The sequence below is a fragment of the uncultured Selenomonas sp. genome, assembly GCF_963528755.1.
GTDB lineage: Bacteria > Bacillota > Negativicutes > Selenomonadales > Selenomonadaceae > Selenomonas.
The window spans coordinates 285,884-343,554 of sequence record NZ_CAURXA010000003.1 but is presented as its reverse complement, the minus strand read 5'-3'; the positions used below and the strand labels follow the sequence as shown (position 1 = coordinate 343,554).

Genomic DNA, 57,671 nt, shown 5'->3' with positions numbered 1-57,671 from the left:
CCCGTCGTATAGAGGCTGTTCTTGACGGCGACATCGTCGTTGACGATGACGTAGTCGGCGTTGACGCCTTCATCCTTCGCCATGTCAATCGCCATTTCGAAGTTCAGGACATCGCCCGTATAATTCTTGACGATTGCGAGGACTCCCGCCTCCGTGGCGACGGCCTTGATTCCTTCATAAATCTGGTCGGGTGTCGGCGAGGTGAATACGGATCCTGCCACGGCGCAGTCGAGCATACCGCTGCCGACGTAGCCGCCATGCGCCGGCTCATGACCGCTGCCGCCGCCGGAGACGAGCGCGACCTTGCCTTCCTTTCTCGGAGTGCGCACGATGATGTTTCCTTCGTCGAGCTTCCGGAGCTTTTTCGGTGCTGCCTTGGCGAGGCCTTCAATCATCTCGCGCTCGACATCATCCACCTTGTTGATGAGCTTTTTCATCGATGTACCGCCTTTCTCTCTTGTCATCCTATATTGCGAAGCCGATATGGGTTCGTATCGATCATCTTTGAAACGCACTGTAATCGAGTGAATCAAAGCCTTCAAGCAGTTTTCTGACCTTCTCGGCGATGGTGAGAACGCCACCCTTTTTTCGGCTCTCGATGTTCAGCGGCATGTTCGGGTCGTGCAGCGACATGCGCAGGAGCGCCCAGCCGTCGGGGAATACGAGACGCACGCCTTCGTAGGATGGTTCGGCCATCTTGATGCCGTTCTCCTTGGCACGTTGTGTGACGGCCTCAAGCACATCCGCCGCATAGCTGCGGGCATCTTCGACTCCTATGATCTTCAAGCGATATTCGCGCGCTTCCAACGGGTGTGCGAGCTTTTCAATGAGCGAGTGAAGCGTGCGCCCTTCCCTCTTCGCTTTGGCTGCTGCGATGAGGAGTTTCACGGCGAGGTACGCGCCGTCGTCGAGATAGTAGTTCTCGGAAAGTGCGCCATGCCCCGAGGTCTCGATGGCAAGCGGTGATACCGTTCCTTCTTCATTGAGGCGCATGCATTCGTTGATGACGTTCTTGTAGCCGCGCTTGAAGCGATGGTGATGGAGGTGGAGTTCGTTTTCCAAAAAGTCGGTCAGCTCGTCGGAAGTGATCGAGTCCGTGACGATCGTCGACTTTGGATAGTCGGGCGCTAGGATGGCCGCCATCATGGCGATGAGCGCATTGCGGTTGATTTCTTCGCCCGTGGGCAGGACGGCGCTCATGCGGTCGACATCGGTATCAAAGATCAGGCCGAGATCGGCATGGTTTTCGAGGACGGCTTCCTTGATGGCGGCCATCGCTTCGTGGTTTTCGGGGTTCGGAATATGGTTCGGGAACATGCCGTCCGGCTCTAAGTAGCGGCTTCCCGTAGTGTCTGCTCCCAGCGGGGCGAGCACCTTCGTGGCAAAGAAGCCGCCGCTGCCGTTGCCGGCGTCGACTGCGATGCGCATTCCGGCAAGAGGCTTCTCCTCGGGCGCAGCGGAAAGCCCCTCGCGAATCTTCTTCTGCAGATGGTCGGCATAGACGGAGATGAGGTCAAACTTCTCAGCTTCTTTTTCGTCTCCTTGAACCAAGGGATTCTTCGAGGCGTAGGAAAGAACCTGCTTGATGTCACTCGCTTCGAGTCCGCCATTTTTTGTGAAGAACTTCATGCCGTTTCGGTTGTAGGGCAGATGGCTCGCCGTGATCATGATGGAGCCGTCCGCCCTTGTCTCATCGAAGAGGATGGACATGAACATCGCAGGCGTGGAAGAAAGGCCGCAGTCGAGCGCTCGGACGCCACGGGAAAGAAGAGCGGCGAGTATGACACGCTTCAAGCAGGGAGCGGAAATGCGCGAGTCATGTCCGACGGCGATCGTCATGTCCTGCGCTTTCCTGCCAATCTTCTCTTCAAGGAAATCTACGAAGCCGTTCGCGATGCGGCCTGCGGCCTCTTCCGTCAGATTGACGGGCTCGTCGGCGACGCCGGATACGGCAATGCCGCGCACGTCGCTGCCGTTCTGCAATTTCATCCATTGTTTTTCCGCAATCATGGTAATCCCCCCATGGTGCAATCCATTTTCTTCAGGGGATATTATACCATATTTTTAGAATAATTTGCGTTTTTTATTCTGTCATTTATCATTCGTACCAAAAAATTCTTCTTCAGCCGCTATGCACAGAGCATGATAAATCGGCAGGTGAAGTTCCTGTATGCGGTATGTTTCCTTGTCGGGAACGGCGAGGAGAATGTCGGTCAGAGCACGCAGTTTGCCGCCGCCCATGCCCGTCAGAGAGATGACGGAGATGCCGAAAGCGCGTGCGACCTGCGCAGCATAGAGAACATTCTGCGAATTACCCGACGTGCTGATGGCGAGAAGGACGTCGCCCTCCCTGCCAAGACCGAATACCTGCTGGGCGAAGACGAGATCGGGCGCCTGATCGTTGGCAAATGCCGTGCCGAGGGCAATTTGGTTGACGAGGGAAAGAGCGGGCAGGGCTTCCTGCAGGTTCTCGATGAGGTACGCTGCATCTTCGGGGCAGGCGTCCACGAGCTTTTGCCTCTTGTCCTCGCCCAGGCGGCGCGGCAGAAGGAAGCCCTTCATCAGCTCTCCAGTGATGTGCTCGGCATCGGCTGCGCTGCCGCCGTTGCCACAGATGAGCAGTTTGCCGCCTTTTTTGTAGCAATTGATAATCGTTTCTACAGCGGCTTTCAGCGGCTCTTCCATGGGAGCGAGCACAGGATAGCGCTCGATCAGATGGTCGATCTTGGCGAGTGTCGTTTCTTTGGCCATATTTATCCCCCTTCTCTATGCGTTTTTCTTCTTGTGGAAATGCTTCCAGCCGATTCGTGCAAGGAAAACGGCGGCGACGAGCAGGGCGATTCTCCAAGCGGCCTTGAAAATGTTGTCGCTCACGCTTTCTGTCGCGTCCACCGCCTTGTCCCCATTGTCGTCTCGCGCCGCCTCCTGATAGCGCTTCGTCGGCGTAGGGCAAGACGCTGCGTGTGCGACGGAGTCAGTGGAAATATATGCTGTGTTTGCGCCCGCAACAAAGATAGGAGCCATGCCGCCGGCAAAAGCTCCCATCATGAGTGCAGCAATGATTTTTTTTCGGAAAGGAATAAAATTCATGATTCTCTCTTCTTTTCTAGGGGAGCGCTGAAATATCAATGCGCATCCCTTGCATAAGCAAAAACCGCAAAAGTCAGACTTCAAGAGAGCCTCAAGGTTTGCATTTTTCCTGGTCAAGCACCTTTTGCAGGGTACGAACCAGAAAGAGATGCGTCTCATAGTCGAGATCGTTCGCATCGTAGAGCATGCGCTTCTTGAGGGCGTCGATCTGCTTTTGCAGTTTTTGCCGCGTCTCGTCCGTCAGACTCATGCGTTGTGTCCGTTTTCTTCCAACATCATCTGTTGTTGGGCACGACTATCCCAGCCCTCTTCCTGCAGCTTTTCGGGCGCAGGGGAGAGCCTGTCGAGGATTTCCTGAGTCTCCGGATCCATCTCATCAAAATCCGCTTTATTCATTTTGACCAGCCACCTTTATACCTATATTTTACCACGAAACCCCAAGAGGTCAAGCCCAAAGGGCGCAGACCGATTGGTTAGGTTTCTGTAAGGCGTCAGGACATATGTACAGCATGTCTCTTGGATGACGCTATCGCAGGCAATAGGCGAAAAAGCAATTCATGCCGCTATGCGTGGCGGCTGAACATATGTCCTGAAAGTTTACCACGAAACCCCAAGAGGTCAAGCCCAAAGGGCGCAGGCACAATCGGATATGAACAGCGGTTGACGGCTTCTGCCTGTCTATGCTACAATCAAAGAACGCAATAGGCGTTTTCTATGCTGCTCTTTTGAGAAGCCTTTTCCAGTTCGGAGCGCGGCGCCTTGGTCTTGCGCAATGGAGTCTCGTGAACCCCGTCAGGTCCGGAAGGAAGCAGCGGTAAGCGAATCGCTTCATGTGCCGCGAGGGCGCCTGGGAGTCGCGCCCCGAAGTGGAAAAGGAGTATTTGCTGCTGTACGGAGTTTCGGCTTGGTGCGGCAGCTTTTTTCTATGGATTCGTCTGCAATTTTTTATGCGTTCAGGGAGGGAAGATATGGCTTACATCGCGCTCTACCGCCAATGGCGGCCGGGGAGCTTCAAGGATCTCGTGGGTCAGACGGCCGTATCGAGGACGCTTTCCCATGCGATTTCCGCAGGACGCATCGCCCATGCCTACCTCTTTTCCGGCCCGCGCGGCACGGGCAAGACGAGCACGGCGAAGATTCTCGCGAAGTCGCTGAACTGTGAGAAGGGGCCGACGCCCGAGCCTTGTGGCGTCTGCAAAAGTTGCATGAAGATCGCCGACGGCACGGCGCTCGACGTCTTTGAGATCGATGCGGCGTCGAACCGCGGCATCGACGAGATGCGGGACTTGCGCGAGAAGGTGAAGTTCACGCCCGCCGAAGGGCGCTACAAGGTCTACATCATCGACGAGGTGCACATGCTGACGACGGAGGCATTCAACGCGCTCCTCAAAACGCTCGAAGAGCCGCCCGCCCATGTCGTCTTCATCCTCGCGACAACAGAGCCGCACAAGGTGCCGGCAACGATCCAGTCGCGCTGCCAGCGCTTCGACTTTCGGCGCATCACGGTCGAGGAGATCGAAGCGAGGCTCGTCTATGTGGCACAGGAGATGAAGATCCCGTGCGAGAAGGAGGCGCTTCGCCTCATCGCGCGGCAGGCGGACGGCGGCATGAGGGACGCGCTGTCCCTGCTTGACCAGTGCGCGAGCTTGGACGGCGATACATTGACGGCGGCATGCGTCGAGGAGAACCTCGGTCTCATCGGACATGAGCCGATCTATCGCCTGACGAAGGCGATCGGCGAGCGTGCGAAGGGCGAAGTCTTGGAAACGATCGCGGAGCTTCTCGCGCTCGGCAAAGATCCGATGCAGCTCTTGGCGGAATTGACGCTTCATCTGCGAAGCCTCATGATCTACGAGGCGGCGGGCGCTATTGCGGCGCTCAATCTCGCGGATGACACTGGAGCTGCGCTCGAAGAGCAGAAGGCGCTTTTCACGCAGGCGCAGATCATGGCGATGATCGCGCGTCTGCACGAGGCGATGGCGGAGCTTCGCTGGACGCCGCAGCCGCGCATCACGCTTGAGGTCGCGCTGCTTTCGCTCTGCCGTGAGAATGTGGAAGATAGTGCAGAAGGTGCACCAGTGCCAACCCACCCCGCAGCGTCCTCCTCCGCCGAAGCGGCGCGCATCGCCCGCCTTGAGGCGGAGCTTGCCGCCCTCAAGGCGCAGCTTTCGGCACAGCCTGCGAGAGCAGCCGCGCCTGCAGCATCTCCTCTTCCGACTGCGAGAAGACGGGCGGCAAGTCACACGAACGAATTGGCTTCTTCCGGCATGCCGGCACATGATAGCGCACCGCTTGCCTCTTCTGCTCCTGCCGCACAGGCTGTGCCGAATCCTGAGGGAGAGAAGATTTACGCCGAACTTCTCTCCCGCCTGCAGGAGAAGCAGCGCATCTCCGTTCTCGCGTGCCTCAAGGGCGCCTCTTTCGTCGGAAGCGGCGCGGGCACGTTTCGCCTGCATTTTTCAAGTCCCCTGCTCGCACGGCGCACAATGCGCGACGACTACCGAAAGATCGTCGAAGAATTGCTCGCCGAGATCGCAGGTACACCGCTTGCAATCTCGTGCGAAGCGCAGGCTGCACCGCCTGCCGCACCGCCTCCTGCGCCGAAGAAAAAGCCGCCGTTGGCGGCGCTCGATGAGATCGAGCCGCGAGGGCTTTCGCCGAAGCCGCTGGAGATCGACGAGAATGAGCTTTCGCCCGAAGAGCGAAGTCGTCTGCAAAATGCCGTTTCGCTCCTCGGCGGACATCTCGTCGACCTGCCCGAAGAGCAGCGCATCGCCGCCCTCGCCGCGAGCGGCAAGGCAGTCGCCAAGTCCGTGGCCGAGACGGCAGAAGGCAAGGACGCGCCGCCACTCGATGACGCGCCGGTGCCAGATGACATTTCGCTGCCCGATGATGCGCCAGTGCCAGATGATGTGCCGCTACCAGATGATGACGACGCACCACCGCCGGAGGAAAACAGTTGACCTAAGAGCCGCTTTGCGGCTATAATCGAAGGAAAAGCGCAGGCGAAGCGCCTGCTTTTGAAAGGAGAAACGCAATGTTTGGTGGAATGGGAAACATGGGTAATATGCAGGGCATGATGAAGAAGGTGCAGAAGCTTCAAAATGACATGAAGAAGATGCAGGAGGAGCTGAAGAAAAAGACCGTCGAGGTGTCGGCGGGCGGCGGCGCCGTCAAGATCGTCATGAACGGCGAGAAGGAAGTGCAGTCGCTTCATATCGATCCCGCCGCCGTCGATCCCGAGGATGTCGAGATGCTGCAGGATCTCCTCTCGGCCGCCTTCAACGAGTCGGTCAAGAAGGTCGACGACATGATGGCGGGCGAGATGGGCAAGCTCACGGGCGGTCTCGGCCTTCCTCCGGGCATGTTCTGAGATGCAGTACATCGCACCGCTGGCAAAACTCATTGAACACTTTCGCGCACTGCCGGGCATTGGCTCCAAGACGGCAGTGCGTCTTGCTTATCACGTCCTCGACATGGATGCAGCGAAGGCGCGGGCGCTCGCTGAGGCGATCGTCGAAGCGCGGGAGAAGATCGGCTTTTGCAGCGTCTGCTGCAACCTCTCAGACCAAGATCCATGCGCGATCTGCGCGTCGGAAAAGCGCGACCGCTCGAAGATCTGCGTCGTCGAGCAGCCGCAGGATGTCGCCGCCGTCGAGCGCATGAAGGACTACAAGGGTCTTTACCATGTGCTGCACGGCTCGCTTTCGCCGCTCTCGGGCGTAGGCCCTGAGAACCTTCGCGTGAAGGAGCTTCTGCATCGGCTGGAAGGAGAGGCGGGCGCTGAGGTGCAGGAGATCATCATGGCGACGAATCCCACGGTCGAGGGCGAGGCTACGGCGATGTACCTCGCGCGGCTCTTGAAGCCCGCAGGGCTCAAGGTCACGCGCATCGCGCACGGCCTGCCCATCGGCGGCGATCTCGAATACGCTGACGAAGTCACGCTTGCCAAAGCGCTCGAAAACAGAAAGGAAATCTAATATGCTCGAAATCATCGCGTCGCTCGCCGTCAGCATTCTGCTTCTTTGCATCGTAGCGAAGCTCCTCGCCCTGCCCTTGCGCCTTTTGATGAAATTCATCGTCAACAGCGTTATCGGTGCGGTGCTGCTCTCCATCGTCAAGCTTCTGGGCTTTCATGTGACGATCAACATCTTTACGTCGCTCGTTGCAGGAATCTTCGGCGTCCCCGGCGTGCTCATAGTGCTCGCGTGGAGCTATTTGTAAGAAAAAGTACATTGGGCAGACGGCGCTGCTGGGTGTATTCGTGTTTTCTAAACATCTTGAAACAATGAAGAAGGCAAGACATTGAACGAAGAAAAAGCAAGGAATGTGGACAAGCTCTGGACGGCGGAATTCATCGGCATGAGCGCCACGAATTTTTTTCACCTCATGGCACAGTACATCCTCATCGTCGGACTGCCCATCTACATCATGAACGAGATGAAGGGCGGCGAGCTGGAAGCGGGGCTTGCCATGACCTTCTTCCAGATCGGCGCCGTCTCCTCGCGCCCGTTTGCCGGCCGGCTCATCGACAGCCTGCACAAGGGCAGGCTGCTCCTTGGCGCGACGCTCGCCTTCTTCGCCATCATGCTCGCCTTCTGCTTCGCGCATACGGAAGAGGCGCTCTACACGCTGCGCCTTCTGCAGGGCATCGAATTTGCGCTCGGCACGACGGCGGCGGCGACCTTGGCGGCGCTCGTCCTGCCTGCGGCGAAGAAGGGAACGGGCATTGGCTACTTCGCACTCTCGACGAATCTCGCGATGGTCGTCGGGCCTCTTACAGGCCTCCTTATCATACGCTCCTTCGGTATGATGGCGCTCTTCGTCTTCCTTGCGGCGAGCGCCCTTTTCACGCTTTGGCTCGCAAACCGCAGGAAGCTCCCCGATGAGATCGTTGTGCCAAAAGAGAAAAAAGGCTGGGGATTCTCCCTCGTCGAGCGGCAGGCGCTTCCTGCGGCTCTCATTGGCGGACTCATGTTCTTCGCTTACGGCGGCGTCCTGACCTTCATCCCGCTCTATGCGCGCACGCTCGGCATGGAAGAGAACGTCAGCGCCTTCTTTGCCATATTTGCGCTCATCATCGTCGTGACGCGCCCCTTCATCGGCCGCATCTTCGATCAGCGCGGCGCCGACTATACGGTTTATCCGGGGCTTCTCCTCTTCTTCCTCGGCTTCTTGTGCTTTGCCGCAGCCGGATCGCCCGCGGCCTTTCTCGCCTCCGCCGCGATTTTGGGCGCGGGCTTCGGCGCTGCAAGCCCCGCCTTGCAGACGCTCGCTGTTGCGAGCGTCGCGCCCGAGCGTGCGGGACTTGCGACGGCGACCTACTTCTGGGCGCTCGACATCAGCGTCGGCTTTGCTGCCGCGACCTTGGGACTCGTCGCCGCCCGCTTCGGCTATGCGGCGCTCTACGGCCTCCTCTGCCCTGCCGTCCTCGTCCTTGCCGTCATCTTCTATACGATTTGGCGCAGGAGGCGCAAGAAAATCGCATAGGAAAAAGACTGTGCATAAGTCGAAGCCATCGACTTATGCACAGCCTTTTCCTATGTATATGATTTATATTCTTTTTACATCGGCGAAGCAGAGCTTTGGCACATGGTTGATGAGGTTCCATTCATGCGCTTTCCGATAGAACAGTTCCAGACCTTTGAGATGCTCGTCTTTCAAATCCCAGCGGATGACCTGCAGGTATTCTTCAAGCTGCTGGAAGGTGAAGTCCTTTTCTTCACGCACGGATTCGATTGTCGCGTACTTGTTGGAGACTCCTTCCGCCATGCCTCGGACGAGACGCTCGTAGACGAGCTGCAGCTTTTCGGGTGATTCCTTCGCGAAGGTGCGGTTCGCTGTCCAAAGAGAATAGACCATGCCGAGTCCCGTGAGCTTGTGCCACTCAGCGCCGAGATCGTAGTAGTGGAGGTCCTCGCGGCGGTGGTGATAGAGCCAGAGCGCATCGTCGCCGATGAAGAGCGAGCCTGCCGCATCGTCAGGCACAGGATTCTGCGGCACGATGTGGCGCACATAGTAATTGGGGCTTGCGTCGTATCCTTCCTTGAGGATGATCTTCAAGAGGCAGTGGCTCGTCGCCGATTTCGCCGTGAGGATGATGCGGTCGTTCCTGATTTCCTCAAGGGGCTTTTTTGTCACGAGGAGGATGCTCGTGACCTCCTTGTCCGTGCGCACGCAGATGTCGGGCAGGATGACAAGGCTTTCGTCGCCCTGTGCGTAGATGATGGATGATATACCGCTCACATCGAGTCTGCCCGCCAGAAGTTCGCGGTTCAGCTCCGCTGGCACGCCCGGCACGAGGTGCAGGCCTCGATTTCCGCCGTGCGCGAAGCTCCAGGTGAGCGGCAGGATATTGAGAAAATGGATGTGCCCGACCCTTGGCTCTGCCATAAACGTCTCCTTTCGGAAGAATGAAAAGATTCAGCGCTTCTTTACATATACTCCCACATGTGAAGCAAAGGGCCGCGCCCCTTGCCGATATCGAGCCCTGCGCGGATGGCGCCCGTGATATACGCCTTGGCGTCCTCTACGGCGATGGTCAGCGGCTTTCCTGCTGCAAGGCCGCAGGCGATTGCCGTCGAGAGCGCACAGCCCGTGCCATGCGTATTCTTGTTGTCGATGCGTGCCTGCTTGTACCAACGCGCCTTGCCATCCGCGTAGAGCAGATCGTCGGCGCTCTCTACGAGGTGGCCGCCCTTGATGAGCACGGCGATCGGAAACCTCTCGGTCAGGACTTTGGCGGCTTTGAGCATGGAATCTTCGTCGGTGATAGCGACGCCGGTGATGGCTGCAGTCTCGGGCAAATTTGGCGTGACGATGTCGACGAGCGGCAGAAGTTCGTCGACCATCGCGAAGAGCGTGTCGCTCGTGATCAGATCGCAGCCGCTCGTCGAGGCGATGACGGGATCGAGCACGATGTTTTTCGCGTCCTTTTCCCGCAGTTTCTCGGCGATCGTATGTACGATCGTGTCGTTTGCCACCATGCCGATCTTGACGGCGTCGGGACGGATGTCATCGTAGATGGCGTCGATCTGCTCCGCGATGAAGTCCGGAGGAATGACGAAGGTATCGCGAATTCCCATCGTATTTTGCACGGTTAGCGCCGTCGAGATGTTCATCGCGTACATCTTATGCGCCGTGATGGTCTTGATGTCCGCCTGTATGCCTGCGCCGCCGCTCGGATCCGAGCCTGCGATCGTCAGAACCTTTCGGATGTCCTTCATGCTGCATTCCTCCCAAAAAAGACCGGATGGATGGAGTCTTCCAAAGATACTCATATAGTATTTATATATCTATAGTATACCATAAAGATTAAGGTTCTTGCCACAAATCGTATAGGGCGATCATGTTCCTGAGGCGTCGCTTCTCCTCGCTTGTCAGCGTATGACTGATGGATTTTCCTTCTGCCGTCGACCAGTAAACGAAACGCGCTGTGCGGGCATTTGACGCGCGGCGAAGGATAGAAGCTCCCTCTTCACCCAAAGCGATCTGGGAGCGTTCCGTCAGAAACTCGACGTCCTTGTCGAGATGGTCGTGTCGCTTCTTTTCCTCGATCTTCCAAGTGCGTCGCTCGCCGTCCGCCTCGATGGCGAAGTGGTCGCCGAAGATCCAGCCGCGCATGCTGTTTTCGTGCATCGAATAGTAGTAAAGGATGTTGCAGCGAAACGTCGAGTCCCGACTGTGTCCGAGGAGCGGCTGGACGTAGAGACCTCCCGAAAGCTTCTTTTCCTCTGGATACCTGTACCATGTATAGGATCCCGAGTCCACGCGTTCCATGCCCTCCTTGAGCTTTTCGATGCGAGCCTCACGCTCTTTTCTTCGCGTCTCTTCAGCAAGACGTTCTGCCTCACGCTCTTCGCGCTGTGCCGCCTCCTGCGCAGCTTCTTCAGGCGAAAGAGTTTCCTCTTCGAGAAGAGCGAGCACCGACTGCGTTTCATCGCGGTGCGTGCTGCTGTAATAGAGCATCGCACCCGTAAAGAGAGCGACGAGCACGCAGAACAAGATTGCATAGCGGACAATCCTCACACTTTTGACTCCTTTTTGCAAGGTCACTTTTCTTGATTCGTTTCTCTATTATACACGGAATCCACTTCATTTGCACAAAAAATTGTGCAGTTTCTCCCGTGCGTACTTGACAATAGGTCTATGGAATTATATGATACTCGTGTGGCTTTGTATCGCAAATCTGCTTAATCTATACAGCATCTGTGATTTTTGGAATAAAGTGCTCTTTGACTTTTATCGAAATTTTTATCGAAAAGAAAGGAATGATACGCCTTGAAGCAGTTCTCCTTCTTGCTGTATAAGGAAGAGGATCTTGCTCTGTGTTTGCAGGAGGCAAAGGATGCTGTCGCCTCCATGGCGCACATTTCCGATCTTCTCGTGACGCTTTTCGCCTCGGAGCTTTCCGTTCATACGATGGAGAACTTTGAACGAGCAACAAGGAGAATTTTCCCACAGGCGAAAGTCGTGGGGCTTGCGGCGGAATGCGGCTTTGCCAACGGCAAGATGTGGAGCGGAGAGGACGATTTGCCTGATGCGGCGAGCGCTGCCGTTACTTTTACCTTTTTTTCCTCTTCACGTGTCATTCCCTTGGCGTTCGATGAGCAGTCCGACATATCGGCTGCGGCGCAGGGACTTGTTCAGACGATCTCGCAGGAAAGGGCGACGAAGGCTGTCGGTCTGTTCTTCGCGGCGCAGGTGCCGGGCATCATGAATCTTCTGGACGCCCTTTCGGATGTGGATGAGGAGATCGTGCTCTTCGGTGGGCTTCTTTCCGATCAGACCGACGAGAGACGCGTTATCATCGATCTTGCGGGACACAGACTGTCGCGCGGCTTTCTTGCCGTCGTCTTTGTCGGCGAGGAGCTTCACGCCAAGGTGCTGACTTCGTTCGGCTGGAAGCCCTTTGGACCCGAAGTACAGATCACGCGCATGGCAGACGATCGTACGATCGTCGAACTCGATGAAAAGCCCGCGAGTGAATTCTTCTCCCATTATCTCGGCATACGCCATTGCTGGGAATCGCTTGCGAGCGTAGAGACCTTCCCCATGTGCCTGAAGCGAAACGGCGCGACGATCGCGCGTCTTCTCATGGACATTCGTGCTGACGGTTGCGTATATGTCAGCGCCGACCTCCGAGAGGGAGAACGTCTGCGCATCGCTTCGGGCGATCCCATCGCCATCATCAGCGAAGCGCAGAGGATGCATGCGGAGCTTTGCGAATTCTCGCCCGAAGCCGTCTTCATGGTCAACTGCATGGGGCATTACATCATGCTGCAGAAGAATAATGTTTACGAATATGCTGCTATCTCACGTGCCGTGCCCACGCATGGATTCTATTCCTACGCGGAGTTTTTCCGCAGCAGGGGAAAGTTCATGAAGACGAATATCATGATGGTCAGCATCGGCTTCCGTGAGGGCGAGCCGAAAGAAACATTGATCTACAAGCCCGTGTCGCCGCAGTTCGGCGAGCAGACTTCGATCATCGCCCACCTCGTACATTTCGTTGACGCCATGACGAAAGAGTGGGAGTCGGCGCACAGCAAGCTCGTCGTCCTCGCCGAGCGCGATGCGCTCACAGGCCTGATGAACCGCCGGGCTATGGAGCGCTCTTTCAAGGACATCCTGCACGATGCGCTCGCCTCAGATATTCCGTTTGCCGTCATGATGCTCGACATGGACGATTTCAAGGGCATCAATGATACCTTTGGTCATGCCATGGGCGACGAGGCGCTCGTGGCGCTCGCCGACATCCTACGCTCATCGGTGCGCAGCGTGGACATCGTGTCGCGCTGGGGCGGAGACGAGTTCTTCGTCATACTGACGCATGCCGACCGTGCGGCAGCTGAGCGTGTGGTCGAGCGAATCCATCGCGGTGCATCTTCTCTCTCTCTCCTAATGCCCGATAAAAGATCGGTCGGCTTGAGCATTGGCGTGACGCTCCCACGTGTGCACGACACGCCGGAAAGCATCTTTCAGCGCGCCGACGCGGCTCTCTACGAATCGAAGCGAACGGCGGGCAAGAACAAGGTCACCTTTCGCTGAAATCCATCGCAATCGACATCATATCTGATATATGGCTCCCCAGTTTGATTGTCTGGGGAGTTTTTGTTGTCCAGTTTTCGTGACAGCGAACGTTTTTCGCTGTATAATATCTTCCGTACTACTTCTGGGTGCTGCAGATAAATTTTTCAGTGCTCAAATTCTTTGTAAGGGAAGAAAAATATCATGGATCTCTTTCGCAGGAAAAGCATCGACGAGCTGCAGGCTGCAGCTGCGGCCTCGGGTATGCTCAAGAATCTTGCCGCCGTCGACCTCCTGATGCTCGGTATTGGCGCTGTTATCGGCACGGGCATCTTCGTGCTCACGGGCGTCGCTGCCGCCAAGTACGCAGGGCCTGCGGTGCCTCTCTCGTTCATCCTCTCAGGTCTCACGTGTGCGCTTGCGGGGCTTGCCTATGCGGAGTTTGCTTCCATCGTGCCCGCCTCGGGCAGCGCTTACACCTACGCGTATGCGTCCTTAGGTGAGTTTATCGCCTTCATCGTCGGCTGGAATCTCATCCTCGAATACACGGTGACGTCGAGCGCCGTCGCTGTCGGCTGGTCGGGCTACGTCGTTGGACTCTTCGCCTCGGCGGGACTCGTGCTGCCGCATGAGTTGGTCGTCGCACCCGAAGAAGGCGGCATCTTCAATCTGCCCGCCGTCCTCATCACGCTCTTTTTGTCGTTCCTCCTCGTGCGCGGTACGAAGGAGAGTGTCAAGCTCAACCGCATCCTTGTCTTCGTCAAGCTCGCTGCGATCTTCCTCTTCCTCGTACTCGCTGCACCGCATGTCGATGCGACGAATTGGGAGCCGTTTTTGCCGTTTGGCTACAGCGGCGTTGTCTCGGGTGCGGCCATCGTCTTCTTCGCCTACATCGGTTTCGATGCCGTCGCGACGACGGCAGAAGAGTGCCGCAACGCCGCAAGGGATCTACCCATCGGCATCATTGGCTCGCTCTTTATCTGTACGTTGCTCTATGCCGTCGTCGCCGCCGTTCTCACGGGCGTCGTGCCGTATTCGATGCTCGACACGGCGGAGCCTGTCGCCTTCGCGCTGCGCCACATCGGCTACAACGTCGGCTCCGCCATTGTAGCCGTCGGCGCGATCTGCGGCATCACGACGGTGCTGCTCGTGCTCCTTTACGGCCAGTCGCGCATCTTCTTCGCGATGAGCCGCGACGGCATGGTACCTGCGAACGTCTGCAAGATCCACCGCCGTTTTCATACGCCGTACCGCGTGACGATCCTCGGCGCGATCTTCGTCTCCGTCATTGCGGGCGTCTTCCCCATCGGCATGATCGCAGAGATGGCGAACATCGGTACGCTCTCCGCCTTCCTCATTGCCTCCATCGGCGTCATGGTGCTCCGAAAGACCGAGCCTGACCTCAAGCGCAATTTCAAATGCCCCGCCGTCTGGCTCATCGCGCCGCTCGCCGTCCTTTCGTGCGGCTACCTCATGGCGAATCTGCCGCTCGCCACTTGGCATCGTTTTGGCTTCTGGATTCTCTTCGGTCTTTGTGTCTACTTCGGCTACAGCCGCGCCCACAGCGTTATCGGCCGCCGCGCGGCGGAGGAAGCGGCAAGGGCAGGGAAGCAATAAGGAATCTTCGTCAAGCCGTCTGTTCCTTTGAAAAATTCCTTCTCGGAAATTCCTTGTAAATTCTATTGATTTTATAGCGTAAAGGTATTATGATGGCACTGTCACTGGAATATCAGAAATACCTTATAGAAAAGATGCGGATATACGCATTGTTTGGAGGAGGAATCAGCATGGCAAATGCAAAAAATCGGCCGCCGTTCCGTTACGACATCGTAGGCAGCTTCCTGCGTCCCGAAGCGCTGAAAGAAAAGCGCGAGACGTTCGCTGCTGGAAAGATCGCGGCGGAGGAGCTGAAAGAAGCCGAGGATGCGGCGATCCGCGATCTTGTGGCGAAGGAGAAGGAAGTCGGACTCAAGGCGGTGACGGACGGCGAATTCCGCCGTCGCTATTGGCATCTCGACTTTCTCGCCGCCTTGGAGGGCATCGAAGAAGTCGGAGCAGAGCATTGGTCGGTGGCGTTCAAGGGCGCACAGCCGAAGGCGGCGACGGTGAAGATCGTGGACAAGGTGGATTTCGGCAATCATCCGTTTATCGAGCACTTCCGCTATCTGCAGTCTCTTGCGGGAGACACGCTCGCGAAGATGACGATCCCTTCGCCGAGCATGCTGCATCTCATCTGCTGTGTGCGTGCGACGGACTATGCGCCGATCAAGCTCTATGAGGACGAAGCGCGTCTCTTTGAAGACATCGCGCTCGCCTATCAGAAGGCCGTTCGCGCCTTCTACGAGGCAGGATGCCGCTATCTCCAGCTCGACGATACGTCGTGGGGCGAGTTCTGCGATCCCGAGAAGCGCAAGGCATACGAGGCACGCGGTTTCGATCTCGATAAGATCGAGCGCGCCTATGTGACGATGATCAATCGCGTGTTGGAAGCGAAGCCTGCGGATATGACGATCACGATGCACATCTGCCGCGGCAACTTCCGCTCGACATGGTTCTCCTCGGGCGGCTACGAGCCTGTCGCCGAAATCCTCTTCGGCGGTTGCCATGTTGACGGCTTCTTCCTCGAATACGATTCCGACCGTGCCGGCGGCTTCGAACCCTTGAAGCACATCAAGGATCAGCGCGTCGTGCTCGGCCTCGTGACGTCCAAGACGGCGGATCTTGAGAACAAGGACGACATAAAGAAGCGCATCGAAGAGGCGGCAAAGTTCGTGCCGCTCGATCAGCTCTGCCTGAGCCCGCAGTGCGGTTTCTCTTCGACGGAAGAGGGTAATATCCTGACGGAGGACGATCAGTGGAAGAAACTACGCCTGATCCGCGAGATTGCCGAAGAGGTCTGGCACTGAGAGGCCTCGGCTCGATGCATTTCGCTTGATGTTGCTTGGTAGGTGCTGCGCTGGGAAAATTCCCCTTGAAAAAAATCTTCATATCGTTGATAATGAGGAAGACACTTTTTAGGAAGCGCTGAATCTGTCCGCGTTTCCTTTTACGCGAACGAAGGGAGAATCATAATGCCTGGACAAGAACCGATCAAGCATACCTGCAGCTTCTGCAAGCGCAAGGTCACGGTGCACGATCAGTATGATATGCCGATCTTTGACCCGAACACGGGATTTGCCATCTGCAAGGACTGCGTCAAGGACATATACAATTTCATCGAGGAGCACGAGGCGGCGAGCGTCGAGAAGGAGAAGCTCGATTTTGCTGGCCAGCTCGACGAGATTTTGAAGAAGAACAAGCCGCATATCATCAAGGCTTACCTCGACGAGTACATCATCAATCAGGACCGCGCGAAGAAGATCCTCTCCGTAGCCGTCTACAACCACTATAAACGTATGAAGTACGGCTACATGAACGAGGACGGCACGGACATCGAGAAGTCGAACGTCATCATGCTCGGCCCCTCGGGCTGCGGCAAGACGGCACTTTTGTCGCACCTGTCACGCCTCCTCGACATTCCGTTTGCCGTGACGGACGCGTCGAGCCTTACGGAAGCGGGCTTCGTCGGCGCGGATGTCGAGGTCGCCGTTCGCAACCTCTACTATGCGGCGGAAAAGGACATCGAGAAGGCGGAGCACGGCATCATCTATCTCGACGAGTTTGACAAGATCGCGCGAAAGTCGGGAGCGAACAACTCGATCACCGCCGATCCCGGGCACGAGGGCGTACAGCAGGCGCTCCTCAAGATGCTCGAAGGCTCCGTCGTCGAGTTCACGGCGCGCGGCCAGAGGAAGCACCCCGAAGCGCCGACGATCAAGGTTGATACGAAGAATATCCTCTTCATCGTCGGCGGCGCCTTCGTTGGCATCGAGGACGTCATAGCCAAGCGTCTTAAGAAGGACGCAGCGGGCATCGGCTTCGGCGCGGAAGTCGAGGGCAAGGAGAAGGACGCGGCGAAGCGCTTCGACGAGCTCATTCACAAGGTGCGCCCCGAAGACCTCATGCAGTACGGCATTATTCCTGAGATCATCGGACGTCTGCCCGTCATCTGCACGCTTGAAACGCTCTCCGAGGACGACCTCCTGCGCATTCTGACCGAGCCGAAGGATGCGCCCGTCAAGCAGTATGAAAAGCTGCTCGCGATGGACAATGTCGAGCTGATCTTCGAAGAAGACGCCCTCCGCGCCGTCGCCAAGAAGGCGATCGAGCGAAAGACGGGCGCGAGAAGCCTCAAGGGCATCATCGAGGACACGATGCTCGACGTGATGTTCGAGATTCCCAAGTCCGAAGAAAAGCGCCGCGTGACGATCACGAAGGAATGTTTGGAAGAAGGAAAAGAGCCGAAAATCGAAGTGATTGGATAGACGATGAGTTTTTTCCTCGTTGAACTTATCGAGGTTGAGAAATTTAGCCATCTTGAATCGCTTGCACACATATAATGAGTATGCTATACTGAACATGGCAGGAATGAAAGAGCAACTTCCATAACATGTACGCGAAAATCCCCCCAAGTCACCTCTTGGGGGGATTCTTCTTATGCTTATGCGCTTTCCGTGCGCTTTTTTGCGCCGCGATACGATTCGGCGAGAATCTGGATCGGGTGGTAGACGACCTGCGGCATGTTGTTATGCACGATACCGTCCGTGATGTGCATGCGGCAGCTCGGGCAGCTCGTCGCCACGAGGTCTGCGCCCGTCGCGTTGATGTTGTTGCACTTCCTGTCGTTGATCTCACGGCTCAGTTCGTAGTGCGCCATGCAGAAGGATCCGCCGCAGCCGCAGCAGCGGTCGTGCTCTTTCATCTCGACGAATTCTACGCCCGGAATGGCCTTCAAGACCTCGCGCGGCTGCTCGGTGATGCCGAGACCGCGGATCATGTGGCACGGATCGTGCATCGTGACCTTCTTGTGGACAGGATTCAAGGTGTCCGTACGGAAGCCCTTCTCGATGAGAAGTTCGCTGATCTCTCTGACCTTCGCCGCCATCTTCTCAGCGCGAGGACGCCATTCGGGATCGTCCTTGAGCCACTCAGGATAGTGTTTCAAGGCCTCTACGCACGAGCCGCAGGCGCCGATGATGTAGTCGACATCGAGATCTTCAAAGACGCGGATCGTGTTGCGTGCGAGCTGGTTCGCGAGGTCGAAGGCGCCCGACACATGGATCGGCGTGCCGCAGCAATGTTGCTTCGACGGCAGAACGACCTCGATATCGTTCGCCTTGAGGACGTCGATGACGGCGTCTCCCATGTCCGTGTACATGTAGTTGATCGTGCAGCCTGTGAAGAAGGCGACGCGGAACTTCGGGTTCGCTACCTTGATGACCTCGGGATATTGGCTGCGCAAAGGACGCGCAGCAATCGGCGGCGTTGCACGCGTCGCGTCCATGCCCGGCATGGGAAGGCGCGACTGCACGGCGTTCTTGCCCGGCACTTCCTTGAAGGTCATCCAGCCGAACATGCCGCCGAGCTTCAGCGCGGTGTCGAAGAGCGGGCGGTTCTGCAGGAGACGGAAGACGTTCTTCTTGATCGGGTGCAGGCCGCGCGCCTTGACGGCGGCGTTCCTGCCGCGCAGGATCAGCTCGTCGGCTGCGACGCCGCACGGGCAGTTCGCCGCGCAGCTCTTACAGTTCAGGCACATCGCCATGATGTGGTCAAATTCCGCTGAGATGGGAATTTTGCCCGAGAGATATCCTTGCATCAGAGAGATCTTGCCGCGTGCGACCATCTGCTCCTTGCCGGTCTCGCGGTAAATCGGACAGACGGCTTGGCAGTTCCCGCACTTCATGCAGTTTGCCATCGCGTCCTCGATGTCAGCGAGGAGCGAGGTATCTTGCTTGTTCAGGTCTGCCGCCGTAAATTTTTTTGTATCTTCAGCCATAGGTCAGCACTCTCCAATCAATTTGCCCGGGTTCAGAATGAGGTTCGGGTCGAGTGCGCGCTTGATCTGGCGCATGGCCTCCATGCCTTCCTTGCCGTGCTGCAGCTCCATCCAAGGCAGCTTGCCGAGGCCGATGCCGTGCTCGCCCGAGAGCGTGCCGCCGAGCTCGACCGCACCGCGGAAGATGTCGTCCATCGCCTCGTGGACGCGCTTCGTTTCTTCTTCGTCGCGCAGGTCGCAGACGATCGTCGGATGCATGTTGCCGTCGCCTGCGTGGCCGAACGTGCCGATCGTGACGTTGTGATCCTTCGCTGCCTTCTTGACGATGGCGAGGAATGCCGGGATCTTGCTTCTCGGAACGGTCGCATCTTCGACGAACGTCGTCGGACGCAGCTTTGCAAGGCACGGAAGCGCCATGCGGCGAGCCGTCCAGAGCTGTTCCTTGTGCTTCGCGTCGCGGGCAAGCGTGACCTCGCGTGCGTTGTTTTCCTTCAGAACCTTCATGACCTTGTCCGCCTCGTCCTCGACGACGACGGGATGACCGTCGACCTCGATGAGGAGGATCGCGTCAGCGTCCGTCGGCAGGCCGACGTGCATGAAGTCCTCGACCGTGCGGATCGTCGCGTTGTCAAGGATTTCGAGCGTCGCAGGGATGATCTTCGCGGCGATGATGCCCGAGACGGCGCGTCCCGCATCCTCGATCGTATCGAAGATCGCGACCATGCTCTTCGTCTTCTCCGGCGCAGGAACGAGCTTCAAGAGAGCTTTCGTGACGACGCCGAGCGTGCCTTCCGAACCTGTGAAGAGCTTCGTCATGTCGTAGCCCGAGACGTCCTTGACGTTCTTGCCGCCCGTATGAAGCACATCGCCGTTCGCGAGGACGACTTCGAGGCCCTGCACATAGTTCTTCGTGATGCCGTATTTGAGTCCACGCAGGCCGCCCGAGTTCTCCGCGATCGTGCCGCCGAGGCTCGCCGTCTTGACCGTGCCCGGATCAGGCGGGTAGATGAGGCCGAACTGCGCGATATGGTCGTTGATGTCTTGTACGATGACGCCCGCCTCGACCTCGGCGATGAGGTTTTCGAGATCGACGTCGATGATCTTCTTGAAGCGGAGCATCGAGAGGACGATGCCGCCCTTCAACGGCGCCGTACCTGCCGAGAGGTTCGTGCCCGAGCCGCGCGTGTAGACGGGGATCTTGTGCTCGTTCGCAAACTTCAGAACCTTCGAGACTTCCTCCGTCGTGCCGGGGCTGACGACGACATCCGGCATGTAGATGTGACCGGGCGTAGCATCATAGGAGTAGGAGTAAAGTTCCTCTTCCTTCGACTGAACATTCTCCGCGCCGACGATCTTCGTCATTTCTTCTACCAGCTGCTGCTTTTCCATTTAGTGTGCACCTCTTTCATGATGGTGTTAATCATAGATAAAAACTATAAGGAGATAAACCTCCTATAATCCTAAGTATCGCAATATTTTTCGTATTTGTCAATGGAAAATTGCGACTTTTTTCGATTATCCCTATGGTTTTCCTGTGAAAATCCAAGAGGTCAAGCTCAAAGGGAAGAGAGCGCTTGGCTTTTTCATATAAGGGCGGCGTATAATATCCACGATAGACAAATTCATTTTAGTAAATCTATGCAAAATAGACGATTTTCTATTGATCTGGCTGTATGCGAAGACGAATTCGGAAGGCATCCTGTCGAAATCCTCGCTGTGTACCCCTCATATTTCTGCATTTACAAATGGAGGTGCATGGTATATATTTATTGTTGACTTGACCAAGGAAGTAGTATGAAGAATTCGGAGTTGAAGCGTTCTCCACGCGTCATGATGGACAGGAAGTCAAGACGGGTACGCTTGAAGCCATCATGAAACAAGCTAGATTGAAATGAAGAGGAGGTGGTGTCATGCGTCATCATAGCGACAAGATTGCGTACTTTCTCATCGCCTTGGCCGTCTGCCTCATCCTCATGGCGCTGTCGACGTACAAGACGACGCGCATGGCGAACACGATCCTCTATACTTCCGTCGCCATCTCGCTTCTTGCGGAGAACGTCCCGAAGGTCGTAGAGATTCCGCTCCATTACGCATATCCCGTGAAGTGCATCGAGTACTTCATGTTCTTCCTCGCCGTCCTCTGCTTCATCACGGTTCTTCTGCGTCATCTTCATTTGTTTTAGCTGGCTTCAACCAAAAAGAGCTGCCGCACAGGCTTTATGTGCAGCAGCTCTTTTTGGTTTCAGCTTTGCCGTCCCTTGCCCGGACCGTCCGCGGCTACGGCCACGGCGGTTTCGGCGAAGGTCTTCATATCGTTTTCCATGTGGAGCGCGGCGTCGACGAGACGCATGCCGAGCGAGGCCGCGATGCCGCAGCTTGCAGGAAGGCCTAGCGCGAGATAGTCGGACTGGACGTGCAGGAGATAGGGCTTGAGCGTGGGCGCGAGGGTTTCGGCGAGGTGTGCGACGCTTTCCGTCGCGGGATCATCGAGGAGGACGAGGCAGCGGCTTTGGGCGGCGCTTTGGGCGCCGAGGAGGGCGGCGGCTTCTCTTTGGAGTGCGGGCGAAAGATTCTGCAGCAGGTTGAGGATCGCTGTGCCTTCCTTGGCTGGGCGGAATGCTTTGTCATAGCATGCAGCCTTCTCGCGTGCCATCTCGTCCGTCTCCGCGGCAAGCGACAGCCCTAGAAGTGAGCCGTCTGCGGCAAGCTCCCGCGCGATCTTCTGGCCGAAAGCGAAGGCTTCGGCAGACTTGCTGTTCCGGTCGAGCAGCGCGAGCGTCACGGGCGCTTCGGCGTGAGCGGCAAAGGCGGAGATGAGCCGCTTCTGCCGCGCGGAAGGTTCTTTTGCTGCGAAGATGAGCAGCGCTCGCCGCGCACCGAGCGGCGGCCGCGCCTCGCCCGTGACGCCTGCGAGGCGCACGGCCAGTTCTTCGAGCCGTCCGAGGCTGTAGATGGGCTTGGCGAGGCTGTCGATGCGCTTTTGGCAGGCGGCCATGGCGATAGTGTCGAGCGCGGGGAACGAAGGCAGAGCGAGGTCGTCGGGCGCATCATCCGCGTTATCGGATATACTTTTCGACAGGAAGCGATACGACATCGCCTCCATCTCGTCTTGCGCATCTTCTGCTTGCGCCGCATTCGCCGCAGCTTTTCGCTTCCAGACGTGTGCTTCCTTGTCGTCGCTTGCCGCCGCATCCTCTGCGAAGAGGCTTTTTGCAGCTTGGATCGCAGCGTCGAGGAAGTCAGCGACGATGGACGATCCCGTCGCTTCGCCGAGGCGAAAGCGCATGTCCATATAAGGTGTGAAGCCGAGCTTCTTGAGAATAGCGGCGTGCGCAGGTTCTGCCGCGAGGTGCGAAGGCAGAAGATAGCCCGTGACTGCGGGCGCGAGCGCCTCGGCGATCAAGGCTGCCGCGCCCGTGTTGAAGCCGTCGAGGATGATGACGGCTCTTCTTCTCGCCGCACCGAGGATCAGTCCTGCAATGCAGCCAAGCTCGAAGCCGCCGACCTTCTGCAGCACGTCGATGCCGTCGCTCGCGTCGGGGCGGTTGACGGCGAGGATTTGGCGCACGACCTCGATCTTCTTTTTCAGGCGTTCGTCGGAGATGTTCGTGCCGCGCCCCGTCGCCTGTTCGGGCGTAAGACGGCACAGGCAGGCGGCGATCGCCGCGCTCGCCGTCGTGTTCGATATGCCCATTTCGCCCGGCAGGAAGCAGCGGCAGCCTTCGGTGGTGAAGTCTTCGGCGAGGCGGATGCCGACGGCGAGCGAGCGAAGCGCTTCCTCGCGCGTCATGGCGGCTCCTTTGGCGGAGTTCTTCGTGCCATGCGCGATCTTGCGGTCGATGAGCGAAGGGAGCGGCGGCAGCGGCGCCTTGATGCCGAGGTCGGCGACATGAAGATCGCTTCGGGCGAAGTTTGCGAGCGCATTGGCGACCGCGCCCTTGGCGAGCAGGTAGTTCGCCGTCATCTGCGCCGTCGTCTCGGGCGGATAGGCGCTGACCTGCATTTCGGCGACGCCGTGATCGGCACAGCAGATCAGCGTGCATTTCTTCGGCTTTTCGAGATGCTCCCATGTACTCTTCGTCGCGCACATATAGCGGTCGAGGAGGGCGGCGAGTGCGCCGAGGCCGACGCCTTGCGGCAGCTTTTCCTGCAGGGCGCACTGCATATTCTCACCCGCTCTATCGTCGGGCGGCTCGATGGCGCGAATGGTATCGTGCACGAGAGCGGCGTCGTCCGTCCGTCGCAGATCGTCTCCTAGGGGGGCGGCAGTTTGCTTCATATCGCTGCCTCCTTCGGCACCTGTTTCAAGGAGAGGCCGATGCGCCCGCGCTCCTCGTCGACCTTGATGACCATGACGTTTATGATATCGCCGACGGATACGACGTCGAGCGGATGTTTGACGCGCTTCTTGCTGAGTTCTGAAATGTGGATGAGCCCCGCCGTCTTGATACCGATGTCGACGAATACGCCGAAGTCCGTGATGTTGCGCACCGTGCCGCGCATGACGGCGCCTGCCTTGATGTCGGAGAGCTTGACGATGGCCTGGCGCGTCAGGGGCGCGGGCAAGTCCTCGCGCGGGTCGCGCCCAGGCTTCTTGAGCGCGTCGATGATGTCGCGCATGGTCGGAACGCCTGCCGCAAGTTCCTTGGCAAGCGTTTCGGCATCGGCGAGGCGGAGCTTTGCGCCGAGCGTGTCGAGCGCTTTCTTGTCACCGAGGTCGTCAAGCGAGAAGCCCAGGCGGTCAAGCAGCTTTTCGGCGAGCGCGTAGGATTCGGGATGGACGGGGGTATTGTCGAGGGGGCTTTTGCCGCCTGCGATGCGCAAAAAGCCCGCGCACTGCGTGAAGGCGGCAGGGCCAAGGCGCGGCACCTTGAGGAGCTGGCGGCGGCTGGCGAAGACGCCGTTTTCGTCGCGCCAGTCGACGATATTCTTCGCGATCGCCTTCGTGACGCCTGCGATGTGCGAGAGAAGAGCCGCCGAAGCCGTGTTGAGGTTCACGCCGACATGGTTGACGGCGGATTCCACGACGGCGTCGAGCGCGGCGGCAAGCTCCTTTTGATTCACATCGTGCTGGTACTGGCCGACGCCGATGGCCTGCGGGTCGATCTTCACGAGCTCGGCGAGGGGATCCTGCACGCGCCGAGCGATGGAGACGGCGCCGCGAATCGTCACGTCGTATTCGGGAAGCTCCTCTTTCGCGAGCTTTGATGCCGAGTAGACGGACGCGCCCGCTTCGTTCGTGATCAGGTAGTGAACGGGCAATTTGTTCTCGCGAATGAGGTTCGCCGTGAATTCTTCCGTTTCGTAGGAAGCCGTGCCGTTGCCGATGGATATGAGCGTCACACCGTGCTTCTTGATGAGCGCGAGCACCTTTTTTGCTGCTTCGGCGCGGCGCTCTTCGCTCATCGTGAGGTAGAGAACGCCGTGGTCGACAACTTGCCCCGTGGGGCTGACAACGGCCATCTTGCAGCCCGTGCGGTAGCCGGGATCGAGTCCCATGACCGTGTGGCCGGCGAGCGGCGCTTCCAGGAGGAGCTGCTTGAGGTTTGCGCCGAAGACGTGGATCGCCTGCTTTTCAGCGTTTTCTGTAAGAAGAGCGCGAAGCTCGCGCTCCATGGCAGGGAAGAGTAGACGCTTGTAGCCGTCCTCGATCGCTGCCTTCAGCGATTCGCGGAAGATGGAATCGCCCTTTGCCAGCCCGTCGAAGATTTCCGCCGCAAGCTTCTCGTGATCGCATTGGAGCGTGACCTTGAGGCAGCCCTTCTTCTCGCCGCGGTTGATGGCGAGGATGCGATGCGAAGGCAGCGTGCGAAGCGGCTCCTTGTAGTCCTGATACATGAGGAAGGTCTGCGCGTCCTCGGCCTCTTCGTCGAGCGCGGTCACAAGCTCTGCCCGCTGCCAAAGCTCCTTGCGCATTTTCTGGCGCAGCGCAGCGCCCTCGGAAACGGTCTCGGCGACGATGTCCATCGCGCCGGAGAGTGCGTCCTCTGCTGTCTCTACGCCCTTTTCCGCATCGATGAACTGCGCGGCGTATTCTTCCGCCGTGCCGCTTTTCTCTTCCTGTGTGAGAATCGCGAGCGCCAGCGGCTCGAGCCCCTTTTCCCGCGCGACGCCCGCGCGCGTGCGCCGCTTCTGTTTGAAGGGCAGGTAGATGTCTTCCAGCTCCTGCATCTTCAGCGCCCGGTCGAGCGCTTCCTTGATCTCGGGCGTGAGCTTTCCCTGCTCCTCGATGCTCTTTTCGATCTCCTGCTGACGCTTCACGAGATTTCTGAGGCGCGAAAGCTCGCTCTCGACGGAGCGCACCTGCTCTTCGTCGAGTTCGCCCGTCGCCTCCTTGCGGTAGCGTGAGATGAAAGGCACGGTGTTGCCCTCGTCGAGGAGCGCGATCGTCGCCTCCGCCTGCTTCGCCCGGATGCCCAAGGCGCGCGCAATAGCCGCGCCGATGTTTTCTTCTTTCATGGCAGTACCTCTTGTCTTTTGAAAATTGCTTCTTTGGGGAGTGCTGATGAATGCAGCGATTTCCTCGATTATAGCACAAGTTTGCCTTGAATGCTTTTGCTTGACACTGAATGGATACCAATTGGATTTTGTTTCCTAAATTTTTCAACGGCGACAAAAAAGGCACTGTGCGTCCAGTGCCCTTGTATCACTTGTATATCTTGCTTCTATGACCGATTTCGACTGCGATGACGATCAGCTCGTTGTCACGGATTTCTGCAATTAATCGGAAGTCTGCGACGCGATACCTCCAATACTTTCCGAGGTTTCCAGTGAGAGCCTTCCCATAGATGCGAGGATTTTCGCAATCGACCAGATTACTTTTCATCCACTGGATTATGCGATTGGCTAGGTTTCTGTAAGGGCGGCGCACAGTGTCAAAGAAGTGGACGTTTGTGCGTGTAGTTTATACACTTTTCAGCCCCTCTAAGGCGTCGTCTCAAGCGTGCCGTTTTTGAGATCCTTTTCATACTCGCGTATGAGTTCCATGTCGTACTCATCTTCCAGCCTGTCATATATGAGATTTTTCAACGTTGCTGATGACAGCTCTGCCGCATAGAGCGGGGAGATGGCTTCGAGGGCTTTTAGTTCTCCATCGGTAAAATGCAGGTTCAGAACTTTACCCATGATACCTCATCCCTTTCGTCCGTGGCCCCTCTACTTTTATGCTGAATTCATCTTCCAGTCTCTGAAAGATGAAGCGGCGAACAAGTTCGGCATGAGAACAATCATATTTTTTTGCCAGTCGGTCAATCATCTGATACTCAGCATCTGAAAGGTTCATGCGTATCGGATTGTGCGCTCTTCTTTTTTCATGATCGCTCCCTCCCGCTAAAACACAAATAGTTCTATCTCTTCGTTCATTTTTTCCATAACCTCATATAAGGCTGTTAAAAATACTTCTCCATCGGTTCCAACTGGAAGGGCACACTTTTTCTTGACATTAATCCCAGTAAGACTAACTTCTGACTGATGTCCTGGACAAGCTTTTCCTTTCAACTTGCCTCGATTAACAGACCAATTATCACAACATTTTATAAGCCAATCTTGGATTTTAGCAGAGCAGATTCCGTTCTTATCCTTTTTCATCAGAGTTAGAACAATGCGTCCAATATTTGCGTCAGATACTTCATTTGCAAGTGTTGAAAAAGCATCTTGTCGGGGCTGGTTAGGTATAAGCATTTCCAAGCCAATCTCTACAGAGTTAACCCGTTCAAACCCGTTAATTTTATCTATAAATCCTTGATCTATTTTATGATGAAACCGAATTTCCGCAATATCCGTTACAAGCATTCCGTTTTCCTTGAAATATATTAAAAAATAATTAAAATATTCAGCAATCCTTCTTGCGCTTGCAATATTACCCTGATACTCACCAAGGATAAACATACCGTCTTTAAAGCGGAGAGAAAAAGCTGTCTGCATAGTTTCATTTTGTGTTAACTCTTTGGGATTTGACAATCTCTCAAGAGATTCACGATCAAGCAAATATGTATGAATTCCATTTTCTGTACTGATAAAGTAACCTTCTAAAAAGTTTGAAATTATATTATCATTTTGCATATTTTCTAAAGCCATCGTCCAAGGATTATTTTCGTCGCCACGTTTGGTACGTTTTTTTATATCCAACTCTACTATAAGCGAAATAAGCATTTGCACATCTTTACATCGTTTGTCTGACCAATTGGTGGATCTCCTCTCCTTATCAGCATTCTCTAAAACCAGCTCAGTATAGTATACATAAAAATTCCGATTTTTTGTCTTCGCCTTATAATCAACCATACTATCGGTTTTCCTCCTCGTAGAATATGTTGTATAAGCAAGACAACTTTCCTTGCCTACATAAAAACCTTTTAAAACAGAGCCTCCTTCTGTGTTACGGTGTCTTGCTCTGTAACGATTGACGCGACATCGTTTGTGCTTGGACAAGTCCTTGATCGAGGAAAAGGCTGTACATTCTCTCGAACCTTTCGGAAATCGGCTGGATAGATGCGTTTAAATTGCAAGCGTCTTTAGCGAAGGTTTAGTTGTAAAATGAAATCGGGCACCTAAAAAGGGCAAGCGGGAACAGCTGTGATAGAATGTTTTGACAGAAACCTACACCGAAAGGAGGATCCTGCATGTCCAGGAAACATTCTACCACAACTACGCGAAACTTCAAACATCTAACCGCTTATCAAAGAGGTGAAATACAGGCGCTCTTGAAGGAGGGGCTGCCGAAGATGCGAATCGCCCAAAAGGTCGGCATCGTCCGTTCTACCCTCTATGAGGAGCTTAAACGAGGTACAGTAGAGCAGATGAACTCCGATCTCACCAAACGCCGTGAATATTTCGCTGACACGGGGCAACTCATCTATGAGGAACACCGCAAAGTCTGCCGTAAGCCATATAAGGTGGATGCCGCATCTAACTTTCTGCGACATATAGAAAAAGTTGTATTGGAGGATAAAATCTCCCCCCGATGCAGTTTGCGGCAGGGCGAAACGAATTTCATCCAGCGTTTCTATCGCCTCTCCATATCCGCCTGTGTATCGCTTGACGAGGTCGTCCATCTGCCCGATGCGTTTTACCATGTCGTCGGTGTGGGCGTGTAGTTTATTATCGACAACCTGATTGATACGATCATGTTTCATCGTCCTACTATTGATGTTCATTTTCCATGAGAATATAGAGCAGCCCAATAAGTATATCTTACTCACACATTCTGACGATGCCTCTTATTTTATTGCATTCTCATAGACTGTCTCTAAACACTTTCGCTTTCATCTTTCCAAATAAGAAAGGTAAATAAAATGCCGATATTTCGAATACACAAAATACTCGAATAAAACATACCAAAAGCCAAAATGATAGATAAACATATAAGCCAAATAGAAATAACAGCAAGTAACGGTGTCCATTCTTGAATAAACAACAAAAACAAGGCATAAAGCAAAAATATAAATTGTATCAGGACTGCCCATGCAAAATATGCATATATCTGATCCATTTGACGATATCTAGTTTTACGTGCAGACTTCATTATCCGCCTACTCTTCAAGAGTTTAATAAGTACAGAATTGGAATTTGCAAAATAAATAAGACTTGATGCATTCAATGTAGCTTGGAATGTCAACACTGGAAGGCAAGCCTTTGTTAAAGATTTAATATTCATCAAAAAACTTTCAGGATGGCTAAAATAAAGCAAACTGCTAACTAATATGAGAGACGTTAGGAGATCAAAAGCCATATGTTTTGTACGTTTCAAATACCAATAGCACGCTATAATCTGCAACATTTTCCTCCCTCCTCCTATATTATATTGCGTCTATATCATACCGTCAATCTTTGCGATGCGTGCAGGACTTCTCGAAAAATCCTCTGCATCCTGTTATAATGGAAAGGAAAATTTCTGGAAGGGGGCGTGCCGCTTGGAAAAGATCCGCTTGGCGGCGGCAAGGTGCATCAAGGGGCACCTGCAGCCGCCGTGCCGCGCGTGTGAGGATGTCTGTCCCGTCGGCGCGTTCCGCTGGGGCGTGCCGCATCCCGATCTCTGTATCGACTGCGGCCTTTGCACGGCCGTCTGTCCGGCCGCCGCCGTCGAGACACGGCTTGATTATGCGGCAAAGCTGACGGCTGTTGTGGCTGCCGATGCGCCAAGCGTGCGCCTCGCATGCGCGAAAAGCGCGCCGGATTCCGCTCTTCCGTGTCTCGGCTTTCTCACGCGCGGCGTCCTCTGGGCGATCGCCTCGCAGAAGGAAGTGCAGCTCGACATTGGCACTTGTCGCGCATGTCTGCCTGCCGTCCACGCGCACCTCGCACGCGAGGCTGCCGCCGTCGATGCGGCTCTCGCGGCGGCGGGGCGAGAGCCTCTTCGCTTGCTTGATGCTGAGTCTGCCGCACGCGAGTACAGCCGCCGCGATTTCTTCCGCCGCTTTCGCGATGTGGCGAAAGAGAAGTTCGGGCAGAGAGATGCAGCAGGCGGTGCGGAGGGGAGTGCGGCGGCAGGGGCGCACGACGTTGGGCTTGCCGAGCGTATGGCGTGCGGTACTGCAAGCGCGGCGCGTGCGGGCACAGCATCGGCAGAGGCGGATGACGTTTTGCCGCCGGATGCAGCGGGAATGGGGCAAGACTCCATGCTCCCTGCACTCGCCGCGTTCTCCTCTCCCGCATGGGCATTCGCTCATGGCGCACAGCCCGCCGCCGTGCACGCCGATCTCGCGCTCTACAGCGGCTGCAATGCCTGCGGCTTCTGTGCACGCCTGTGTCCGCACGGAGCGCTGCAAGCAGGTGTCGAGGGCGAGGACTTCGTGCTCGCTTTCACGCCGCAGCTCTGCACTGCCTGCGGACTCTGCACCGCACGCTGCCCGAAGAGCGCCCTGCGACTCGCCGCCTCCCCCGCCGCCAAGCGCTGGCGTATCCCGCTGCCGCGCTGCGAATCCTGCGGCGCCCCGTTTCAGCCGATTGGCGCGAGCAAGGTCTGCCGCGCGTGCATGGAGGGATGAAGGCAAGGGTTTGACATGCGCATGAGATGTCGCTCCATGGTGGTCAAAAGTCTTCGGTATAAAGGGAAGATTGACTTTTGACACTGCGCCTGAGGTATGGTATTCTAAACGAAATATATGAAATCATCGTGAAGGAGTGTCGGTCTATGAAAAAACGCAACCTGCTCGCTTTGACTGCGGCGCTCGCGCTCAGCAGCAGCGCTGCGTTCGCCGCGTCATCGGCGCAAGACGCTGCAGCGGAAGCGGCTTCGGCTGCGCCTGTCGCTGTGAAATCTGCTCCTACGCAGCCAGATGCGCAACGCACGGCTGCATCGAAGGATGGAAAGACAAAAGAGACGACGGTAACTCCGAGCTACATTGAGGCGCCGGAAGAATTCGAGATTGCTTCCCTTGGACGTCCGTCGACAGTACAAAACTATCGACTTTTCAAAGGGGATACGATGCGCATTTTGCCCATCGGCTTCACGGGAGACATAAAAGTTGAAGAGATTCCAGTTGGTGTCGATGGCTGTGTGCAGCTTCCTTATGTCGGCAGTGTCAAACTGGAAGGCATGACACTGGATGAAGCGAAGAAAACGCTTCTGGAAGCCTTCGGCGAGTACATGCGCATCCCCGATATCTCTATCTTCGTCACGGGATATGGAAAGCGCAAGGTCTACGTCATGGGTGACGTGACAAAACCTGGCATTCAGGAGATGGATGCTGACAATATGAATGCCTATGCTGCCCTGGCAAGCGCTGGTAGTTGGACGAATCGCGGGCGCAGCACGCGCATCCAAGTCATTCGCGTGCGCGACAATGTGATGTATTACCGTATGCTGAATATGAAGGACTATGTGAAGAAGCATGACATTACACAAAATGTTTTCCTTGAAGATGGAGACATCGTCTATGTGCCGGCGACAAATGGCATCAAATTCCAAGAAGATATTTTGCCGTATATCAACGTGTGGGCGCTGTATAAATCTTTGACGGACTAACTTCGTGAATTAGGAGAGAAGCTGCAATGGAACAAAATGAGGATACGATTGACCTCTCGAAGCTTTTTCATATCATGGCTGCGCGTTGGAAGGTCGTGACAGCGATCGTGTTCGCGTGCACGGCAGTGGCGGTAGTGATTGCTTTTGTGTTGCCGAAGCAGTATGAATCTACCACGCTAGTGCAGACGCGAAACTCTGGCAAGATTGATGTTTCGGGCGCTGCCGCCGCGATGGCAATGTTTGGGGTAGGTGGCGGATCTGTATCGTCGCCGACGATGAACTATATCGAACTCATGAAGTCTCGCACGGTGCTTGAACCTATTATTGATAGTATGGATTTTGAAAAGGAAAAGAAGCCGGATGCGAAAGCATTCGCAAAAAAGTACCTTGATATACAAAATACAAAGGGAACGAATTTGATTCAGGTCATTGCCCACGGCAAAACTCCGGAAGAGGCACAGATGATTTCGCAAACGGTCGTTGACAACTTCCTCCTCATGCAGACGGACATGAACCAAGAGACGCAGTCCTTGCTTGTGAAATTCCTTGACAAGCGCATCTTGGAAAGCAAGCAGGAGTCGGAAGAGGCCGAGCAGAAGCTGGCAGCCTTCAGCAAGGAGCATAAGATATACAGCCCCGATGAACAGGTCAAGGCGGCGGTTGAACAACTGGCTGTCTTTGACAAGGCGATCAGCGAAGCCGAGGTGCAGCAGAAGTCCGCACAAGCAGAATTTGATGCGGCCGAAGCGAAACTTGCGGAACAGAAGATGAGGAGCAGGGCATATAATATTTCTGACAACGCTGTTGTGCAGAAAATCCGAGATCAGATTGTTGCGAAGCAGGTGGAACTCGTGGGCCTTGAGCAGCGCTATACCGACAAGCATCCGGACGTGCAGAAGGCGAAGAGCGAATTGCAGCAACTGCAGGGAAGCCTCAATACGGAGGTTGTCGCGAGTGTTGACTCAAATGCCGCGACGCTCAATCCGACGCAGTCAGAGCTTTTGAGAACGCATGCTTTGGCGGCCGTGAAAGCTTCTGTCGCAGAGGCTGAGGCGAGTAAACTCAAGGAACTTCGCAGCAAAAAGGAAAAAAATATTGGAGATATGCCCAACGATGTTTTGGAATATATGACACTTGAACGCGATGTGAAGATTAAAGGAGAAGTCTATCTGAATCTTGTTAAGCAGAGCGAACAGAGCAAGATTCAAGAGGCGATGGACAGCATGGATATCCAGATTGTCGATCCAGCAAATTTGCCCGATGAGGATAAACCCGTTGCTCCACGAAAGAAATTGATCACAGCAGTCGGTTTCGTGGTCGGTGTACTTCTGTCTATGGGATATGGGTTGCTTCTTTATAGGAGAGATGTATAGATGGTTTTGATTGAGATAGTTTCTGTAAATTTTTAAGATATATATTCAGTCGATATACGGAGTACGAGAGGCTTTCAAGACTGTCTTTAGCGATGGGATCCTCAAAAAGCGTGCTGTGTATATATCTTTACATTACTAGAACTTAACTAGAATCTAGCTGATTAGTCTTTTATAATAAACGGCAAAATCATTTTGTATTTTGCGCTCGCTTTGCGTATTTGCTTGTGAGATTTAGTTTTTGCCGAAAGGAAGCGTAAATTCGTTATGATGTCGTTCATTCATGTGAAGGAAAAGTTTAAACTTATTTTCCTTGACTTTGTTATTTTAAGTGTCATGCCAGTGTTGGCTGTGCTCTTGCGATTTGAGGGTGCTTTACCGGAGTATGAGGCTACAGTCTTGCATGTATGGCTTCTTCCTTCCGCTGTTCTTGGCGTAGGTATTTTTTACCTTTTTGGCATGTATCATCGAATTTGGCATTATGCACGGATTCGGGATCTCAATGCGATTGTCGGAGCGGTCACATTGTCTTCGGCTGGAACATTTCTTCTTCTTTTCTTAGTTGGAAAAGATGTGCCGAAAAGTGTTTTTTTGATTTCATGGATGCTCGTTTTGGGTGGTATAGGTTTGAGTCGTTTGGCGTTTAAGATTAATTTGGATATGCTTTCCAACGCTCAAACAGGACAACGGGCAGTGTTGATTATTGGTGCTGGTGATGCTGGTGCTATGCTTGTGCGAGAAATCGAACAAAACGATGCGGCGAGTGTTCGTATTGTCGGTTTCGCAGATGATGACGTGAAGAAGATAGGCAATCGTTTGTCGGGATTTCCTGTCTTGGGATCGATTGATCAAGTCCCTGAAATCGTTGAGACGCAAAATGTAGAGGAGATTATCATTGCGACGCCTTCAGCAGAAGGTGATGAGATTCGCAGAATTACAGATATATGTCATCGCGTATCCTGTAAAGTCAAAACAATGCCCGGTCTTTATGAAACGATGGAAATGGGCAAGCGAAATATTGGTTTACAGCAGCTTCGTGAAATACGCTTGGAAGATCTCCTGCGGCGCGATCCGATCAAACTGGATTTCGATAAAATTACACATTATATCGCAGGGAAGACGGTTCTGATAACGGGAGCGGGTGGCTCAATCGGATCGGAACTTTCTCGTCAACTCAGTCATGCCGGAGCAAGGGAAATCTTGCTCTTGGGACGTGGGGAAAATAGTATTTATGAAATTTATCAAGAGTTGAAAGTAAAATTTCCAGAGCAATCCTATCGTACCGTTATCGCTAATATCACAGATAAAGCTCGTATGGAAGAGGTGTTTCGCGACTATAAGCCAGAGGTTGTCTTTCATGCAGCGGCGCATAAGCATGTTCCTCTGATGGAGATTCAACCAGTGGAGGCTGTTCAGAATAATGTGTTTGGAACGAAGAATGTAGCGGAGCTTGCAGATGCATATAAAAGTGAGATTTTCGTTCTGATTTCTACGGACAAGGCTGTCAATCCGACAAGCGTAATGGGGGCGACGAAGCGTGCAGCTGAACTCGTTTTGCAGGAAATTAATCAGCATAGCGAAACGAAGTTTGTTGCTGTCCGCTTCGGCAACGTCTTGGGCAGTCGTGGCAGTGTAGTGCCTCTTTTTGAACGCCAGATTGCGTCAGGTGGGCCTGTTACAGTCACAGACCCGGAGATGACACGCTTCTTTATGACTATACCTGAAGCAGTGCAGCTTGTTTTGCAAGCTGGAGGGTTGGCCGAAGGGGGTGAAGTGTTCCTGTTCGATATGGGGAAACCTGTAAAGATCAAAGACATGGCATGCGACTTGATCCGCCTTCATGGACGTATCCCAAATAAGGATATAAAGATCGTTTATACGGGATTACGTCCTGGAGAGAAGTTATACGAAGAGCTTCTGACGAATGAAGAGGGAACGACGAGCACAAAGCACAAGAAGATCTATAGGGCGAAGATTATACCTATGCAAAAAGGTGCTCTTCAGAAAAATTTGGGTGTGTTGAAAAGCACGAGAGACCGACTGACGATACTTAAAACATTAAAATGTATGATTCCTACATACAAAAGCAAGCAATTGGAAGACACTAGAGAAGGAGCATGAATAGCATGAAAGAGAGGAAAATCCCCTTTTCACCGCCGGATATTACGGAGGAGGAAATAGCAGAAGTCTCAAATGCCTTGCGTTCTGGCTGGATTACGACAGGACCGCGCACCAAGCAGTTGGAAAAAGAAGTGGCAGCCTTTTGCGAAAGTTCGAATGGAATGGCGGTGTGTTTGAATTCAGCCACGGCAGCCTTGGAACTTTCCTTGCGCGTCCTTGGTATTGGTGTGGGAGATGAGGTTATTACTTCGGCCTATACCTATACGGCGAGTGCTAGTGTCATTGACCATGTAGGCGCTAAGATTGTTTTGATCGATACGCAGCCCGGTTCATACGAGATGGATTATGACCAGTTGGAACAAGCGATTTCTACGCGGACAAAAGCCATTATTCCAGTGGATTTGGGTGGCGTCCCATGCGATTATGACCGTCTGTTTGGCATTGTGGAACGACAGCGTGAAAAGTTTTTCCCGCGTACGGAGATTCAACGCAAGATTGGGCGTGTGGCGATTGTGGCGGATGGTGCGCATGCATTTGGAGCTTCATACAAGGGGGAGAAGATCGGATCGGTTGCGGACTTTACGTCGTTCTCCTTCCATGCAGTCAAGAATTTTACAACGGCAGAAGGCGGTGCAGCACTTTGGAAGTCGATTCCAGGTGTGGATGATGCAGAGATTTATCATGAATATCAGTTGCTCTCCTTGCACGGACAGAACAAAGATGCGCTTGCCAAAACAAAGCTTGGAGCATGGGAATATGATATTAAGGGCACATACTACAAGTGTAATATGACCGATGTTTTGGCGGCAATTGGTCTCGTGCAAATGAAGCGCTATTCAGGGTTGCTGGTGCGGCGGCGTGAAATTATTGCACAGTACGATAAGGGGCTAAAGGATCTTCCTGTGGAGGTGCTGCCACATTTCACCGACGTTGCACAAGGAAGCGGACATCTATATCTCGTGCGGTTGTTGGATTTTGACGAAAAGAAACGCAATCTGTTTATTGAAAAGATGGCAGAAAAAGGTGTTGCGACAAATGTTCATTATAAGCCGCTTCCAATGCATACGGCATACAAGAATCTTGGCTTTGACGTCACTGCATATCCGAATGCGTACGCACAGTATGCAAATGAAGTCACCCTGCCGTTGCATACTTCTTTGACGGATGAGGATGTGGACTATGTCGTTTCAGTCTTTCGGGAAGTTTATCAAGAGATGAGGATATGATATTAAAAGAGTGGGAAGATCTTCCCGAGGATATGCAGCTTGAAGCAATCCGATCATATTATAATGTGTTGCATCATCGCAAGATTAGTTTATGTGTGCAATTCATAATAGATCGAGTATTGGCGTTCTTATTGTTGATTGTTTTATCGCCGGTATTCCTAATACTGGCGATATGGATAAAATTAGATTCGAATGGTGAAGTTTTTTTCCGACAAGAACGTGTCACACGATATGGGAAGGTATTCCGCATCTATAAGTTTCGGACCATGGTGAAGGACGCGGAGGCGATTGGTTCACAGGTGACGACGTTACATGATAGTCGAATTACAAAAGTGGGGAGGATGATACGTGCTTGCCGTTTGGATGAATTGCCACAATTAATAAATGTCCTTATAGGTGATATGGGGTTTGTCGGTACGCGTCCAGAAGTGAAAAAGTATGTGGATTGTTACACGGATGAAATGAAGGCAACGCTCTTGCTGCCTGCTGGAATTACCAGTGCGGCCAGTATCCAATATAAAGATGAAGATAGGTTGTTGCAAGATGCAAAGGACATAGATTGTGCCTATGTGTATGAGATTCTTCCCCAAAAGATGAAATGGAATCTTGATGCGTTAAAAAAAACAGGGGTGTTGTATAATTTTAAGATGATGTTTCTGACGGTTTGGAAAGTAGGGAGTTAGTATCGTGGATTATGATAAAGAACAACTAAAAGCCATACAGGAAAAAGCGCTAGAAATATTACTATACTTTAAAGAGATATGCGATCAACATGGAATACGTTTCTATGTTGGGAGTGGATGCTGCATTGGCGCTGTTCGGCATCATGGATTTATTCCTTGGGATGATGATATTGATGTGTTCCTGCTTCGGGAAGATTACGAGAGGCTTCCTAAGGTATGGAATTCGTTTGCAGACACGAAACGATATGCCTATTGCAGGACGACCGAAACAGAAAATTATCACGATGCAGGTGCATCGATTCGAGATAATAATACGACTTTCATTAATAAACACTGTGTAAATGATGACATCAATCAAGGTTTGCAAATTGATTTAATCCCCTTGGACCGTCGAGCTGACGGTATGCTTTCGCATAGCAAACAAGTCTTTTGGGCGATGGTGTATTCTCTGTTCAATGCACAGCGTCTGCCAGATAATCAAGGCGGCATGACTCGGCTATTGGCTAAAATTGCGTATGGGATTTTCTCCAATAAGCGTATACGAGATAAAATTTGGCGATATGCAGAACAGAAGATGCTTTTATCTCCGACAGATTCATGGACATATTATACAGAATTAGTGACAGGATTAAAGGGATTGACGCTAAAATATCCGAAAGATTTTTGGGATAAGCCGTGTTATCTTCCGTTTGAGGGGTATCAAATTCCTGTTCCTTCGCGTTATGAGGAATACTTGACAATGGTTTTTGGAGACTATATGAAACTTCCTCCCCAAGAAGATCAAGTACCTAAGCACAATACAGCTTATATCGATTTGAATCATTCATATAAAAATTATCGAGGGATTCATTATTTTCCACAGGGAAAGAATGAAAAAGTGGATAATGTGTTTTTACTTTAGGGGTGTATATATGGGAATGTATAGGGGGGGACAAATGAACATCGCCGTAATCTTTGCTGGCGGCACAGGAAAACGCATGAATACGCGATCGAAGCCGAAACAGTTTCTGGAGATGCATGGGAAGCCTGTTCTTATATATACGTTGGAGCATTTCGAACAACACGATGAAATTGATGGCATAGTCCTTGTTTGTATTGAATCGTGGATTGAGTACGCAAAAGATCTCTTGGTAGACTTTCGTATTCGAAAAGTACTGGAAGTGGTGTCGGGCGGAAATACAGGACAAGAATCTATCTTCCGAGGATTAGATGCTGCACTGAAATATGCGAAAGGTGCAGAGGATATTGTCTTGATTCACGATGGTGTCCGGCCTATGATTGATTCAGATACGATTTCATCATGTCTCGAGAGTGTGCAAAAATATGGAAGTGCCATTACGACGACACCTGCCATAGAGACGATATTCGTTCAACAAGGCGAACATGTGGGAAAGATATTTAATCGTTCGGATTGTGCAATGGCACGTGCCCCTCAATGCTTTTACTTGCAAGATATTTACAAAGCGCATATCAAGGCGCAGCAGGAAAAACGGACAGATTTTATAGACTCCGCAATGTTGATGCAGTATTATGGATTCTCGCTAAATACTGTGACGGGGCCTGTAGAAAATATAAAAATTACGACACCAACGGATTTTTATTTGTTTCGTGCCTTTCTTGACGCGCAAGAGAATATGCAAATTGTAGGATTGTGAGGGTAATGGATAACTTCATCGTATCAAGTTAACGCTAGTGTTGACTTGATACGATGCGTATTTTAATTGCACTGAAGCAGTATAGGGAGAGAGGAATTTCTATGTGGATTGAGAATCATGTATTTCATGAGGATATGGAATATGTCGCAAATGCTTCCTTCCTACCGTGGGGAGATTTGAAAGGAAAGAAAATCCTTATTACTGGAGCTACGGGATTATTAGGCTTTAATCTGATTTCTGCACTTTCCTATGTGGCACTGTATCGGAATATACCAATGCAAATTCTCGCATTGGTGCGCGATGAAAAGAAGGCGACGGAACGTTTTCGGGACCTTCTATCAGCGGGTGCCCCTCTTATCTTCCTTCGTGGCAATCTTGTGGATCTCCCACGAATTACATCCCCTATCGACTATATTGTTCATGGAGCAAGTCCTACGGCAAGTCGTTATTTTGCAGAACATCCAGTAGAGACCATATGTGAAAATTTTACGGGTGCGAGAATGCTTCTGGAACTTGCGCGTGTAAAGAAGTGCACGTCCTTTCTATTTCTCTCAAGTATGGAGATCTACGGTGCGCTTCGTCATAGAGAAAAAGTGAATGAAGAGAACGAAAGCCTTGTCAATACAATGCAGCCGCGTAGTTCTTATCCTGAGGCGAAGCGTATGATAGAGACTCTTTGCTCAGCCTATGCCTCGGAGTATTGCGTTCCAGCAAAGGCTATTCGCCTTGCGCAGACATTTGGTGCGGGGATACGTGATGATGAGAATCGCGTATTTGCACAGTTCATGCGATCGGCTTTGAGGGGAGAAGATATTATCCTCAAAACAAAGGGGGGAACAGAACACTCATATCTTTATACAGCGGATGCAATGACGGCAATATTGCTGGTTCTTCTTTGTGGTGAGAACAGTGAGGCATATAATGTGGCAAATGAAGAGACTTACTGTTCGATTCGTGAAATGGCAGAGTGTGTAGCTAATCTGCCATACATTCGAGAGAAATACGGTTCGTCTGTTCATGTTGTTATTCGTGAAGATGAAACTGGTGCCACTATTTATCCTCCAGAGCTTTATATGAACCTTGATACGAAAAAGATTCAGAATCTCGGTTGGCAACCTCGTTGGGGGCTAAGGGATATGTTTGAGAGAATGATTAAATCTTATTTATGAGTATTTTAACGGTGAGGGAGACTTATGGTAAGTCCATCGAATGTGTTGGTTGTTATAGATGCGGGTGCATATTATTTATTTAAAGATCTCTGTGAAGTGCCAATGATAAATAAATATATTATATCCACACCCACCAGCCCCTTTTTATCTATTGCATATAAGTTGCATACTAACAAGAAAATTGGGGAATATGTATGGCTTCCTTATCGCGATGTATGGTTTCATTATGAAGATATTGAGAGACTTCTGCCTTCTGATGGATATTTGCTTGTAAATAGCATGGCAATGTCATTGCCTACATTATCTTTTTGGAGAAAATTAAAATATAGTCATCCGAAAGTGAAGTTTGTTTTAATTTTAGTAGATTCGATGCATGGGCAGTCGAAACATATGCGAGAAGTAAAAAAGAGAATCCAATTTTTCCCGTGGGATATCATTTTATCCTACGATCAAAATGATTGTGTCGAGTATGGATATCGGTATATAGGTTTCTCTTATTACTCTCATTATGATAATATATGCCCTTCTGCTAGTTCATCCGATCTGTATTATATTTCTTCATTAAAGGGGCGTGAAAATATCTTAAGAGAAATAAGTAAAGCGTGTGATATTAACGGAGTAAACAATCTTTTTAAAATATATAGTATCTGGAAAAATATTGATTATGGTGAGACATTGAGAAAGCCATTACCATATACTACTGTTTTGGCAGATATTTTATCTACAAATTGTATTTTGGAAATTTTACCAGAGGGTCAGCGAGCACAGACGCTTCGATATTTAGAAGCAATTTGTTATAAGAAAAAACTTTTATCGAATAATCCTGATATAAAAAATCTTCCTTTATATGATGAGCGATATATGCATTTTTTTGATCGAATCGAAGATGTTGACTGGGAATGGGTCAAGCGGAAAGAGTCTGTGAACTATAAGAATACTCTTGACATATCTTCTGCTGATTTATTAAATTACTTATTTTAAGCTGACTATAGTTGTATATATTCTATTGAGGGAATCATGAAAAAAACACTAAATGTTTGTTTGATTATCTTTTTTTTATTGTATGCAGTAGGGCAGTTTTCTTCTGATATAAAAATGCTCAGTCGAGTATTTTATCTGCTTTTTATATTTTTATCTGTATTCCTAGTTAGCTTTAGAAAGAAAATATTAGTTCCGATAAAAGTCAATGATATTATCTTTTTTATATATTTGTCTTGGTCGACATTATATGGAATACATAATGGTTTTTATCCATATACCCTTGATGAAATGTTTGCCTTTGCTAGTTTGTGGTTGTCGTGGAAAATCGTCGTATTTTCGTATGAAAATAAATTGCTGTATGTAGCACTCATTCAGAAGTATTTATATTATGTGATGATACTTTGGTTTTCTGTCTATGTATTTACAGGGATTGGTGCTGTTTTAGGTTTTATACCAGACAGTGTCATTATAGCAGCGTTGTCTGAATGGGTAAAAAACAGAGGCCAGTCAATAGAGATGGTTAGCGATATTTTACAAGGAACAACGGGCTTTTTGGGGATGTTACCACGCTTATCGACGGGCTTGAATATAGTTCCGCTGATCATTTTGTTGTTACATAGTTACAAAAACAAGGGTATAAATCCTTTTGTCTGGTTTTTAGGTCTTTTATTTATTTTTATTGATTATGGAAGAGTGGATGTTTTTGTCTTTGTGATGGCTACGATGATTGCTATAATGCCTAGAATTAAAAAAGTATCGAATGTATACTGGGGAAGAATCTTATTGCCGGCTGCGATTGTTGTTGCTATCTTTTCTGTTCTTTTATTTGAAAGTGATGTATCGTATCTCTTTCAAAGCATATTTGTGAATGACCGGACATATGCATCTAATTTGGAACGTATACAACAGTATGATTCCTTGATGGATGGGGTTATAGAAAATCCATTCTGGGGATCTGGTATGGGAGCATATATCGTTAATAATATCAGAAATGAAGTTAATTTCTGGGAATACGAGTTGCAAATTTTAGCTTTTGTGTTTCAACTTGGTATTGTTGGATTTATTCTTATTGTTATAAATTTTATTGGAGACTACATATTGACAGTGTGGAAGTATACGAAAGGATGTCGTATAGGTGTATTTTTGATATATGTCATATGGATAGTTGCTTCGTGTATTCAAGGTGGAATTTTTTTTGACGGGAAAATAATTCTTCCAATTCTATTTTTTATGTCGATAAAATCAGAAGAGGTCAACTGAAAAAATGTTTGTATGAACAGAAGAACAATGTAAAAAATGAGATAGCTAGAAAGGGGCATGAAATCTTGTATCAACCGAAGATTACATTTATTACAGCTACATTTAATTCTGCAAGGACATTGGAGCAAACTATATCCAGCATACTTAATCAAACGTATCAAAATATAGAATATATCATCATAGATGGTGGCTCTACAGATGGGACGCTTGATATTCTCAAAAAATATGGAGATAGAATTCGCTGGATGAGTGAGCGCGATAATGGTATTTGTGATGCGGTAGGAAAAGGGATCGATTTTTCTACGGGGGATTATATTAACATTCTTGGTTCGGATGATTCTCTTTCAGATCCCTGCATTATTGATGCTGTAGTAAAGGAACTTCAAGATAAACCAGATTTCTTATCGTGTAGTAGATATGATGTAGATGAGAAAACGTTATTACAATATCCCTTTTGTAATACGCAGCGGATACGTAATGGGTTGACTTGCATTCCGACAGAAGGTGCATTTATTGGTCGCCATGTCCTAGAAAAATATCCTTTTGATCGGAACCTTAGGCTCATTAGTGATTACAAACTTTCTATACAGTGTCAGATGGATGAAAATATAAGGATTAAGTATAGTGATCTGTATACCGCGTTTTTTTCGACTTCTGGAGTCAGTTCGAATCAAGCTTTGGTTGAGGCTGAGGCTGTTGTAGTATACAAAAAATTGCATGTGAATCCACGAGACTATTATGGACCTGTTCCTCAAGGTGGAGCTTATGTAAAAAAAATTATACATGATAATTTACCATTGTCATTACTAATGTTAATTCTCTTAGTGAAGCAACAAGGATTAAGATATATATTTAAAGTCCTTCCGCTATCTGCATATCGTGCTTATATTCGTTTTAATCATCCAGATGCAGTAGAGCATATATGTAATAATAAGCTATGCAGGTGGTGTCATCGTGGTATATGATATAAAATAGTGTTGGATAAAAGAGGCTATCGGGGGTAAACAATGCGAGTAGCAAATGTATTACGCAACAGCATGTACTCCATGACATTGTATGTCGTGTTGGCTGTCCTCGGCATCTTGATACGGCAGGCGTTTACGCGCCATTTGCCTATAGAACTCTTAGGTCTTGAAGGATTGTTCACCAATGTGATTGCCCTTTTGTCCATTGCGGAACTGGGAATCAGTACTGTGATCAGCTATGGGCTTTATCGGGAAATTGCGAACAAGAACGAAGCTGAAGTCAATATACTGATGAACATCTATCGGTATATCTATCTCTTGATAGGCACGTTGGTTGCCCTGATCGGCATCGTTCTGTTTTTCTTGTTGCCGTGGATTGTGCGAGATGAAAGTATCTCATGGGGTTATGTCCAGTTTGTTTATGTGATTCAGATTTGTACAGTGCTCAGTACGTATTTCCTCGCATATAGACGCACATTGTTTGCGGCGGATCAGAAGGATTATATCTGTGTTCGCATCGATCTCGTCTGTACATTTGCCGCGAATCTTGTGAAGTTCGCTGCGATTGTTGTTTGGCAGAGTTATACGATGTATGCGCTCTCCGCGCTTGGATTCAACATATTGGCGAATCTGATCATCTCGCATCGGCTTGGCAAGGAATATCCATTCCTGCATACGGTCAAGGTCACGATACAGGATTTGCGACAACGAAAATTTTTCGTGGATGTAAAGAATTTCCTGATTCACAAATTATCCTATATTGTATATAGCGGGACGGATGCGATCATTATTTCCTCGATACTGGGACTGCGTACAGCTGGTCTTGTGGCAAATTATGTCCTTCTCTGTGATGGCGTTTACAAACTCTTGTACAAGATGCTGCAGGGAATCATCCCTTCTGTCGCGAACCTAGTTTATACGGATGATAGGGAAAAAAGTTATCGTGTTTATCGTATGCTGGATTTTGCTTACTTTTTGATCGGAGGGTATATCGCTTGCATCTATGTCACTGTGCTTCAACCATTTGTGGCGCTCTTCTTCGGGGCAGAATTCTTGCTTGAGGATGCCTATGTGAAGGCTTTGGCCGTCAATGTTTTTCTTGGCATGCAGTTTGAGAATGCATACAACTTCCGCAGTACGCATGGTGTGTTTGAAAATGATCGCGGCTATATGGTTCTATCTGCTGCAACAAATCTGATTTTATCAGTGATCTTGGCGCATTACCTCGGTGTTGTCGGTGTGATGATCGGCACGATTGCAGGTCTGTGGTTCATCGTCTATGGCCGCGTGCAGTTTGTCTTTCGTGTGATTTTTCGCCGAAGCATGAAGAAATATTGGTGGTGTCATGCGTGGTGGAGCATGGTCGTTCTTTTGGAAATCATGTTGATTAACGAGATATTGAGTGCGTCATTTTTCTCTTCAACGTATACGGGATTATTCGTCAAATGCCTATGTGCAGCATTGCTAATGTTAGGGATGCAGGTTCTTGTATTTCATCGGTGCGAGGAGTTCCGCAGCGTATGTTTGTATGCCGTTGAGGCGAAGGACGTTCTTATGAGTAAGATTCGGGGGAGGAAATTTCAATGAAGAAAGCGTTGATTACAGGGATCACAGGGCAGGACGGTTCGTATCTTACGGAACTCTTGCTGGAAAAAGGCTATGAGGTTCATGGAATCATTCGCAGGCAGAGCAGTCAGAATACGGAGAGAATCGACCATATCTTGAATGATTCGGCGTTTTCCAAGCGTGTTTTCCTGCATTATGGAGATTTGACGGACTCCAGCAATGCACATGCGCTGATTCGGGAAATTCAGCCGGATGAAGTCTATAATCTGGCAGCACAGTCGCATGTAGCCGTATCCTTTGAGGTGCCGGAGTATACGGCGGAGGCGACAGGTGTCGGTACGATTCGTCTGCTTGAGGCAGTACGCCAGAGCGGGCTGCCGATACGCTTTTATCAGGCATCGACTTCAGAACTTTTTGGTGGCTTGCCAGAGACGGCACCTCAGAGCGAGTCAACTCCATTTTATCCGAAGAGTCCTTATGGGGCGGCGAAACTCTACTCTTTCTGGATTACGAAGAACTATCGTGAATCCTATGGGATGTTTGCCTGCAATGGAATCCTCTTCAATCATGAGTCGCCGCGGCGCGGTGAGACTTTTGTGACGCGCAAAATAACGCTTGCAGTCACTCGAATTGCCAAGGGATTGCAGGAGAAGCTGACGCTAGGCAATCTTGAGGCAAAGCGCGACTGGGGCTTTGCGGGAGATTATGTAGAAGGCATGTGGCGCATACTCCAGCAGGATCAGCCCGAGGACTATGTACTTGCGACGAATGAAACGCATACGGTGCGTGAGTTTGTTGAGAAAGCTTTCGCTGAGACGGGCGTTCCGATTCGCTGGGAAGGTGAGGGGAGTAATGAGAAGGGCTATGACGCCAAGACAGGGAAGCTCCTTGTCGATGTGTCAGAGCAATTCTATCGCCCTGCAGAGGTTGAGCTTCTCTGGGGAGATTCGACCAAGGCGGAGCATGAGTTGGGATGGAGACGCAAGGTCGGATTTGACGAACTGGTCAAGATGATGGTTGCAGCGGACTTGGAAAAAATACACGCCTGAAAGGACGGGGATGAGATTGCCGAATGTACGAGATGCATTCTTTTCTGAAGTCTATCAGATGACGGAGAAAGGAGAAGATATTGTCATCGTATCTGCGGATTTAGGTGCGCCGAGTTTGGATGAGTTCCGGCGCAGATTTCCGCATCGCTTTGTTAATGTTGGTATTGCGGAGCAAAACCTTATCGCGGTTGCGTCTGGTCTTGCGCTAAGTGGGAAGCATGTGATTGCTTTCGGGTTGAATCCGTTTCCTGTGACGCGCGCATACGATCAGCTGCGCAACTTCTTGGGCGATCTCAAGATTCCTGTTACGGTTGCGGCATTGAATGCAGGGACGTGTGCGTCAGAATGTGGCTATACGCATATGCCGCTCGAAGATTTTGCAATGGTTCGCATGATTCCTTCCATCAAGATGGTAAATCCGTCCGATACCGCCATTGCGAAAGCGGCGGCGCGTGACTTGGTGGCAGCTTCGCAGCCGATGTATGTTCGATTTGATAAGTTTCTAATGGAAGAGCATTATCAAGAGCGTGAGGTGGATTTCCAAAAGGGATTTTTTGAGATGCAAGCATCAGAACGATTTGCCGTCATTACGACTGGGAATTTTTCTTCTATGCTGAAAAATAGCATCAACACGATTAAGATTCAGGGCGAATCTCCTAGCCTCTTTGATTGCTATGCGTTCCCTCTGGATACGGATTTGCTGGCAGAACGGTTGAAGCCGTTTTCATGTATAGTGACGCTTGAGGATCAGACGCCTTGCGCGGGGCTGGGTTCCCTGATTATGGAGACTCTTTCTGCATATGGAATCGTCAAACGGATTCGTGCTCTGGGTGTTGAACCGAAGCATTGGGAAGGGCGCATTATGAACCGCAGCGCGATTTATGATGAAATGGGATATGATATAAAATCGCTTGGAAAACGATTGCAAAAGACCTTTGAGGAGATAATGGATCATGACTGAAGCACGCGAATTTGAATCGTTGTATGCATTGTCCTATCAAATGCGGAAACGGTTTTTGGAAATTTTTACGCGATTGGGATTCGGTCATGTGACGAGTGCTTTTTCGGCAACGGAAATCTTAGTAACACTTTACAAAGAAGTTTTGCGTTACCAAGCAGACGATCCAGAATGGGGAGGCAGAGATCGCTTTGTTCTGAGCAAGGGACATGGGGCGGGAATGCTTTTTCCTATCTTCGAGGAGATTGGCTATCTGTCTCCTGAACAGACCGATGATATGATTCGCATTGGAGGCGACTACGAGTATATTCGGAGTCTGTTTCTGCCCGGTTACGATTTTTATGGCGGTTCTCTCGGTCACGGGTTGGGAATGTCGGCAGGATTAGCACTAGGCGCACGTTTGAATCGAGCGGATTGGCATACATATTGCCTCGTTGGCGATGCGGAGTGTTGCGAGGGCTCTATTTGGGAAGCAGCTATGTTTGCCGGTCATCAGGGGCTGAGTAATCTTGTTGTTATTGTGGATCGTAATGCGCTCGGTTGCTCAGATTTTACTGAACATATGCTACGCTTGGAGCCGTTTGTTGAGAAGTGGCGTGCTTGTAACTGGGATGTGCAGGAGGCGGATGGACATACGTATGAAGAGCTTGTCCCTGTGCTGAAAGCGAGTCGTTCGCCCCGCAGATCCAGACCGCTTTGCGTTATTGCTGATACCATCAAGGGGAAAGGGTTGGAGTATCTTTATGACAAGCCTTTGATGCACGGCTATATGCCCAATAAACCCGAGGATATCGAAAAAGCATTTAAGGAATTGAAGAGGTATTAGGGGGATTTGTACGTGGTGGATTATTCGAGGCTGACTAGGAGTTGTTTATGAAGAAGGATAGTAGGATCTACATAGCTGGACATACAGGTCAAATTGGCTATGGCTTGGCAAAAAAATTACAATCGGATGGTTATGAAAATGTAATTTTAAGAACACATGATTCGCTGGATTTGTTGGATCAAAAGAGCGTATGGGATTTTTTTGAAAAAGAAAAACCGGAGTACGTATTTTATTGTGCGGGTACTCTTGGTACTATTGATTATTTTGTACAGGAAAAAGCTGCGGTTATTTACAATAATCTTATGATGCAAGCTAATGTGATTAACTCTGCTGTCAAGAACAATGTAAAAAAATTACTCTATGTAGGCAGTGGGGCTGTTTACGGCAGCCATACTTCTTCACCGTTTCAAGAGACAGCGGCGATAGACTCTATACAACAGGGCGGAATGGAGGCATACGCTGTTGCCAAGATCGCAGGGCTTGAATTGTGCAAACAATATCATGGCATTGCTGGGGGTAAATGTATCTCTGTTTTACCTACGCATGTGTATGGAACGAAGAATATTTCTCGTATCAAGAACACTCTGGTTGAAGAGTTGCTGCAAAAAATGCACCAGGCGAAGCTGGAAGGCGCAAAAGAACTTGCGTTAGATATATGGGGAACGGGGAAGAAGTGTATTCGGCAGTTTATCTATTTGGACGATTTGGTGGATGCGCTTATCTATATAATGGGCAACTATGATGAGGTTTTGCCGGTTAATATTGCATCAGAGGAGGCTGTTTCTCTGGATGAATTGGCTCATATCATTCGAGAAATTGTCGGTTATACAGGTACGCTGCATTATCAGGAAGATAAGCCTGAAAAGACGGATGATCGCCTTATGTCGGTAGCATATTTGCGAGAACAGGGTTGGAAACCTCATTATACATTGCGAGAAGGAATCCAATCTTTCTATACATGGTATCTTGATGAACTTCGGGAAAAAGGATAATAGGTGTCGTGAAATAAAATTTTCGGGAGGTAGGCAAGTGGAAATTTCGGATAGGATTTACGTTGCCGGGCATACAGGGATGGTGGGTTCGGCTATTGTGCGCCATCTGCAAAAGAATGGATACCAAAATCTGCTGTTGAGAACGCATCGTGAACTTGATTTGACAGATCAGCAGTCGACAAAGAGTTTTTTTGAGCAGGAGCGCCCTGACTATGTATTTATCGCTGCGGCGAAGGTTGGTGGAATACAGGCAAACAGTACGTTTCCTGCGGATTTTTTGTATGTAAATCTGATGATTAATGCGAATATCATCCATGCAGCGCATGAAGTCGGCGTCAAAAAGCTTTTGGCTTTGGGGAGTTCCTGCATTTATCCGAAATTTGCTGACCAGCCGCTTCGTGAAGAGGCCTTTTTGGATGGCAAGCCCGAGCCTACGAATGAAGGCTATGCTATTGCAAAGATTTCGGCGCTGGAGTTGGTGAAGTTCTTCCATCGTCAGTACGGTGACCCGTTTATCAGTTGTATGCCGACGAATATTTATGGGGAAAATGACAACTTCGATTTGCAGGGTTCACATGTCATCCCTGCGATGATTCGCAAGTTTCATGCGGCAAAAATGGAGGGGGCGGATTCCGTTACTCTTTGGGGGACGGGAAGCCCGAAACGCGAGTTCCTCTATGTGGATGATCTTGCAGATGCGTGTGTCTTTCTTATGGATCATTATGATGAAGAAGGGCATATCAATATAGGCAGCGGCGAAGAAGTTTCCATGAAGGAATTGGCAGAAGAGATTGCGTCTGTTGTAGACTTTCATGGAGAGTTGATATATGATACAGAGAAGCCCGATGGCGCTCCGCGCCGTTTGGTCGATTCTACGCGTATTCATGAACTTGGCTGGCAGCACAAAGTATCCTTGCGTGATGGAATCGAGCGTGCGTATCGGTATTTCCTAAGCAACTGTGCGGATAAATAGGTTCTCTAATATAAGAGGTGTAATATATGGAGAGGTATCGTGATCCTGTTCATGGCTTTATTGAAGTGCGCCCATTAGAGAAGAAGATTATTGATTCCGCTCCGTTTCAGCGACTCCGCCATATCAAGCAGCTCGCTATGACGAATCTTGTGTTTCATGGTGCAGAGCATACGCGCTTCGGTCATTCGCTGGGTGTAATGTTTTTGGTGACGAGAGCATTTCACATGGCGGTTGAAAATGGAGCAGCGGAGTATCGTTTTTCGCGCAAGAAAATAGAATGGTATGAACAGATTCTTCGTCTTATTGCTTTGACGCATGATCTTGGGCATGCGCCATTTTCACACGCGTCAGAATCGGTCTTTCCTGACGGGATTGAACATGAAGATTTTACTGAGAAGATTATCAAAGAAACAGAGATTGCAGAGTACATCCATGCAATTGGAAAAGAATTTAAAACGAAGGGTGAAAAGTATGATATAACGCCGGATTTGATTTGTGATATTTATCGAGGAAGAGATCCTGGTGAGAAATCAGAGTTTACGTTCCTTAAAAGCCTTATGGATGGTGAACTGGATTGCGACAAGATGGATTACCTTTTGCGCGATTCTTTATATTGTGGCGTAAATTATGGGAAATTTGATCTTGAACGATTAATATCTTCCTTAACAATTGATGCCAATGATGGTATTCCGAGACTTGCGATCGATTACGGTGGGTTGAAGGTTTTTGAAGAATTTGTTTTGGCAAGGTATTTTATGTTTACCGAGGTGTATTTTCACCGTACGCGCCGCTATTTTGATTATGTTTTGGGAAGGGCATTAAAGAAGATTTTGCCCAGAGGAAGATATCCGCAGAAGGTCAGAGACTATTTGGCATGGGATGATGTGCGTGTGTTGCAGGAGTGTCGCAAGAAGGTGGGCAAGGATTCATATTGCCGATATATCGTAGAAAGGACAGTATATCCATGTGTTTACGAAACTTCGGCACATGCGGTCGGAGATTCATTGGGAATATATAAAGGTATGAAATCATTGCTCTATAAGGATTTTGATAAGAAACTTTTTATAGAAGATGCTTCGGCAGATAAAATGCCGCATAAAATACCTGTTCAGTCGAGCGTGGAAGATGAAAAGGCTGTTATTTTAGTAAATAAACGAATGAGGAAGCGCGTTTCTATTTCTGATGAATCTCATATCATTAGAGCGTTATCAAATAAGATTGGGATAAGGCGGATATACGCGCATCCTAGTATTGCTGAGGCGGCAAGGAAAATTGTGCAGGATTGGCATGATCCAGACAAGAAAGAGGTGCTGTGATGAGACTCCTTGAAAAGTACATGCTTCTTATCGCTGATATTTGTAAAGACGGGCAGACTGGGAAAAAGAAGCTGCAAAAACTCATGTATCTGATTGAACGTAAGGGTGTTCAATTAGATTTGAGGTACTCGATTCACTTTTTTGGACCATACAGCTCCAGGCTTGATCATGCCATTCATATTCTTGAAAATGAGGATTGCTTAGAGATTAATACTTCAGAGAAAACACATCGTATTATTATGAAAAATCAGGAGAGTAGGCATTTATCGAAAGAGGATGATGCCCTCGTAGATGAAGTGCGCAGGGCTTTTTATCATAAGACGCCGATGGAACTTGAAGCTTTGACAACCATAGATTATGTAGCGACTACTCTGTTACATGGAAAGGCTCGAAGAGAAGATGTGATCAAACAGGTGAAGGTGATAAAGGGAAAGAAATTTTCTGCTCAAGACTTGGAAAAGGGATATGACCTTCTTATCGAGCAAGGATATATTTCTGCGTAGTAATTTTAGGAGGAGCAAGCACATGGAAAAGATCGGCGTAGGATATGCGTATGTCAGTGATGCTGAGAAGCGTTATGTGAATGAGGCTTTAGATTCCGGGCGGCTTTCGCAAGGAAAGATGGTTCACAAGTTCGAGAAAGAGTTCGCACGGCTTCATGACCAAAAGTATGGTGTTGCCTGCAATAGTGGAACATCCGCCTTGCATGTTTGCTTGGAGGCAATGAAAGAAGTCTATGGCTGGGAAGACGGCAGCGAAGTTCTCGTTCCGGCGATTACTTTCATTGCAACATCGAATGCGTGTATTCATGCAGGTTTGAAGCCTGTATTTGTGGATGTAGATCCGATTTCTTATAACATGGATGCTTCTAAAATGGAAGAACGCATCACGAATCGGACGGTCGCAACGATTCCAGTGCATACATTCGGACAGCCGTGTGAGATGGATGCAATCATGGCTGTGGCGGAAAAGCATGGTTTGCGTGTTTTGGAAGACTGTGCAGAAGCACATTTTGCAACCTACAAGGGGAAAAAAATCGGCAGTTTCGGTGATATGGCAGCATTCAGTACGTATGTTGCACATACGATCACGACGGGAATTGGTGGCGTCATCACGACGAATAATCTTACGTTGACGGAAATTTCCCGCTCGCTCATCGCACATGGACGTGCCTGCACTTGTGAGACTTGCTTGGCATCTGATCCCAGGCAGGTCTGCAAATTGCGCATGCAGACGGAAATGGATAAACGCTTCATGATGGTTCGTATGGGATATAGCTATCGCATTGGGGAACTGGAAGGCGCGTTGGGGCTTGGCCAGCTGGAAAATCGCGATCATATCATGAACACGCGCAAGGAGAACGCGCATTATCTCAGCGAGGGTTTACAGGGAACAGAGAAGTATCTGCAGCTTCCCGAATATCCGGATTATGTCGATCACTCATTTATGATGTATCCGATTGTCATAAAGAAAGACGCTCCTTTCACGCGCGATGAGTTTACGCATTTCTTGGAGAAGAACAATATTGAGACTCGTCCGATGCTTCCGCTGCTGAATCAGCCGGTTTATAAAAAGTTGTTTGGTAATATCGAGGGAGAGTACCCTGTTGCTCAGTGGTTGGATCATTATGGTCTTTATGTGGGCTGTCATCATGGATTGAACAGGGAGCAGTTGGATAAGATCGTGGCGACAATTAAAGAGTTTTTGCAAGATAGGGTATAACTTTCAGGACATATGTTCAGCCGTCACGCGAAGCGACATGCGTTGCTTCGCGCCCGTTTCCTGCAACAGTTTCATCAAGGCGGCACGCTGTACATATGTTCTCACGCCTTACAGAAGCCTAGCCGATCGGTCTGCGCCTTCGGCTTGGCCTCTTGGGGCGTCATGGTAAAATGAAGAATACGGGAAGCCTCTGTGGAGGTTTCCCGTATTTCAGCATATGAAAGCGAGGACAGATATGCAGATTGTCTTACTTTCCGGCGGAGCAGGAAAGCGTTTGTGGCCGCTTTCCAATGATCTTTATTCCAAACAATTTCTTCGTATTTTGAGACGGGAAGATGGGACGCTGGAATCGATGATTCAGCGTGTCTGCCGTCAGGTGCAGGCCGCTGCACCTGATACGCCCATCACTGTTGCGACAGGTTGCGAGCAAGTCTCGTTGATTCGCCGTCAGCTTGGTTCTGGTGTGAACATTTCGGTAGAGCCGTGCCGGCGTGATACGTTTCCTGCGATAGCGTTGGTCTCCGCCTATTTGCATGAGGTGCGCGGTGTTCCGCTTGATGAGGCTGTGGCGATTTGTCCTGCCGATCCTTATGTCGATGAGGGATATTTTCGTGCCGTTGTGCAGTTACTTCAGGAATCTGAGAGGGAAGGTTCTGCGAATCTCATTTTGATGGGAATAGAACCGACGTATCCGAGCGAGAAGTATGGCTATATCATGCCTGTGTCGCAAGAGCAGCAGAGCATGGTGCAGTCGTTCAAAGAGAAGCCAAATAAGGAGAAAGCTGCAGAATACATCGAGCAGGGCGCCTTGTGGAATAGCGGCATCTTCGCATTCAAGCTTGGCTATGCACTCGATAAGGCTCGTGAGTTGCTGGATTATACGGATTACGAGGATCTTTTCAATCGCTATGAGGAACTTTCCAAGATCAGCTTTGATTATGCTGTGGTCGAGAAAGAGAAAAATATTGCAGTTCAGCGCTACAGTGGCACTTGGCTTGACATAGGCACATGGAATACACTTGCCGAGGTGATGCCGGAGCATACGATTGGGCGTGTCACGATGGATGAGACTTGCAGGAATGCTCATGTCGTGAATACGTTGCCAATACCCATCCTTTGCATGGGACTGAAGGATGTCGTAGTGGCAGCGAGTCCGGAGGGTATCCTCGTTTCGGACAAGGAGCGATCCAGCGCAATGAAGCCCTATGCAGAGCGACTTCATACGCCGGTGATGTATACGGAAAAGTCATGGGGCGAGTTCCAGATTGTCGATGCGGAGACGGCGAGTTTGACGATCAAGATCACGCTCAGTCCAGGACGTGCACTCACCTATCATTTGCACGAGCGCCGCGATGAAACGTGGACGGTGATCGAGGGGCGCGGCTGGGTGAAGCTCGACGGCAATGAGTTTGCAGTGGCCGAGGGGCAGACGGTAAGGATTCCGAGAGGGTCGTTTCATACGATTCGCGCGGAAACGCTGCTGAAGGTGATGGAGATCCAGACGGGCGAGGATATCGATGCGGAGGATAAGATTGTGTGGGGGGAGGCGTAGTAAGAGAGAGGCAGAACCATCTCGGCTATGCCAGCCATGCACGCACCGATTCCAGCGACAATGCCCGCAACGGCTATTCCGAGAAGACGCTCAAAACCACACTGGGCGAAATCCCCATCCGTGTGCCGCGTGACCGCCAAGGTTCTTTCGAGCCGCAAATTGTCAAGAAACACCAGCGCGATGTCTCCTCCATAGAGGGCAAGATCCTCGCCCTCTATGGGCGCGGTATGAGTCAGCGTGACATTGCTTCTACGGTGGAGGATATCTATGGTTTCAAGATGTCGCACGAACAAATCTCCCATATCACAGACTGCATATTGGAAGAAGTCAACGATTGGCAGCGCCGTCCGTTGAAGCCCTGCTATCCTTTCGTATTCGTCGACTGCCTGTACGTCTCACTGCGCACAGAGCGCGGCGTCCAGCAGTCTGCCGTGCACGTTATCCTAGCGTATGATATACGGAAGGCTGCAAGGACGTGCTGGGGCTTTGGATCAACGAGGTCGAGAGTAAGCATGCCTGGATGCAGATTTTCGACGAGCTCAAAGCACGCGGTCTGAAGGAAATCGGCTTCCTCTCCATGGATGGTGTGACAGGGCTCGAAGACGGCGCCAAAGCAATCTTCCCTCAAGTGGTCATGCAGCGGTGCATCGTGCATCTCATCCGCAACTCCATTCGCTATATTCCACGCAAGGAATGGGGGCGCTTCACGAAAGAGCTCAAAGCCATCTATGGCGCGGTGAACGTCAAGCAGGCACGTGAGCGATTCGAGCAGTTCTGCTAGGACTGGGCGGGATATCCCGGCGCTGTGGCGGTATGGAAGAACAATTTTACGCATGTCGAGCAGCTGTTCTCTTACGGCAGTGCTGTGCACAAGATCATGTACACGACGAACACGATCGAGAGCGTAAACTCCAGCTTCCGTAAAGTCACAAAGAAAGGCTCTTTCCCCAACGAGGATGCGGTGTTCAAGCTACTATATTTGCGGGTACAGGCGCTTTATGCGAAGTGGGATGGGTGCAAGATACCAAACTGGGCACTCGTGCGCAACCAACTGTTGATGGATGAGCGGATGGCAAAGCTGATCAAGTGCTATGACAAGCCCTGTTGAAAATTTATTTACACAAACGACTTGACACACTCGGTTCCCTAATTGGATTTTGATTATACTTCTGTAGTACATATGTTTTAGCCAAAATTGTTTGATGTGTTAGAGTGAGGGTAGTGCTATAATTGCTCTATGCTTTGAATATAGTGGAAAGGGAGGGTTATAAATGATGAAAATTAAAGCTGTTGATTTATTTTGTGGTGTAGGAGGTCTTACTTATGGGTTGAAGAAAGTCGGAATACCAGTTATTGCAGGCATTGATGTGGATGATTCTTGTGCATATGCATATACTTATAATAATAAATGTACATTTATTCATAAAAATATTGAAGATGTTACAAAGAAAGAAATAGAGTATTTTTTGCGAGGCGCTGATATTAAAATACTTGTTGGATGTGCGCCTTGTCAGCCGTTTTCAAGTCATCAGAAAGATAAAAAACATCGTTCTAAACATAAGAACTGGAAGTTATTATATCAATTTGGTAGACTGATAGAAGAAGTCCAACCACATATAGTTTCAATGGAAAATGTTCCTGAATTGGAAAAGGAAAGTGTTTTTAAGGATTTTGTTTCTACATTAGAACGATTGGACTATATTGTGAATTACCAAGTGGTCAATGCTGCAAATTATGGTGTGCCGCAACGGAGAAAGCGATTGATTTTACTTGCGGCATATAGACAAAAAATTAAACTTATTTCTAAAACACATCAAAAGCCCTTATTGGTCAGAGAGGCTATTGGTAGTTTACCTAAGATTGCTGCTGGGGAGATCAATACAAATGATAAGCTTCATATTTCGCCGAGCTTATCTCCTATAAATTTGGAGCGTATACAACACTCTGTTCCTGGTGGTACATGGCATGATTGGCCTGAAAGATTAGTTTTGAACTGTCATAAAAAGGAGAGTGGAAAGACTTATGCATCTGTATATGGTAGAATGAAGTGGGATGATTTATCTCCTACTATTACAACTCAATTTTTTGGTTATGGAACAGGCAGGTTTGGGCATCCAGAACAGGATCGTGCAATTACTTTACGCGAAGGAGCTATTTTACAATCATTTCCTCCTAATTACCAATTTGTGTCTGTTGATGCCAAAGTTTCTATAAGAGAAATTGCACGGCATATAGGAAATGCTGTGCCACCACGATTGGGAGAAGTAATAGGGGAAAGTATAATTAATAGTTTATCTAAATAGGAAAAGAAGAGATGATTACAAATGACAGAGAGAGAATATAAACTTAATATTGATCCGCGTATTTTAGAATTGTTAGGGCCTAGTTTGTATACAAATATTTATTATGTATTGGCAGAATTAATTGCCAATGCCTATGATGCAGATGCTAGTAATGTATATATTATTATTAAAGATGATTGTATTATTGTTGAAGATGATGGAAGTGGAATGTCGTACTCTGGTGGAGATATTCAAAAGTATCTCAATGTAGCAGCAGTGTCTAGAAATACTGAAGCTGAGTCTATAACACCTAAGAAAAGAAGAAAGATGGGACGCAAAGGGGTAGGCAAATTAGCGGCATTATCAGTCGCAAAAAATGTCCTTATTAAAACGATAGCCAATGGGGAGAAGTCGGGTTTTATATTATCTCGTCATATAAATGCTGATAATTTACTTACACCTCTTAAGGATGAACAGATTTTTTTTGAGAAAGTATTTGCAAATGGTACTTCTATTATTATGCAGGAACCGCAGTATAAACTTCATAGTACGTTGAAAACAATCAAACGGAATTTATTGAAAATATTTCCATTAGTTAATGAGGAGTTTAGGATTCATGTGATTCAAGAAGATAAAGAAGAAGTAATTGAGAGTTTTGATAAGGAGATGATATCAGAACTTGCTACATTAATAACTTTGGGAAAAGAGTTTGGATATTTAAATGATTATTTTAAAACACCTTATAAAAGGGAACGAGATAAGCTTTGTAAGACGATGCCTTCAGTAATTCAGACTATTGATATGAGGGATCAGGGTGGTGTTAGACATACATATGATGTTGAGATTAAAGGATGGATTGGAACATATATTTCTACACGAGGTAGGAAAGTGGAAATGACAGATTTCCCTGATAATTTCATTTCGCTATATGCTCATCAAAAAGTAGGGGAATTCAATATACTTCCTGCTGTTGGACAAAATAAATTGAATGAAGTCTATGTTGTGGGACAACTGCATGTTGATATTTTTGAGTCGACCGAGTTACCAGACATGGCTTTGAGCAATCGACAGGGATATAAAACGGATGATCTTCGTTATCAGACGGTTCTAGGTTATGTTAAGGCAAGGTTACTCCCAGATATTTTGAAAATGCGTGAGGTATTTGTGTCTCTGGGGAAAGAAAAGAAAAAGGAGAGAAGACTAGAGAAACAACGTCAAAATGAAGCTGTTTTTAAAAACGCTGTAGATCTTTTTCGGACTAATACTGCAAAAAAAGCTACTCAGAAGATTTCTCTTCGGTTAGGAATCAATGATAAACGAGCTGCTGAAATTGAAAAAATACTTTGGAATGAAATTAATACAAATGGTCTGGATATAGGAATTAAAAGTATAGTGGATTCCCAAAAGAAAAAATTGTTGATCAGTCAAACATATAAAGATAAAGATTTAGCAGATATTATTTATAATATGTTATTATTTAATAATGTGCCAAGTGAAGATATAATTTATACAAATTGTGATGATGAAATATCGCGTATTCCAGAGGGGGATATAGGAAAAAGCGGAATATATAATTATTTGCGGGATTTCTTTGTCAATAGTTATTCTACCCAAAAAATATACGTTATTTTTGTTACGAGTCATAATACAAAAAACTCGTGGGGAGCTTTGATGGAGGTTGGTGCAGCATGGATAACGCAAATGGAGCATAAAATATTTAATATTTATGATTTCCGTCCTGAACATCCTTTAGATGATGAACAAGTTTGGCATTTAAGTTTTAGGGAGGCTGATGGTAATTTATATATGTCAAGATTGAACGTAGATATTTTTGCCCAGAAAATTGAGTATATATGTGATAAATTAGGATATGTAAAAAGATCTCGCCAAGAAAATAGAGAGCATTTAGCAACATTGATAAAGATTAAGGATAAGTGAATTATGAGAAGACATAAGGAACATTGTGAATGTCAATGAAAAAGTGAGCCAGTTGATCACGAAATTTTGAGCCACTTTTGATCATGAAAAAGTGAGCTATGTGATCGTGAA

The 57,671-nt window shown here is 50.0% G+C and carries 53 protein-coding genes, 1 other RNA gene and 1 pseudogene (1 of these 55 cut by a window edge); 38 read left to right on the top strand and 17 right to left on the bottom strand.

The window, feature by feature from the left end; all coding sequences use genetic code 11:
• The 6 genes from dhaK to RWS31_RS05465 all read right to left on the bottom strand — a co-directional run.
• A protein-coding gene (gene dhaK / locus RWS31_RS05490) for a dihydroxyacetone kinase subunit DhaK (RefSeq protein WP_314596572.1) crosses the window boundary here: on the bottom strand, positions 1-437 show its start. Its footprint begins 553 nt before the window's first position; only the first 437 of its 990 coding nucleotides appear in the window; its start codon is at positions 435-437; the stop codon falls past the left edge of the window.
• A gap of 61 nt (positions 438-498) precedes the next feature.
• A complete protein-coding gene (locus RWS31_RS05485; protein WP_314596571.1) occupies positions 499-2,010 on the bottom strand; it encodes a phosphomannomutase/phosphoglucomutase in 1,512 nt (503 codons plus the stop codon).
• A gap of 81 nt (positions 2,011-2,091) precedes the next feature.
• On the bottom strand, positions 2,092-2,751 hold the full coding sequence (locus tag RWS31_RS05480) for an SIS domain-containing protein (RefSeq protein WP_314596570.1): 660 nt from the start codon (positions 2,749-2,751) through the stop codon (positions 2,092-2,094).
• A gap of 15 nt (positions 2,752-2,766) precedes the next feature.
• Entirely contained in the window at positions 2,767-3,090 is a 324-nt protein-coding gene (locus RWS31_RS05475; protein WP_314596569.1) for a hypothetical protein, read from the bottom strand.
• A gap of 91 nt (positions 3,091-3,181) precedes the next feature.
• Complete coding sequence (locus RWS31_RS05470; RefSeq protein WP_314596568.1) at positions 3,182-3,340, bottom strand: aminoglycoside phosphotransferase; 159 nt, start codon at positions 3,338-3,340, stop codon at positions 3,182-3,184.
• Positions 3,337-3,486, bottom strand: coding sequence for a hypothetical protein (locus tag RWS31_RS05465; protein ID WP_009645340.1), 150 nt, complete (start codon positions 3,484-3,486; stop codon positions 3,337-3,339). Before RWS31_RS05465 ends, RWS31_RS05470 begins: the two co-directional genes overlap by 4 nt.
• A gap of 282 nt (positions 3,487-3,768) precedes the next feature.
• On the opposite strand from RWS31_RS05465, the gene ffs reads away from it, so the two are divergent.
• The 6 genes from ffs (at position 3,769) to RWS31_RS05435 (ending at position 8,580) form a co-directional block, all read left to right on the top strand.
• An RNA gene (gene ffs, locus RWS31_RS05460) (signal recognition particle sRNA large type) lies at positions 3,769-3,973 on the top strand.
• Between the two features lie 85 nt (positions 3,974-4,058).
• Positions 4,059-6,053: a DNA polymerase III subunit gamma/tau gene (dnaX, locus tag RWS31_RS05455; protein ID WP_314596567.1), complete on the top strand. Its 1,995-nt coding sequence runs from the start codon at positions 4,059-4,061 to the stop codon at positions 6,051-6,053.
• 74 nt (positions 6,054-6,127) lie between these two features.
• A complete protein-coding gene (locus RWS31_RS05450; protein ID WP_006192646.1) occupies positions 6,128-6,463 on the top strand; it encodes a YbaB/EbfC family nucleoid-associated protein in 336 nt (111 codons plus the stop codon).
• A 1-nt stretch (position 6,464) separates the two neighbouring features.
• Positions 6,465-7,070 (top strand): recombination mediator RecR, encoded by a 606-nt coding sequence (gene recR, locus RWS31_RS05445; RefSeq protein WP_006192647.1) that lies wholly within the window; start codon positions 6,465-6,467, stop codon positions 7,068-7,070.
• A 1-nt stretch (position 7,071) separates the two neighbouring features.
• A complete protein-coding gene (locus tag RWS31_RS05440; RefSeq protein WP_314596566.1) occupies positions 7,072-7,314 on the top strand; it encodes a pro-sigmaK processing inhibitor BofA family protein in 243 nt (80 codons plus the stop codon).
• Positions 7,315-7,395: 81 nt separating this feature from the next.
• Positions 7,396-8,580 (top strand): MFS transporter, encoded by a 1,185-nt coding sequence (locus RWS31_RS05435; RefSeq protein WP_314596565.1) that lies wholly within the window; start codon positions 7,396-7,398, stop codon positions 8,578-8,580.
• A 63-nt stretch (positions 8,581-8,643) separates the two neighbouring features.
• Here the strand turns inward: RWS31_RS05435 and RWS31_RS05430 are convergent, their stop codons facing one another.
• From RWS31_RS05430 to RWS31_RS05420, 3 genes are all read right to left on the bottom strand, one after another.
• Positions 8,644-9,483 (bottom strand): menaquinone biosynthesis protein, encoded by an 840-nt coding sequence (locus RWS31_RS05430; protein WP_314596564.1) that lies wholly within the window; start codon positions 9,481-9,483, stop codon positions 8,644-8,646.
• A gap of 41 nt (positions 9,484-9,524) precedes the next feature.
• Positions 9,525-10,316, bottom strand: a complete 792-nt coding sequence (gene thiD / locus RWS31_RS05425) for a bifunctional hydroxymethylpyrimidine kinase/phosphomethylpyrimidine kinase (protein ID WP_314596563.1) — start codon at positions 10,314-10,316, stop codon at positions 9,525-9,527.
• 88 nt (positions 10,317-10,404) lie between these two features.
• Positions 10,405-11,118: a hypothetical protein gene (locus RWS31_RS05420; protein ID WP_314596562.1), complete on the bottom strand. Its 714-nt coding sequence runs from the start codon at positions 11,116-11,118 to the stop codon at positions 10,405-10,407.
• A gap of 270 nt (positions 11,119-11,388) precedes the next feature.
• Between RWS31_RS05420 and RWS31_RS05415 the strand changes: the two genes are divergently transcribed.
• The 4 genes from RWS31_RS05415 (at position 11,389) to clpX (ending at position 17,483) form a co-directional block, all read left to right on the top strand.
• Complete coding sequence (locus RWS31_RS05415) at positions 11,389-13,140, top strand: diguanylate cyclase (RefSeq protein WP_314596561.1); 1,752 nt, start codon at positions 11,389-11,391, stop codon at positions 13,138-13,140.
• 183 nt (positions 13,141-13,323) lie between these two features.
• Positions 13,324-14,736, top strand: coding sequence for an amino acid permease (locus RWS31_RS05410; protein WP_314596560.1), 1,413 nt, complete (start codon positions 13,324-13,326; stop codon positions 14,734-14,736).
• 170 nt (positions 14,737-14,906) lie between these two features.
• Positions 14,907-16,025, top strand: a complete 1,119-nt coding sequence (locus RWS31_RS05405) for a 5-methyltetrahydropteroyltriglutamate--homocysteine S-methyltransferase (protein ID WP_314596559.1) — start codon at positions 14,907-14,909, stop codon at positions 16,023-16,025.
• 165 nt (positions 16,026-16,190) lie between these two features.
• A complete protein-coding gene (gene clpX / locus RWS31_RS05400) occupies positions 16,191-17,483 on the top strand; it encodes an ATP-dependent Clp protease ATP-binding subunit ClpX (protein ID WP_314596558.1) in 1,293 nt (430 codons plus the stop codon).
• 176 nt (positions 17,484-17,659) lie between these two features.
• On the opposite strand, the gene RWS31_RS05395 is transcribed toward clpX, so the two are convergent.
• Together RWS31_RS05395 and RWS31_RS05390 are read right to left on the bottom strand one after the other, a co-directional pair.
• Positions 17,660-18,994, bottom strand: a complete 1,335-nt coding sequence (locus RWS31_RS05395) for a (Fe-S)-binding protein (protein ID WP_314596557.1) — start codon at positions 18,992-18,994, stop codon at positions 17,660-17,662.
• 3 nt (positions 18,995-18,997) lie between these two features.
• A complete protein-coding gene (locus RWS31_RS05390) occupies positions 18,998-20,383 on the bottom strand; it encodes an FAD-linked oxidase C-terminal domain-containing protein (RefSeq protein ID WP_314596556.1) in 1,386 nt (461 codons plus the stop codon).
• Positions 20,384-20,904: 521 nt separating this feature from the next.
• Between RWS31_RS05390 and RWS31_RS05385 the strand changes: the two genes are divergently transcribed.
• On the top strand, positions 20,905-21,177 hold the full coding sequence (locus RWS31_RS05385) for a hypothetical protein (RefSeq protein ID WP_314596555.1): 273 nt from the start codon (positions 20,905-20,907) through the stop codon (positions 21,175-21,177).
• A gap of 59 nt (positions 21,178-21,236) precedes the next feature.
• On the opposite strand, the gene cobT is transcribed toward RWS31_RS05385, so the two are convergent.
• From cobT to RWS31_RS05360, 5 genes are all read right to left on the bottom strand, one after another.
• Complete coding sequence (cobT, locus tag RWS31_RS05380) at positions 21,237-23,273, bottom strand: nicotinate-nucleotide--dimethylbenzimidazole phosphoribosyltransferase (RefSeq protein ID WP_314596554.1); 2,037 nt, start codon at positions 23,271-23,273, stop codon at positions 21,237-21,239.
• Positions 23,270-25,453: a Tex family protein gene (locus tag RWS31_RS05375; RefSeq protein WP_314596553.1), complete on the bottom strand. Its 2,184-nt coding sequence runs from the start codon at positions 25,451-25,453 to the stop codon at positions 23,270-23,272. Before RWS31_RS05375 ends, cobT begins: the two co-directional genes overlap by 4 nt.
• A gap of 187 nt (positions 25,454-25,640) precedes the next feature.
• Positions 25,641-25,865, bottom strand: a complete 225-nt coding sequence (locus RWS31_RS05370; RefSeq protein WP_314596552.1) for a type II toxin-antitoxin system RelE/ParE family toxin — start codon at positions 25,863-25,865, stop codon at positions 25,641-25,643.
• A gap of 53 nt (positions 25,866-25,918) precedes the next feature.
• Positions 25,919-26,119 carry a DUF6290 family protein gene (locus tag RWS31_RS05365; protein ID WP_314596551.1) on the bottom strand — a complete coding sequence of 67 codons (201 nt, stop codon included), beginning with the start codon at positions 26,117-26,119 and terminating at the stop codon, positions 25,919-25,921.
• 204 nt (positions 26,120-26,323) lie between these two features.
• The gene (locus RWS31_RS05360) at positions 26,324-27,274 is read right to left on the bottom strand and encodes a hypothetical protein (protein ID WP_314596550.1); all 951 of its coding nucleotides are present in this window, start codon (positions 27,272-27,274) and stop codon (positions 26,324-26,326) included.
• A 338-nt stretch (positions 27,275-27,612) separates the two neighbouring features.
• On the opposite strand from RWS31_RS05360, the gene RWS31_RS05355 reads away from it, so the two are divergent.
• Entirely contained in the window at positions 27,613-28,086 is a 474-nt protein-coding gene (locus tag RWS31_RS05355) for a helix-turn-helix domain-containing protein (protein WP_314596549.1), read from the top strand.
• A gap of 152 nt (positions 28,087-28,238) precedes the next feature.
• Here the strand turns inward: RWS31_RS05355 and RWS31_RS05350 are convergent, their stop codons facing one another.
• Positions 28,239-28,769, bottom strand: coding sequence for a hypothetical protein (locus tag RWS31_RS05350; RefSeq protein WP_314596548.1), 531 nt, complete (start codon positions 28,767-28,769; stop codon positions 28,239-28,241).
• Positions 28,770-28,902: 133 nt separating this feature from the next.
• On the opposite strand from RWS31_RS05350, the gene RWS31_RS05345 reads away from it, so the two are divergent.
• The 26 genes and pseudogenes from RWS31_RS05345 (at position 28,903) to RWS31_RS05225 (ending at position 57,560) form a co-directional block, all read left to right on the top strand.
• Entirely contained in the window at positions 28,903-29,976 is a 1,074-nt protein-coding gene (locus tag RWS31_RS05345; RefSeq protein ID WP_314596547.1) for a 4Fe-4S binding protein, read from the top strand.
• Positions 29,977-30,122: 146 nt separating this feature from the next.
• Entirely contained in the window at positions 30,123-30,956 is an 834-nt protein-coding gene (locus tag RWS31_RS05340) for a polysaccharide biosynthesis/export family protein (RefSeq protein ID WP_314596546.1), read from the top strand.
• Between the two features lie 26 nt (positions 30,957-30,982).
• Positions 30,983-32,329, top strand: a complete 1,347-nt coding sequence (locus RWS31_RS05335) for a GumC family protein (protein ID WP_314596545.1) — start codon at positions 30,983-30,985, stop codon at positions 32,327-32,329.
• Positions 32,330-32,593: 264 nt separating this feature from the next.
• A complete protein-coding gene (locus RWS31_RS05330) occupies positions 32,594-34,447 on the top strand; it encodes a nucleoside-diphosphate sugar epimerase/dehydratase (protein ID WP_314596544.1) in 1,854 nt (617 codons plus the stop codon).
• A gap of 5 nt (positions 34,448-34,452) precedes the next feature.
• Entirely contained in the window at positions 34,453-35,673 is a 1,221-nt protein-coding gene (locus tag RWS31_RS05325; RefSeq protein WP_314596543.1) for a DegT/DnrJ/EryC1/StrS family aminotransferase, read from the top strand.
• Positions 35,670-36,356 carry a sugar transferase gene (locus RWS31_RS05320; RefSeq protein WP_265070661.1) on the top strand — a complete coding sequence of 229 codons (687 nt, stop codon included), beginning with the start codon at positions 35,670-35,672 and terminating at the stop codon, positions 36,354-36,356. The genes RWS31_RS05325 and RWS31_RS05320 overlap by 4 nt, the downstream gene beginning before the upstream one ends.
• A gap of 4 nt (positions 36,357-36,360) precedes the next feature.
• Positions 36,361-37,257 (top strand): phosphorylcholine transferase LicD, encoded by an 897-nt coding sequence (locus RWS31_RS05315; RefSeq protein WP_294175886.1) that lies wholly within the window; start codon positions 36,361-36,363, stop codon positions 37,255-37,257.
• A gap of 34 nt (positions 37,258-37,291) precedes the next feature.
• Positions 37,292-38,011, top strand: coding sequence for a 2-C-methyl-D-erythritol 4-phosphate cytidylyltransferase (locus RWS31_RS05310; RefSeq protein ID WP_265070663.1), 720 nt, complete (start codon positions 37,292-37,294; stop codon positions 38,009-38,011).
• 101 nt (positions 38,012-38,112) lie between these two features.
• A complete protein-coding gene (locus RWS31_RS05305) occupies positions 38,113-39,180 on the top strand; it encodes an NAD(P)-dependent oxidoreductase (protein ID WP_294175887.1) in 1,068 nt (355 codons plus the stop codon).
• A 24-nt stretch (positions 39,181-39,204) separates the two neighbouring features.
• Positions 39,205-40,161 (top strand): hypothetical protein, encoded by a 957-nt coding sequence (locus RWS31_RS05300; protein ID WP_294175888.1) that lies wholly within the window; start codon positions 39,205-39,207, stop codon positions 40,159-40,161.
• A gap of 36 nt (positions 40,162-40,197) precedes the next feature.
• Positions 40,198-41,421 carry a hypothetical protein gene (locus RWS31_RS05295; RefSeq protein ID WP_294175889.1) on the top strand — a complete coding sequence of 408 codons (1,224 nt, stop codon included), beginning with the start codon at positions 40,198-40,200 and terminating at the stop codon, positions 41,419-41,421.
• Between the two features lie 65 nt (positions 41,422-41,486).
• Positions 41,487-42,386, top strand: a complete 900-nt coding sequence (locus tag RWS31_RS05290) for a glycosyltransferase family 2 protein (RefSeq protein ID WP_294175890.1) — start codon at positions 41,487-41,489, stop codon at positions 42,384-42,386.
• A gap of 42 nt (positions 42,387-42,428) precedes the next feature.
• The gene (locus RWS31_RS05285; protein ID WP_294175891.1) at positions 42,429-43,973 is read left to right on the top strand and encodes a lipopolysaccharide biosynthesis protein; all 1,545 of its coding nucleotides are present in this window, start codon (positions 42,429-42,431) and stop codon (positions 43,971-43,973) included.
• A complete protein-coding gene (gmd, locus tag RWS31_RS05280) occupies positions 43,970-45,001 on the top strand; it encodes a GDP-mannose 4,6-dehydratase (RefSeq protein ID WP_294175892.1) in 1,032 nt (343 codons plus the stop codon). The genes RWS31_RS05285 and gmd overlap by 4 nt, the downstream gene beginning before the upstream one ends.
• A gap of 16 nt (positions 45,002-45,017) precedes the next feature.
• A complete protein-coding gene (locus tag RWS31_RS05275) occupies positions 45,018-45,962 on the top strand; it encodes a hypothetical protein (protein ID WP_314596542.1) in 945 nt (314 codons plus the stop codon).
• Positions 45,955-46,785 carry a transketolase gene (locus RWS31_RS05270; RefSeq protein WP_294175894.1) on the top strand — a complete coding sequence of 277 codons (831 nt, stop codon included), beginning with the start codon at positions 45,955-45,957 and terminating at the stop codon, positions 46,783-46,785. Before RWS31_RS05275 ends, RWS31_RS05270 begins: the two co-directional genes overlap by 8 nt.
• A 47-nt stretch (positions 46,786-46,832) precedes the next feature.
• A complete protein-coding gene (locus tag RWS31_RS05265; protein ID WP_314596541.1) occupies positions 46,833-47,777 on the top strand; it encodes an NAD-dependent epimerase/dehydratase family protein in 945 nt (314 codons plus the stop codon).
• 37 nt (positions 47,778-47,814) lie between these two features.
• Complete coding sequence (locus RWS31_RS05260; protein ID WP_314596540.1) at positions 47,815-48,750, top strand: GDP-L-fucose synthase; 936 nt, start codon at positions 47,815-47,817, stop codon at positions 48,748-48,750.
• 26 nt (positions 48,751-48,776) lie between these two features.
• Positions 48,777-50,066, top strand: coding sequence for an HD domain-containing protein (locus tag RWS31_RS05255; protein WP_314596539.1), 1,290 nt, complete (start codon positions 48,777-48,779; stop codon positions 50,064-50,066).
• The gene (locus RWS31_RS05250) at positions 50,066-50,569 is read left to right on the top strand and encodes a hypothetical protein (protein ID WP_314596538.1); all 504 of its coding nucleotides are present in this window, start codon (positions 50,066-50,068) and stop codon (positions 50,567-50,569) included. The genes RWS31_RS05255 and RWS31_RS05250 overlap by 1 nt, the downstream gene beginning before the upstream one ends.
• Positions 50,570-50,591: 22 nt before the next feature.
• Positions 50,592-51,788 carry a DegT/DnrJ/EryC1/StrS family aminotransferase gene (locus RWS31_RS05245; RefSeq protein WP_314596537.1) on the top strand — a complete coding sequence of 399 codons (1,197 nt, stop codon included), beginning with the start codon at positions 50,592-50,594 and terminating at the stop codon, positions 51,786-51,788.
• 235 nt (positions 51,789-52,023) lie between these two features.
• Positions 52,024-53,340: a sugar phosphate nucleotidyltransferase gene (locus RWS31_RS05240; protein ID WP_314596536.1), complete on the top strand. Its 1,317-nt coding sequence runs from the start codon at positions 52,024-52,026 to the stop codon at positions 53,338-53,340.
• Complete coding sequence (locus RWS31_RS11050; protein WP_399553737.1) at positions 53,325-53,897, top strand: transposase; 573 nt, start codon at positions 53,325-53,327, stop codon at positions 53,895-53,897. The genes RWS31_RS05240 and RWS31_RS11050 overlap by 16 nt, the downstream gene beginning before the upstream one ends.
• Positions 53,816-54,448 (top strand): annotated as a pseudogene (locus RWS31_RS11045) (transposase). Before RWS31_RS11050 ends, RWS31_RS11045 begins: the two are co-directional and overlap by 82 nt.
• 163 nt (positions 54,449-54,611) lie before the next feature.
• Positions 54,612-55,643 (top strand): DNA cytosine methyltransferase, encoded by a 1,032-nt coding sequence (locus tag RWS31_RS05230; protein WP_314596535.1) that lies wholly within the window; start codon positions 54,612-54,614, stop codon positions 55,641-55,643.
• Positions 55,644-55,664: 21 nt separating this feature from the next.
• Positions 55,665-57,560: an ATP-binding protein gene (locus RWS31_RS05225; protein WP_314596534.1), complete on the top strand. Its 1,896-nt coding sequence runs from the start codon at positions 55,665-55,667 to the stop codon at positions 57,558-57,560.
• Positions 57,561-57,671 lie beyond the last annotated feature (111 nt).

Excerpts from the sequence above, each read along its gene's own strand:
- RWS31_RS05485 (WP_314596571.1), bottom strand. The coding sequence starts at position 2,010 with ATGATTGCGGAAAAACAATGGATGAAATTGCAGAACGGCAGCGACGTG.
- RWS31_RS05480 (WP_314596570.1), bottom strand. The coding sequence starts at position 2,751 with ATGGCCAAAGAAACGACACTCGCCAAGATCGACCATCTGATCGAGCGC.
- RWS31_RS05475 (WP_314596569.1), bottom strand. The coding sequence starts at position 3,090 with ATGAATTTTATTCCTTTCCGAAAAAAAATCATTGCTGCACTCATGATG.
- RWS31_RS05470 (WP_314596568.1), bottom strand. The coding sequence starts at position 3,340 with ATGAGTCTGACGGACGAGACGCGGCAAAAACTGCAAAAGCAGATCGAC.
- RWS31_RS05465 (WP_009645340.1), bottom strand. The coding sequence starts at position 3,486 with ATGAATAAAGCGGATTTTGATGAGATGGATCCGGAGACTCAGGAAATC.
- dnaX (WP_314596567.1), top strand. The coding sequence starts at position 4,059 with ATGGCTTACATCGCGCTCTACCGCCAATGGCGGCCGGGGAGCTTCAAG.
- RWS31_RS05450 (WP_006192646.1), top strand. The coding sequence starts at position 6,128 with ATGTTTGGTGGAATGGGAAACATGGGTAATATGCAGGGCATGATGAAG.
- recR (WP_006192647.1), top strand. The coding sequence starts at position 6,465 with ATGCAGTACATCGCACCGCTGGCAAAACTCATTGAACACTTTCGCGCA.
- RWS31_RS05440 (WP_314596566.1), top strand. The coding sequence starts at position 7,072 with ATGCTCGAAATCATCGCGTCGCTCGCCGTCAGCATTCTGCTTCTTTGC.
- RWS31_RS05430 (WP_314596564.1), bottom strand. The coding sequence starts at position 9,483 with ATGGCAGAGCCAAGGGTCGGGCACATCCATTTTCTCAATATCCTGCCG.
- thiD (WP_314596563.1), bottom strand. The coding sequence starts at position 10,316 with ATGAAGGACATCCGAAAGGTTCTGACGATCGCAGGCTCGGATCCGAGC.
- RWS31_RS05410 (WP_314596560.1), top strand. The coding sequence starts at position 13,324 with ATGGATCTCTTTCGCAGGAAAAGCATCGACGAGCTGCAGGCTGCAGCT.
- RWS31_RS05405 (WP_314596559.1), top strand. The coding sequence starts at position 14,907 with ATGGCAAATGCAAAAAATCGGCCGCCGTTCCGTTACGACATCGTAGGC.
- clpX (WP_314596558.1), top strand. The coding sequence starts at position 16,191 with ATGCCTGGACAAGAACCGATCAAGCATACCTGCAGCTTCTGCAAGCGC.
- RWS31_RS05395 (WP_314596557.1), bottom strand. The coding sequence starts at position 18,994 with ATGGCTGAAGATACAAAAAAATTTACGGCGGCAGACCTGAACAAGCAA.
- RWS31_RS05390 (WP_314596556.1), bottom strand. The coding sequence starts at position 20,383 with ATGGAAAAGCAGCAGCTGGTAGAAGAAATGACGAAGATCGTCGGCGCG.
- RWS31_RS05385 (WP_314596555.1), top strand. The coding sequence starts at position 20,905 with ATGCGTCATCATAGCGACAAGATTGCGTACTTTCTCATCGCCTTGGCC.
- cobT (WP_314596554.1), bottom strand. The coding sequence starts at position 23,273 with ATGAAGCAAACTGCCGCCCCCCTAGGAGACGATCTGCGACGGACGGAC.
- RWS31_RS05375 (WP_314596553.1), bottom strand. The coding sequence starts at position 25,453 with ATGAAAGAAGAAAACATCGGCGCGGCTATTGCGCGCGCCTTGGGCATC.
- RWS31_RS05365 (WP_314596551.1), bottom strand. The coding sequence starts at position 26,119 with ATGGGTAAAGTTCTGAACCTGCATTTTACCGATGGAGAACTAAAAGCC.
- RWS31_RS05360 (WP_314596550.1), bottom strand. The coding sequence starts at position 27,274 with ATGGTTGATTATAAGGCGAAGACAAAAAATCGGAATTTTTATGTATAC.
- RWS31_RS05355 (WP_314596549.1), top strand. The coding sequence starts at position 27,613 with ATGTCCAGGAAACATTCTACCACAACTACGCGAAACTTCAAACATCTA.
- RWS31_RS05350 (WP_314596548.1), bottom strand. The coding sequence starts at position 28,769 with ATGTTGCAGATTATAGCGTGCTATTGGTATTTGAAACGTACAAAACAT.
- RWS31_RS05340 (WP_314596546.1), top strand. The coding sequence starts at position 30,123 with ATGAAAAAACGCAACCTGCTCGCTTTGACTGCGGCGCTCGCGCTCAGC.
- RWS31_RS05335 (WP_314596545.1), top strand. The coding sequence starts at position 30,983 with ATGGAACAAAATGAGGATACGATTGACCTCTCGAAGCTTTTTCATATC.
- RWS31_RS05330 (WP_314596544.1), top strand. The coding sequence starts at position 32,594 with ATGATGTCGTTCATTCATGTGAAGGAAAAGTTTAAACTTATTTTCCTT.
- RWS31_RS05325 (WP_314596543.1), top strand. The coding sequence starts at position 34,453 with ATGAAAGAGAGGAAAATCCCCTTTTCACCGCCGGATATTACGGAGGAG.
- RWS31_RS05320 (WP_265070661.1), top strand. The coding sequence starts at position 35,670 with ATGATATTAAAAGAGTGGGAAGATCTTCCCGAGGATATGCAGCTTGAA.
- RWS31_RS05310 (WP_265070663.1), top strand. The coding sequence starts at position 37,292 with ATGAACATCGCCGTAATCTTTGCTGGCGGCACAGGAAAACGCATGAAT.
- RWS31_RS05305 (WP_294175887.1), top strand. The coding sequence starts at position 38,113 with ATGTGGATTGAGAATCATGTATTTCATGAGGATATGGAATATGTCGCA.
- RWS31_RS05300 (WP_294175888.1), top strand. The coding sequence starts at position 39,205 with ATGGTAAGTCCATCGAATGTGTTGGTTGTTATAGATGCGGGTGCATAT.
- RWS31_RS05295 (WP_294175889.1), top strand. The coding sequence starts at position 40,198 with ATGAAAAAAACACTAAATGTTTGTTTGATTATCTTTTTTTTATTGTAT.
- RWS31_RS05285 (WP_294175891.1), top strand. The coding sequence starts at position 42,429 with ATGCGAGTAGCAAATGTATTACGCAACAGCATGTACTCCATGACATTG.
- gmd (WP_294175892.1), top strand. The coding sequence starts at position 43,970 with ATGAAGAAAGCGTTGATTACAGGGATCACAGGGCAGGACGGTTCGTAT.
- RWS31_RS05270 (WP_294175894.1), top strand. The coding sequence starts at position 45,955 with ATGACTGAAGCACGCGAATTTGAATCGTTGTATGCATTGTCCTATCAA.
- RWS31_RS05265 (WP_314596541.1), top strand. The coding sequence starts at position 46,833 with ATGAAGAAGGATAGTAGGATCTACATAGCTGGACATACAGGTCAAATT.
- RWS31_RS05255 (WP_314596539.1), top strand. The coding sequence starts at position 48,777 with ATGGAGAGGTATCGTGATCCTGTTCATGGCTTTATTGAAGTGCGCCCA.
- RWS31_RS05250 (WP_314596538.1), top strand. The coding sequence starts at position 50,066 with ATGAGACTCCTTGAAAAGTACATGCTTCTTATCGCTGATATTTGTAAA.
- RWS31_RS05245 (WP_314596537.1), top strand. The coding sequence starts at position 50,592 with ATGGAAAAGATCGGCGTAGGATATGCGTATGTCAGTGATGCTGAGAAG.
- RWS31_RS05240 (WP_314596536.1), top strand. The coding sequence starts at position 52,024 with ATGCAGATTGTCTTACTTTCCGGCGGAGCAGGAAAGCGTTTGTGGCCG.
- RWS31_RS05230 (WP_314596535.1), top strand. The coding sequence starts at position 54,612 with ATGATGAAAATTAAAGCTGTTGATTTATTTTGTGGTGTAGGAGGTCTT.
- RWS31_RS05225 (WP_314596534.1), top strand. The coding sequence starts at position 55,665 with ATGACAGAGAGAGAATATAAACTTAATATTGATCCGCGTATTTTAGAA.